This window comes from Stenotrophomonas testudinis, assembly GCF_024499815.1.
In the GTDB taxonomy this organism is placed as follows: domain Bacteria; phylum Pseudomonadota; class Gammaproteobacteria; order Xanthomonadales; family Xanthomonadaceae; genus Stenotrophomonas.
On sequence record NZ_JAMOKY010000002.1, the window covers coordinates 170,145 to 226,110 of the forward strand.

At 67.8% G+C, this 55,966-nt stretch carries 54 protein-coding genes and 1 pseudogene (2 of these 55 only partly in view); 32 read left to right on the plus strand and 23 right to left on the minus strand.

Annotation, left to right across the window (positions count from 1 at the left end; genetic code table 11):
* The 8 genes from NQ204_RS02185 to NQ204_RS02220 all read right to left on the minus strand — a co-directional run.
* Positions 1-10, minus strand: partial view of a hypothetical protein gene (locus NQ204_RS02185; RefSeq protein WP_256642952.1) — the start only. It extends 338 nt beyond the left edge of the window; 10 of the gene's 348 nt are visible here — the first part of the coding sequence; it begins with the start codon at positions 8-10; the stop codon falls past the left edge of the window.
* Positions 11-83: 73 nt separating this feature from the next.
* A complete protein-coding gene (locus tag NQ204_RS02190; protein ID WP_116862358.1) occupies positions 84-2,015 on the minus strand; it encodes a response regulator in 1,932 nt (643 codons plus the stop codon).
* Complete coding sequence (locus NQ204_RS02195; RefSeq protein WP_116862359.1) at positions 2,002-2,871, minus strand: sensor histidine kinase; 870 nt, start codon at positions 2,869-2,871, stop codon at positions 2,002-2,004. Before NQ204_RS02195 ends, NQ204_RS02190 begins: the two co-directional genes overlap by 14 nt.
* Positions 2,871-3,884, minus strand: a complete 1,014-nt coding sequence (locus NQ204_RS02200) for an ATP-binding protein (RefSeq protein WP_116862360.1) — start codon at positions 3,882-3,884, stop codon at positions 2,871-2,873. The genes NQ204_RS02195 and NQ204_RS02200 overlap by 1 nt, the downstream gene beginning before the upstream one ends.
* Positions 3,875-4,276, minus strand: a complete 402-nt coding sequence (locus tag NQ204_RS02205) for an anti-sigma regulatory factor (protein WP_116862361.1) — start codon at positions 4,274-4,276, stop codon at positions 3,875-3,877. Before NQ204_RS02205 ends, NQ204_RS02200 begins: the two co-directional genes overlap by 10 nt.
* The gene (locus NQ204_RS02210) at positions 4,273-4,635 is read right to left on the minus strand and encodes an STAS domain-containing protein (RefSeq protein ID WP_116862362.1); all 363 of its coding nucleotides are present in this window, start codon (positions 4,633-4,635) and stop codon (positions 4,273-4,275) included. Before NQ204_RS02210 ends, NQ204_RS02205 begins: the two co-directional genes overlap by 4 nt.
* Entirely contained in the window at positions 4,635-5,495 is an 861-nt protein-coding gene (locus tag NQ204_RS02215; RefSeq protein ID WP_116862363.1) for an STAS domain-containing protein, read from the minus strand. The genes NQ204_RS02210 and NQ204_RS02215 overlap by 1 nt, the downstream gene beginning before the upstream one ends.
* 136 nt (positions 5,496-5,631) lie before the next feature.
* Complete coding sequence (locus tag NQ204_RS02220) at positions 5,632-7,461, minus strand: XVIPCD domain-containing protein (protein WP_256642953.1); 1,830 nt, start codon at positions 7,459-7,461, stop codon at positions 5,632-5,634.
* A gap of 118 nt (positions 7,462-7,579) precedes the next feature.
* Here NQ204_RS02220 and NQ204_RS02225 point away from each other — a divergent pair, with 118 nt between their 5' ends.
* Both NQ204_RS02225 and NQ204_RS02230 read left to right on the plus strand, forming a co-directional pair.
* A complete protein-coding gene (locus NQ204_RS02225; RefSeq protein ID WP_116862365.1) occupies positions 7,580-9,766 on the plus strand; it encodes a translocation/assembly module TamB domain-containing protein in 2,187 nt (728 codons plus the stop codon).
* A 77-nt stretch (positions 9,767-9,843) separates the two neighbouring features.
* Positions 9,844-10,329, plus strand: a complete 486-nt coding sequence (locus NQ204_RS02230) for a TspO/MBR family protein (protein ID WP_116862366.1) — start codon at positions 9,844-9,846, stop codon at positions 10,327-10,329.
* 7 nt (positions 10,330-10,336) lie between these two features.
* On the opposite strand, the gene NQ204_RS02235 is transcribed toward NQ204_RS02230, so the two are convergent.
* A complete protein-coding gene (locus NQ204_RS02235; RefSeq protein WP_488192333.1) occupies positions 10,337-10,636 on the minus strand; it encodes a hypothetical protein in 300 nt (99 codons plus the stop codon).
* A gap of 296 nt (positions 10,637-10,932) precedes the next feature.
* Here NQ204_RS02235 and NQ204_RS02240 point away from each other — a divergent pair, with 296 nt between their 5' ends.
* From NQ204_RS02240 to NQ204_RS02250, 3 genes are read left to right on the plus strand one after another with little or no spacing between them, the layout of a single operon-like run.
* A complete protein-coding gene (locus tag NQ204_RS02240) occupies positions 10,933-13,170 on the plus strand; it encodes an ATP-binding protein (RefSeq protein WP_256642954.1) in 2,238 nt (745 codons plus the stop codon).
* A complete protein-coding gene (locus tag NQ204_RS02245) occupies positions 13,167-13,634 on the plus strand; it encodes a response regulator (RefSeq protein WP_256642955.1) in 468 nt (155 codons plus the stop codon). The genes NQ204_RS02240 and NQ204_RS02245 overlap by 4 nt, the downstream gene beginning before the upstream one ends.
* Positions 13,627-16,032 carry a response regulator gene (locus tag NQ204_RS02250; RefSeq protein WP_256642956.1) on the plus strand — a complete coding sequence of 802 codons (2,406 nt, stop codon included), beginning with the start codon at positions 13,627-13,629 and terminating at the stop codon, positions 16,030-16,032. The genes NQ204_RS02245 and NQ204_RS02250 overlap by 8 nt, the downstream gene beginning before the upstream one ends.
* On the opposite strand, the gene NQ204_RS02255 is transcribed toward NQ204_RS02250, so the two are convergent.
* From NQ204_RS02255 to NQ204_RS02265, 3 genes are read right to left on the minus strand one after another with little or no spacing between them, the layout of a single operon-like run.
* On the minus strand, positions 15,998-16,684 hold the full coding sequence (locus NQ204_RS02255) for an NAD(P)H-binding protein (protein WP_256642957.1): 687 nt from the start codon (positions 16,682-16,684) through the stop codon (positions 15,998-16,000). The two genes, NQ204_RS02250 and NQ204_RS02255, sit on opposite strands and share 35 nt — an antisense overlap.
* A 19-nt stretch (positions 16,685-16,703) precedes the next feature.
* Positions 16,704-17,387, minus strand: a complete 684-nt coding sequence (locus NQ204_RS02260) for a ChrR family anti-sigma-E factor (RefSeq protein WP_256642958.1) — start codon at positions 17,385-17,387, stop codon at positions 16,704-16,706.
* On the minus strand, positions 17,384-18,007 hold the full coding sequence (locus NQ204_RS02265) for a sigma-70 family RNA polymerase sigma factor (protein ID WP_116862372.1): 624 nt from the start codon (positions 18,005-18,007) through the stop codon (positions 17,384-17,386). Before NQ204_RS02265 ends, NQ204_RS02260 begins: the two co-directional genes overlap by 4 nt.
* 135 nt (positions 18,008-18,142) lie before the next feature.
* Between NQ204_RS02265 and NQ204_RS02270 the strand changes: the two genes are divergently transcribed.
* From NQ204_RS02270 to NQ204_RS02330, 13 genes are all read left to right on the plus strand, one after another.
* Entirely contained in the window at positions 18,143-18,910 is a 768-nt protein-coding gene (locus NQ204_RS02270) for a hypothetical protein (protein WP_256642959.1), read from the plus strand.
* Between the two features lie 84 nt (positions 18,911-18,994).
* Entirely contained in the window at positions 18,995-19,948 is a 954-nt protein-coding gene (locus tag NQ204_RS02275; RefSeq protein WP_256642960.1) for an acyl-CoA desaturase, read from the plus strand.
* Between the two features lie 2 nt (positions 19,949-19,950).
* Entirely contained in the window at positions 19,951-21,228 is a 1,278-nt protein-coding gene (locus NQ204_RS02280; protein ID WP_256642961.1) for an NAD(P)/FAD-dependent oxidoreductase, read from the plus strand.
* A complete protein-coding gene (locus NQ204_RS02285; RefSeq protein ID WP_256642962.1) occupies positions 21,225-21,992 on the plus strand; it encodes a DUF1365 domain-containing protein in 768 nt (255 codons plus the stop codon). Before NQ204_RS02280 ends, NQ204_RS02285 begins: the two co-directional genes overlap by 4 nt.
* Positions 21,989-23,248: an SAM-dependent methyltransferase gene (locus tag NQ204_RS02290; protein ID WP_256642963.1), complete on the plus strand. Its 1,260-nt coding sequence runs from the start codon at positions 21,989-21,991 to the stop codon at positions 23,246-23,248. The genes NQ204_RS02285 and NQ204_RS02290 overlap by 4 nt, the downstream gene beginning before the upstream one ends.
* A 15-nt stretch (positions 23,249-23,263) precedes the next feature.
* A complete protein-coding gene (locus NQ204_RS02295) occupies positions 23,264-23,809 on the plus strand; it encodes a DUF2878 domain-containing protein (protein ID WP_116862378.1) in 546 nt (181 codons plus the stop codon).
* Complete coding sequence (locus tag NQ204_RS02300; protein WP_116862379.1) at positions 23,806-24,597, plus strand: DUF1295 domain-containing protein; 792 nt, start codon at positions 23,806-23,808, stop codon at positions 24,595-24,597. The genes NQ204_RS02295 and NQ204_RS02300 overlap by 4 nt, the downstream gene beginning before the upstream one ends.
* Positions 24,594-25,667: an SAM-dependent methyltransferase gene (locus NQ204_RS02305; RefSeq protein WP_116862380.1), complete on the plus strand. Its 1,074-nt coding sequence runs from the start codon at positions 24,594-24,596 to the stop codon at positions 25,665-25,667. Before NQ204_RS02300 ends, NQ204_RS02305 begins: the two co-directional genes overlap by 4 nt.
* A gap of 12 nt (positions 25,668-25,679) precedes the next feature.
* Positions 25,680-26,213: a lipocalin family protein gene (locus tag NQ204_RS02310; protein WP_116862381.1), complete on the plus strand. Its 534-nt coding sequence runs from the start codon at positions 25,680-25,682 to the stop codon at positions 26,211-26,213.
* Positions 26,214-26,328: 115 nt separating this feature from the next.
* Positions 26,329-27,468 (plus strand): SPFH domain-containing protein, encoded by a 1,140-nt coding sequence (locus NQ204_RS02315; RefSeq protein WP_116862382.1) that lies wholly within the window; start codon positions 26,329-26,331, stop codon positions 27,466-27,468.
* 20 nt (positions 27,469-27,488) lie between these two features.
* The gene (locus tag NQ204_RS02320; RefSeq protein ID WP_256642964.1) at positions 27,489-28,841 is read left to right on the plus strand and encodes a TFIIB-type zinc ribbon-containing protein; all 1,353 of its coding nucleotides are present in this window, start codon (positions 27,489-27,491) and stop codon (positions 28,839-28,841) included.
* Positions 28,838-29,098: a hypothetical protein gene (locus NQ204_RS02325; RefSeq protein ID WP_116862384.1), complete on the plus strand. Its 261-nt coding sequence runs from the start codon at positions 28,838-28,840 to the stop codon at positions 29,096-29,098. Before NQ204_RS02320 ends, NQ204_RS02325 begins: the two co-directional genes overlap by 4 nt.
* A gap of 103 nt (positions 29,099-29,201) precedes the next feature.
* Positions 29,202-31,997, plus strand: a complete 2,796-nt coding sequence (locus NQ204_RS02330; protein WP_256642965.1) for a PAS domain-containing hybrid sensor histidine kinase/response regulator — start codon at positions 29,202-29,204, stop codon at positions 31,995-31,997.
* A 246-nt stretch (positions 31,998-32,243) separates the two neighbouring features.
* On the opposite strand, the gene NQ204_RS02335 is transcribed toward NQ204_RS02330, so the two are convergent.
* Entirely contained in the window at positions 32,244-33,119 is an 876-nt protein-coding gene (locus NQ204_RS02335; RefSeq protein WP_256642966.1) for a CHAD domain-containing protein, read from the minus strand.
* A gap of 106 nt (positions 33,120-33,225) precedes the next feature.
* Between NQ204_RS02335 and NQ204_RS02340 the strand changes: the two genes are divergently transcribed.
* From NQ204_RS02340 to NQ204_RS02355, 4 genes are all read left to right on the plus strand, one after another.
* Positions 33,226-33,885 (plus strand): AprI/Inh family metalloprotease inhibitor, encoded by a 660-nt coding sequence (locus NQ204_RS02340; protein ID WP_256642967.1) that lies wholly within the window; start codon positions 33,226-33,228, stop codon positions 33,883-33,885.
* 70 nt (positions 33,886-33,955) lie between these two features.
* Positions 33,956-34,906 (plus strand): cation diffusion facilitator family transporter, encoded by a 951-nt coding sequence (locus NQ204_RS02345; RefSeq protein ID WP_256642968.1) that lies wholly within the window; start codon positions 33,956-33,958, stop codon positions 34,904-34,906.
* Positions 34,907-35,019: 113 nt separating this feature from the next.
* Positions 35,020-36,765 (plus strand): sensor domain-containing diguanylate cyclase, encoded by a 1,746-nt coding sequence (locus NQ204_RS02350; protein ID WP_305888241.1) that lies wholly within the window; start codon positions 35,020-35,022, stop codon positions 36,763-36,765.
* Positions 36,766-36,832: 67 nt separating this feature from the next.
* Complete coding sequence (locus tag NQ204_RS02355; RefSeq protein WP_256642970.1) at positions 36,833-36,967, plus strand: hypothetical protein; 135 nt, start codon at positions 36,833-36,835, stop codon at positions 36,965-36,967.
* A gap of 180 nt (positions 36,968-37,147) precedes the next feature.
* On the opposite strand, the gene NQ204_RS02360 is transcribed toward NQ204_RS02355, so the two are convergent.
* Positions 37,148-38,257 (minus strand): DNA glycosylase AlkZ-like family protein, encoded by a 1,110-nt coding sequence (locus NQ204_RS02360; RefSeq protein ID WP_256642971.1) that lies wholly within the window; start codon positions 38,255-38,257, stop codon positions 37,148-37,150.
* 20 nt (positions 38,258-38,277) lie between these two features.
* Positions 38,278-38,949, minus strand: coding sequence for a TraX family protein (locus NQ204_RS02365; protein ID WP_116862391.1), 672 nt, complete (start codon positions 38,947-38,949; stop codon positions 38,278-38,280).
* 133 nt (positions 38,950-39,082) lie between these two features.
* Between NQ204_RS02365 and pip the strand changes: the two genes are divergently transcribed.
* The 7 genes and pseudogenes from pip (at position 39,083) to NQ204_RS02400 (ending at position 46,506) form a co-directional block, all read left to right on the plus strand.
* A complete protein-coding gene (gene pip, locus NQ204_RS02370; protein ID WP_116862392.1) occupies positions 39,083-40,039 on the plus strand; it encodes a prolyl aminopeptidase in 957 nt (318 codons plus the stop codon).
* A 281-nt stretch (positions 40,040-40,320) separates the two neighbouring features.
* Positions 40,321-40,620 (plus strand): hypothetical protein, encoded by a 300-nt coding sequence (locus NQ204_RS02375; RefSeq protein WP_108768980.1) that lies wholly within the window; start codon positions 40,321-40,323, stop codon positions 40,618-40,620.
* Between the two features lie 55 nt (positions 40,621-40,675).
* A complete protein-coding gene (mgtA, locus tag NQ204_RS02380) occupies positions 40,676-43,435 on the plus strand; it encodes a magnesium-translocating P-type ATPase (RefSeq protein ID WP_256642972.1) in 2,760 nt (919 codons plus the stop codon).
* A complete protein-coding gene (locus tag NQ204_RS02385; protein WP_488192334.1) occupies positions 43,435-44,175 on the plus strand; it encodes an MgtC/SapB family protein in 741 nt (246 codons plus the stop codon). The genes mgtA and NQ204_RS02385 overlap by 1 nt, the downstream gene beginning before the upstream one ends.
* Positions 44,176-44,306: 131 nt before the next feature.
* A complete protein-coding gene (locus NQ204_RS02390; protein ID WP_256642973.1) occupies positions 44,307-45,365 on the plus strand; it encodes a sensor histidine kinase in 1,059 nt (352 codons plus the stop codon).
* Entirely contained in the window at positions 45,358-45,999 is a 642-nt protein-coding gene (locus NQ204_RS02395; RefSeq protein ID WP_256642974.1) for a response regulator transcription factor, read from the plus strand. Before NQ204_RS02390 ends, NQ204_RS02395 begins: the two co-directional genes overlap by 8 nt.
* A pseudogene (locus NQ204_RS02400) lies at positions 45,996-46,506 on the plus strand (DUF1697 domain-containing protein). Before NQ204_RS02395 ends, NQ204_RS02400 begins: the two are co-directional and overlap by 4 nt.
* 21 nt (positions 46,507-46,527) lie before the next feature.
* Here NQ204_RS02400 and NQ204_RS02405 read toward each other — a convergent pair.
* The gene (locus tag NQ204_RS02405; protein ID WP_256642975.1) at positions 46,528-47,319 is read right to left on the minus strand and encodes a low temperature requirement protein A; all 792 of its coding nucleotides are present in this window, start codon (positions 47,317-47,319) and stop codon (positions 46,528-46,530) included.
* Between the two features lie 121 nt (positions 47,320-47,440).
* Here NQ204_RS02405 and bla point away from each other — a divergent pair, with 121 nt between their 5' ends.
* Positions 47,441-48,292 carry a subclass B3 metallo-beta-lactamase gene (bla, locus tag NQ204_RS02410; protein WP_256642976.1) on the plus strand — a complete coding sequence of 284 codons (852 nt, stop codon included), beginning with the start codon at positions 47,441-47,443 and terminating at the stop codon, positions 48,290-48,292.
* 126 nt (positions 48,293-48,418) lie between these two features.
* On the opposite strand, the gene NQ204_RS02415 is transcribed toward bla, so the two are convergent.
* From NQ204_RS02415 to NQ204_RS02440, 6 genes are read right to left on the minus strand one after another with little or no spacing between them, the layout of a single operon-like run.
* Positions 48,419-49,168 (minus strand): hypothetical protein, encoded by a 750-nt coding sequence (locus NQ204_RS02415; RefSeq protein WP_256642977.1) that lies wholly within the window; start codon positions 49,166-49,168, stop codon positions 48,419-48,421.
* A complete protein-coding gene (locus NQ204_RS02420) occupies positions 49,168-49,827 on the minus strand; it encodes a DUF3299 domain-containing protein (protein WP_256642978.1) in 660 nt (219 codons plus the stop codon). Before NQ204_RS02420 ends, NQ204_RS02415 begins: the two co-directional genes overlap by 1 nt.
* A complete protein-coding gene (locus NQ204_RS02425) occupies positions 49,817-50,368 on the minus strand; it encodes a DUF3299 domain-containing protein (protein ID WP_256642979.1) in 552 nt (183 codons plus the stop codon). The genes NQ204_RS02420 and NQ204_RS02425 overlap by 11 nt, the downstream gene beginning before the upstream one ends.
* Positions 50,369-50,371: 3 nt before the next feature.
* Positions 50,372-51,625, minus strand: a complete 1,254-nt coding sequence (locus tag NQ204_RS02430; RefSeq protein ID WP_256642980.1) for an ABC transporter permease — start codon at positions 51,623-51,625, stop codon at positions 50,372-50,374.
* The gene (locus NQ204_RS02435) at positions 51,618-52,313 is read right to left on the minus strand and encodes an ABC transporter ATP-binding protein (RefSeq protein ID WP_256642981.1); all 696 of its coding nucleotides are present in this window, start codon (positions 52,311-52,313) and stop codon (positions 51,618-51,620) included. Before NQ204_RS02435 ends, NQ204_RS02430 begins: the two co-directional genes overlap by 8 nt.
* Entirely contained in the window at positions 52,310-52,849 is a 540-nt protein-coding gene (locus NQ204_RS02440) for a ZrgA family zinc uptake protein (RefSeq protein WP_256642982.1), read from the minus strand. Before NQ204_RS02440 ends, NQ204_RS02435 begins: the two co-directional genes overlap by 4 nt.
* Before the next feature lie 33 nt (positions 52,850-52,882).
* Between NQ204_RS02440 and NQ204_RS02445 the strand changes: the two genes are divergently transcribed.
* Positions 52,883-53,362, plus strand: a complete 480-nt coding sequence (locus NQ204_RS02445; RefSeq protein ID WP_116862406.1) for a MerC domain-containing protein — start codon at positions 52,883-52,885, stop codon at positions 53,360-53,362.
* A gap of 102 nt (positions 53,363-53,464) precedes the next feature.
* Here NQ204_RS02445 and NQ204_RS02450 read toward each other — a convergent pair whose 3' ends face one another.
* Complete coding sequence (locus NQ204_RS02450) at positions 53,465-55,657, minus strand: TonB-dependent receptor (RefSeq protein WP_243402607.1); 2,193 nt, start codon at positions 55,655-55,657, stop codon at positions 53,465-53,467.
* A 123-nt stretch (positions 55,658-55,780) separates the two neighbouring features.
* On the opposite strand from NQ204_RS02450, the gene NQ204_RS02455 reads away from it, so the two are divergent.
* On the plus strand, positions 55,781-55,966 hold the start of the coding sequence (locus tag NQ204_RS02455; RefSeq protein ID WP_116862407.1) for an AraC family transcriptional regulator. 654 nt of this gene lie beyond the right edge of the window; only the first 186 of its 840 coding nucleotides appear in the window; it begins with the start codon at positions 55,781-55,783; its stop codon lies off the right edge, out of view.

Below are 55,966 nucleotides of genomic sequence, written 5' to 3' on the forward strand. Positions count from 1 at the left end.
TGACATCCATGCCGCCTCCCTGAAGAGGCGATGGTAGCCGATCACCCTGCCGGGTTGTCCGGAAGCACCTTAACTCTGCCGCCCTACAGTGCGGCGCGCACCGCGGCCATCAGCTCGAGCAGGCTGAACGGCTTGGGCAACAGGCTCATGCCGGTGCCGAGGAAGGAGTCCCGCACCGCGGCGCGCTCGGTGTAGCCGGTGATGAACAGCACCGGCATCACGGGATTGATCTCCCGTGCGGCATCGGCCAGTTCGCGGCCGTCCATGCCGGGCAGGCCGACGTCGGACAGCAGCAGGTCGAAGGCCGGGTCCTGCCGCAGGTGGCGCAGGGCCTGGCGCGCATCCGCCGCCAACGTCACCTGGTAGCCCGCTTCGGACAGCATTTCACCGACCATCATCCGCACCGAATCGGTGTCATCCACCAGCAGGATGCGCTCGGACTGGCCGCGGGGCGGCGCGATCTGTTCGGCACTCGTTTCCGCATGTGTAATTTCACCAGCGGGCAACAGCAGCTCGACCTCAGTCCCTTCGCCGGGTTCGCTGGCAATGCGCGCCAAGCCGCCCGACTGCCGGGCGAAACCATAGGTCATCGACAGGCCCAGGCCCGTGCCCTCGCCCTGCGGCTTGGTGGTGAAGAACGGTTCGAAGACTTTTGTCACCAGCTCCGGTGGAATGCCGGGCCCGTTGTCGATCACCTTCAGGCTGACATAGCGGCCCGAGGTCAGTTCGTTCTCGCGCTGGACTTCGCAGGCCTCGGCGCGCAGGCGGATCAAGCCACGGCCGCCCAGGGCATCGCGCGCATTGATGACCAGGTTCAGCACGACGTTCTCGAACTGGTTGACGTCGGCAACGGCAACCAGCGATTCCTCGCCCAGTTCGAACTCCAGTTCGATGTTCTCGCCGATCGAGCGGCGCAGCAGGTCTTCCAGCGAGCGCGTACGCGCCACCAGGTCGAAGGGGCGCGAATCCAGCGGCTGCTTGCGGGCGAACGCCAGCATGCGCTGGGTCAGGGCGGCCGCGCGCTGCGCCGATGCAGCGGCGATGCTGCTGTACTGCGGCACCTTCTCGAGCCGCGACGACGCCACGGCCAGCTCGATCATGTCCAGGCCGGAGATGATGGTGGTCAGCAGGTTGTTGAAGTCATGCGCGATGCCGCCGGTCAACTGGCCCAGCGAATCCATCTTCTGCGCCTGCAGCAGCTCGGCCTCGGTGCGGCTGCGCTCGGCGATCTGGTGCGCGAGTTCGGTGTTGGCGGTTTCCAGTTCGGCGCGCTGTTCGCGGGCGCGTACATGGTGCTCGGTCACGTCCTCCACCACCACCAGCCCATGACCGGTGCGGCGATCAGGCGTCAGCCGCCATTGCGTGTTGCGCACGCCCTGCCGGCCTGCGATGGACAGCACGCCCTGCCAGCGCTCCTGCCGCGCAAGTGCGTCCTGCAGGTCCAGCACGAATTCCTTGTTGCTGCCCAGCAGGGCAAACAGCGAGCCATTGGCATCGGCTTCGCTGAGCAGGCGCGCGAACGCAGGATTGCTTTCGCGGATCTGCAACTGCTCATCCAGCACCGCGATGGGCGCATTGATCTGGCTGAAGATCTCCTGGAACCGCGCGTCCGCGTCACGCAACGCTTCCTCGGCGCGTCGCGCGCGCAACAAGCTGCGAAGCGTGGCCAGGAGCACGTCGGGATCCACAGGATGGATCAGGTAGCCATCGGCACCGTTGTCCAGGCCGGTGATCATGTCGCCCGTGGCGATGGACGCCGCAGACACGTGCACCACCGGCAGCAGCCGGGTGCGTGGCCGGGTGCGCAGCTGGCGCACCACATCGAAGCCACTCATGTCCGGCAGATTGACGTCCAGCACCATCGCGCCGAACTCCGCGTCGGCGAGCCGGTCCAGCCCCTCTTGGCCGGTGGCCGCCTCGCTCACACTGTAACCATGACGTTCCAGCACGCGCCGCACGGAGTAGCGCGTGGCTGCGTTGTCATCGACCACCAATACGCGATCAGAGTGCGGCATGGGCGTTCTCCGTCGCCTCGTTCAGTGCTACCGGCAAGACTACATGGAATGCCGAGCCGCTGCCGGGCAGGCTTTCCACCGCCACCCGGCCACCCAGCAATTCCGCAAACCGCTTGCACAGCGACAGGCCAAGGCCGGTGCCGCGCAGGCGCTTCTGCAGCGGCGAGTCCACCTGCACGAAATCCTCGAACAGCGCGGGCAGCAGCTCCGGGGCGATGCCGATGCCGGTATCGCGCACGGTGAAGCGAACCTCCGCGTCGCTGTCCATCATCGCCGAGACCACCACCTGCCCTTCCGGGGTGAACTTGATGGCATTGGAAATGTAGTTGCGCAGGATCTGCGCCACCTTCTTGTCGTCGGTGAAGAGCATCGGCAGCGGCGGCGGATCCTCGAACACCAGCTCGATGCGCTGGTTGCTCTCCACCAGTGGCCTGAACATGCCGCGCAGGGCAGCAAACAGATCCATCAGATCGAACCAGCCCGGCGAGATCGTGATGCGCCCGGCCTCGATCTTGGCCAGGTCCAGCAGGTCGTCCACCATCTCGCGCAGCTCCGATGCCGAGGCGCTGACGAAGCGCACCTGGCGCAGCTGCTCGTCGTTGAGCGGCCCATCGAGCCCATCTTCCAGCAGGCGCGTCATGCTCAGGATCGAGCCCAGCGGCGTGCGGAACTCGTGGCTCATGTAGGACAGGAACCGGCTCTTCAGGTCTGAAACCTCGCGCAGCTGCGCGGCCTGCTGGTCCAGCTCGGCATACAACGCCAGCACGCCCTGATTGGTCTCTTCCAGCTCCGCGCGCAGGGCGGCGTTCTCGGCCGCCAGGCGGGCGTTCTCCTCCTGCATCTGTTCCTGCACCATCACCACGCTCCCATGCGCAGGGCAACGATGCTGGCATCGTCGCGGCTACGGTCGAAATCCCGTTGCAGCACCGCCACCACCAACGCCGGGTGCCGATGGATCAGGCCGGGATAGTCCTGCAAACGCCAGCGCCCCTGCAGGCCATCGCTGTGCATGATCAGCAGCGCGCCGTGCGCGGCGTGAACGTTGAATGCCTGTGCCTTGCGGTATTGCACGCCGACGATGCCCGGCATCGAGGCCAGGCCGCGATAGCTCGTGGCATCGGCAACGCCGGCATTGATGTTGCCGATGCCGGAGAACTGCAGCTCGCCCCCCGCCAGCGGCAGGGTCGCCACGGCAACGGCGCCGCCGCGGGTGCCGGACATCGCCTGGTGCAGGGCTTCAATCAACCGGTTCGGCGCTTCCGCGCCCGCTTCCGCAGCCCTGCGCGTGCCCTCCTGCGCGGCATCGGTGGCAGGCAGACCGTGGCCCAGCCCGTCGATGACGGTCAGCGTCGCCTGCCCTTCGCGCACCGACAGATGCCAGGCATCACCGCAGGCCTCTTCGCCGCGCATCGCAAGGCGCAGCGCGCCGTAAGCGAGATCAACGCGTGGCCCGGCACGTTCGGGATAGATGCGGGCCACGACGATTGTGCCGCGCGCATCGGACCAGCTGTCGAGCAGCGTCGCCTGGCGCTTCACCGCGCCCAGTCCCAGGCCCTGGCTGCCGCCGGTGGAATAGCCTTCGACCAATGCCTGCGACAGCACGAAGCCAGCACCGGCGTCCACGGTATACAGCTCCACACCGCGTGCATCGCGCCCCTGGACTACAGAAAGGTAGACTTTGCCGCCGCCGCCATGGCGCAGCAGGTTGCTGGCCAGCTCGCTCGCTGCAAGCGCGACCCGGCCGCCGTCCATTTCATCGAAACCGATCCGTGCCGCCAGGGCGAGCGCCTCGCGGCGCACCTGCCCGACCTGGGTCGGTTCCTCCACGGCCACGGCGCGGGTGACGTGTCCGGAGAAACTCACGTCCATTTGGTGATGGTTATGCGCGTGCCCTGGCCGGGTGCAGTGTCCAGCTCGAAGACATCCACCAGCCGCCGTGAGCCGGACAGGCCCAGGCCCATGCCCTTGCCCGACGACCAGCCGTCGGTCAGCGCCTGCTCGATGTTGGCGATGCCGGGCCCCTGGTCGGAGAACACCAGGCGCACGCCGCGGCGCAGCCCTCCGTCCAGCAGCTCCCAGTCCATCTGACCACCACCGCCGTAGATGACGGTATTGCGAGCCAGCTCACTGGCGGCGGTCACCAGCTTGGTCTGGTCGACCAGCCGCAGGCCGCAGGCCACCGCCGCTTGGCGCACGGCCTGGCGGGCCAGCACGACGTCCTGTTCGATCCGCACGGGTAACGTCCCCTGGCGTGCGGTCATGGCAGCTCATCACTCTGGCGCAGCAGCTTCATTCCGCGCTCCACGTTCAACGCCGTGCGCACGCCGCTCAGGTCCAGCCCGAGTTCGACCAAGGTGATGGCCACGGCCGGCTGCATGCCCACCACCACGGTGGTCGCGTCCATCACCCGCGACAGCGCGGAAATGGTGGCGATCATGCGGCCGATGAAGGAATCGACGATGTCCAGCGAGGAGATGTCGATCAGCACGCCACGCGCGGAGGTGCGACGGATGCGCTCACTCAGGTCGTCCTGCAGGTTCAGCGCCAGCTGGTCGTGCATGTCCACCTGGATGGTGACCAGCAGCAGGTCGCCCATCTGCAGGATCGGGATGCGGTCCATCAGCGGTTGGCCTGGCTGACGGTCAGGCCGTTCCGCTTGAGGGCCAGCGCCAGCGCGTCGGCCAGGTTGGCCTTGGTGACGATGCCCTGCAGGTCCAGGCCCAGATGCACGATGGTCTGCGCGATCTGCGGACGCACGCCGCTGATGATGGCGTCCGCACCCATCAGGCGGATGGCGGTGACGGTCTTCAGCAGGTGCTGGGCGACCAGCGTGTCCACGGTGGGCACGCCGGTGATGTCGATGATGGCGATCTCCGAGCCGGTGTCGACGATCCGCTGCAGGAGCGATTCCATCACCACCTGGGTGCGCTGCGAGTCCAGCGTGCCGATCATCGGCAGCGCCAGCACGCCCTCCCACAGCTTCACCACGGGCGTGGAGAGCTCCAGCATCTCTTCCTGCTGGCGCTGGATGACATCCTCGCGGGTGCGCTGGAAGGCCTTGACCGTGTGCAGGCCGAGTACGTCCAGCAGCTCGGAGATCGACCACAGCTGTTCGGCCAGCGCCTGCGGATCGCCACTGTGGTGCTGCTGCAGCAACTGGAACAGCGGCCGTTTCAGCGAGAAGATGAAGGTAGCCGTTTCCGAGGACGAAAAGCCCTTGATCGCGCGGTCGCGCGAGAGGTCTTCGAGGAAATGACGGATGGCCTGCCACTCGGCGCCGTTCAGGTTGCCGGCATCGGCAGCCGACAGCGCGGGCAACAGCAGCTGCCAGAATTCATTGACCTGGATGTCCAGGTCGCGCGCACCGATGCGGCTGTCATCGTTCTGGCCGGCGGCGTTGAGGGTGTCACGCCACTGCGCGATCAGGGTCGAATGATGCCCGCGGATGAGATCGATGGTGCGCTGCTGCAAAGCCGGCATGGGTACGGTCCAGGTAGGTGGGAACGCCGGGGACCATCTTTGTCAGACAAGCCCCTTACTCGTCAGGAAGCGTATTAAGCACCGTGAAGATGTTTCCGTCATGTGAAATTTCGTCAGACCCTGCCCGCGCACGGCCTCAGCGTGCCATCGCCCGGTTCTGCTGCTCCTGCACCTGCTGTTCCTGCTGCACGGACTGGGCGTGCCCGATGCTGCGCTGCGCAGGCGAAGGCAGCTCGCGCACCTGCTCGCTTACCGGCGTGGCGACGGCCTGCGCGGTGTCGGCGCGGGCGATCTGCCGGTCAGCAGCATGCACTTCACCCTGCACCGCGAACGCGTAGCGGCCATCGTCGCTTAGCACGGCTTCATCGATGCGCTCCATGCCCTTCTGCCGCGCCGCTACCAGCAGGGCCATGCCCAGGCGCTCGCTCATCTCATCGGGGGTGCGGCCCATGGCCCGGTCCAGCCTGCCGACCGCGCCCTGGCTCTGGCACCACATCGCGTGGTCCGGGCTGCCGGCATGGCGCGGGTCCTGTTGCGGCAGCAGCGGCGACGGCGGCGGCTGGCCCTGCAGGTGCTCTCCACGCACCGTGGCGTCGATCTTCTGCAGGTCCTGGCCGCCGGCGGCGGCGACGTGGAACAGGCGCTCTGCCATTCCATAGGCCGAATGGCCTTGGTTGCGCGCAAGCGCCACGGCAAAGGCATCGACATCCTGCTGCGGCCTTCCCTGCCCGTCCTCGGCCAGCAGATGCCAGGCCGGGCCCATCCTCGGATTGTCCTGGACCATCGCCTGCGTGCGCTGCATCAGCCCCCGCATCTGGCCCTCGTCCAGCACCAGGGTGTTCACTTCGCCGGCTTTCAACGGCCCGCGCACATCGTTGCCGGCCCGCCCGGCCAGCGCGCTGTTGGCCAGGCTGGTGATCTGCTCGCCGTTGGGGTTGTCCCTCAGGTCGAAGGTGAATTCGTAGCGGCGCTGCGCGAGGTCTTCCTTGCCGTCGGCACCGTAGGCGCTGATGCGGCTCATCGGCAGGTTGCCGCTGTATTCCACGTTCATCCGCTCGGTATAGCTGCCATCCTCGCGGCGCACGCGGACGATGTCGCCAGCATTGTGCTGGCCGGCCAGATCAACGCCGAGCTTGTCGTTGTAGTCCAGCTTGAGACGAGTCTGCGAATTCATGCCGATCCGCTCGATGGTGGCCAGGTCCTGCACGCCCGGCGTGCCGGCCTGCATCCGTCCGGTCTCGACAAACTGCGCGTAGGCCGAGCGGCCATCGGCCTGCTCCAGATCGAAGGTCGCACTGCGCACCGACGACTGCCCCAGTCCATCCTGGCGGCCGGCAACGGCGCTGAACTTACCTGCCGAGAAACCCACGCCATCGAAGGCCTCTACGGCCTCGTTCGGGCCCGTGCTGACGCGCACCCGGCCATCGCTGAGGCGATCGACGCGATAACTGGCACCCTGCGCCTCGGTCAGCCGGCTCTCGACGGCCATGTTGCGGAAACCCGCTTCCATCTGCGTGCCAGTGAATTGCTGGCCATCGAGGATGACACTGCCACCGCGCGGGATCGTGGTCGGGTCCAGTGGGCTGACGTCGCGCGGATCGGTGGTGTCGTTCTGCGGCAGGGCCACCTTGTAGCGGCCACGGCCACCGGCGGTCACCGCACCTTCGACGATGCCGGCCTTCAGCTGGCTGCGGGTGGCATTGGTCACCTCCAGTTGGAATTCGTTGCGCCCATCGACGACCGTTTCAGTGACGGCGGCGCTGGCGTCGACGAACTGTCCCGCGAACTTCGTGCCAGCCAGCTTGCGCTCGCCACTTGACTTCACCCCGGTCCCGGAGACGGTCACGCCGCCGTCGCGCGTCGCCCGTCGCGCTTCGTGCACGCTGGAGGTGTAAGTGGGGTCGAAGGCCGCCTTGTCCGGGGCGTCGTAAGCGGTGATGCTGTCCTTGCCAGCCTGTGCAGTCATGCCATGGGCTCCTCTACGTAGCCCACGATTATAGGCAGGCGATGTCGCAAGGCATTCACATCATCACGCAGTGATGTTCGGGATAGTGACCCACGCCCCACCCGTTGATGAGCCCCGAATGCCCGCATTTCCCGCACGTTTCACCCACTGGCCGCGCCGCTGGCGGCTGCTGGCCTGGAGCGTTGCCGGCGTTTACGCGCTGTATCTGCTGGCGGGCAATATTTTCCTCAATACGCCGCTTTTCGACTTGGCCACCAACCGCAAGCCGCAGAAGTTCGTGATGCGCACCGGCCCGGCCATCACCCTGCTGCCGGGGCATGTCATCGCCTGGAACGTGCACATGCGCGGCCATGTGAACCACACGGTGTATGTGCTGCACGCCGACCGCGCCAGCGCCCGCCTGGCGTTGTGGCCGTTGTTCCGCCGCGAAGTGCGCGTACCGCACCTGCAGGCCAGCGGCGTGTCGGCCGAAGTCACCCGTGTCGACGATGTCGTGCCGCCGCCCCCTCGCGGGAGCCAGGGCTGGACGCTGCGCTTCGATGCCATCCGCAGCGATTCCATCCAGCACGCCCGATTCGGCAAGCTGCTGATCATCGGCCAGGGCCGGGGCACCGTCGGTTTCCGCAAGCAGCTGCGTGGCGGCCCCTCGGAACTGTACGACTCGCAGGTGGCCTTCAGCGATGCCATCGCCAGCTATGACGGCGTGCAGCTGCTGGACGCGATGAAGGTCGAGGCAACGTTCGGCTACCCCTGGCATTACCGTGACCAGGCGCCCGGTCTCGCCAAGTTCGACATCCTCCGCGGCGCGCTGAAGGTGGATGCGCGCAGTCACGGCATCCGGGTGGACACGGATGCGCGGACGCTGGCGGTGTCCAGCTCACCCAGCACCGGCCAGCTGCAGGCGGACATCACGCTCGACCGCGGCACCCTGCAGCCGGGCAGTCGCGCGGTGTGGCGGGTGCCCTTGCAGGCCGGCGTCGGCGCCCCCGATCGCGGCACGCTGGCCGTGCAGATGCACGCCGCACAGGACATCCGCCTGCAGGCGCGGCTGCCGGCGCGCGAGGGTACGGGCGCCTCGCTGGATGCCGACCTGCACATCACGGGGCGGAAGATTCCCTTCCGCGAACCCGGCCAGCTGATCGAGCGCACCTCCGGCCGGGTACAGGGCGAATGGACCTTCACCTCGCTCAACTGGATTCCCGCTCTGTTCCTGCGCAAGCCCTGGATGCAGCTTGACGGCGGTGGCACCGTACGGGCCGATCTGCAGCTGAAAGCGGGTGAGCTTGCGGCAGGCAGTACGGTGGACATCCCCGAAGCAGCGGCAACGGCCGAAGTGGCGGGCGTGCGCATGACCGGTACGGCCAGCGCACACGGCGAGCTGGCGGCTGGCACGCCGACCCGCGCCACGCTGGATGTGCGGGTGCCGCGCTTCAACGCACGCGCAGGCGGCGAGAAAGGAGACACCTTGTTCGACGGACGCGACCTGTCGCTGCTGCTCAGCGGTGATGGCCGCCTGCGTGAGTTCCGCAAGGACATGCGCGCGCGCCTGCGCTTCAGCAACGCCACCATTCCTGACCTGACCGCCTACAACCGTTATCTGGGCAAGGGGCAGGCGAAGCTGCTGGGAGGCACCGGCATGCTCACCGGCGATGTGGAACTGGATACCGATGGCCGGGTCGGCCATGGCACCGCCACCCTGCTCGGCAACGGCGCGCGCCTGCAGGTGGCCGGTCTCGACCTGCTTGGCAATGCAAAGGTCGACGCCACTTTGCGCCGCGCCGACTTCAAGCAGCGCTACTTCGACCTGTCGGGCACATCGGTGCAGCTGCGCGACGTGCAGGTCGGCCAGCAGCAGCGAAAGACGCCCTGGCAGGGACGCGTGCAGTTCAAGCAGGGCCGCATTGATGCGCAGGCACCGTTCCGGGTCGATGCCAGCGCGGCGCTGACCATGAGCGATGCCGCGCCCCTGCTGGCGGTGTTCGCCGAGCGTGGCGACTACCCGCGCTGGGCGCTGTCCCTGCTCGATGCGGGGCAGGTGAACGCAACCACCCGCCTGCGCTGGCAGGCAGGCCATCTGGTGCTCGACGGCCTGGAAGCCGAGAACGAGCGGCTGTCCCTGCGCGCGCGGCTGGATCTGCTCGAGCAGAACAAGCGCGGCGATCTCTACCTGCGCTGGGGACTGCTCGGTGCCGGCATCGAGATGAAAGGCAAGCAGCGCCAGTGGCATCTGGCAGGCGCGCGCGAATGGTTCGACAGCCGCCCGGCCCTGCTGCCTGCCGACGGCGCGCCCGGTACCGCGGACTGAGACGTGGCACTCCTGCATCCAATACCCACCCGTCTGCGTACACCTGGTGCAATTGCAAACGTTTGAAAGGATCAGTGATGAATCACAGAAGACAGATGTTTGGTCTGGTGGGCTGGCTGGCACTGACGCTCGCTGCGGCGGCATTGGGCGCGCGGGCCTCGATCACCGCCGCGCAGTTTTACGGGCAGCTGGTCCAGCCCAGCTGGGCGCCGCCGGCCACTGTGTTTGGACCGGTCTGGACTTTCTTATACGTACTGATGGCCCTCAGCGCGTGGCTGGTCTGGCGCCAGGGCGGTTGGCGCAGCAATCGGGCCGCGCTCGGCCTGTACGTCGCGCAACTGGTCGTCAACGTGCTGTGGAGCTGGCTGTTCTTCGCATGGAAGCTTGGTGGCGCGGCCTTCGCCGACATCCTGCTGCTGCTGGCGCTGATCGTGGCCACGATGCTGGCTTTCGCCCGTCGCAGGGCCCTGGCGGCGTGGTTGCTTCTGCCTTACCTGGCCTGGGTCAGCTTCGCCACCGCACTCAACCATGCGGTCTGGCAGCTCAACCCTTCAGTGCTGTGAGTGGGGCTCAGGCGGCGTCTACCGGGGCCGCATGCCATTGCCGCAGCGCTGCGCCAGTAAACGACTGCTGGCCACAGCCCGAGGGGCAGCGCACCACGCGGGCCGACGAGGTGCTGACCAGGCCGGCGCCCTCCTCTGCCTTGAACACCGTCTCACAGGCCATGCAGCGTGCCACCACCGCATACAGGTGGACGATGCGACCACTGCACGGGTCCTGCAGCGCGTTTATATCCAGGAGCTCGAAATGGCCGCTGTCCGGCAGAGCGCGGCGCGGGAATGAAAGACGAACGGAAGGCTGCAGGTCCACGCGGCATCATCGTTGGCAGGAACAGGACTTCACTGTAGGCAACGCAGCGTGCAGCACGCGTGCAGTCGGCATGTGGCTGTTGCGAAGTTTTGATGGGCGCGGCCATTCTACGGATGAGTGTGCCGGAATGAAGCGTTCAGTCTGTTGTGAACGTGCCCTTCACACGACAGAAGTGGTAGGCGAATCACTGTTTTTCCTTCACCATATAGGGAGGGCTTTTCATCGGGTCGTGGCTGATGCTGCGGGCTGCATCCCGACGCCGGCCCCCTGTCCCCGTACTGCGAGCACAACTGCTGATGCCCTCTGCTGATACCGTGCAGGACCCCTCGCTGGACCAGTGCGCACGCGAGCCGATCCACACGCCCGGCGCGATCCAGCCTTACGGCCTGCTGCTGGTGGTGGAACCCGGTTCGCTGCGGGTGCTGGAGCGGGCGGTAAGCGAGCCGGCCTTGCTGCAGCAGTTCGGCGACCCGTTGGGACAGGCGGTGGACGCGATTCTCGGCGGCGTGCTGGCGCCTTGGGTCAATCGCCTGCGTGACGCCGAAGTGGACAGCACGGCCCACCTGGGCACTGTTGAACTGCCGGGCCATGGCCGCCACCAGGTGCTGCTGCATCGCTCGGCGCAAGGCCTGCTGCTGGAGCTGGAATCGCCGGTTGCCGGACAGCCCACCTCGCTAGAGGAACTGTACCCGGCCATCCGCGAGCTGATGGTGGCGATCGAGACCGCCCCTACCGTCGCGGCCCTGTGCCAGATTGCCGCCGAGCACATGCGCGCGATGACCGGGTTCGACCGTACCCTCGTGTATCAGTTCGACAGCGGCTGGAACGGCACGGTCATCGCCGAGGACGGCAATGGGCGGCTGCCGTCCTACCTGGACCTGAGGTTTCCCGAATCGGACATTCCGGCCCAGGCGCGCGAGCTCTATCGCCGCAACCGCGTGCGCCTGATCGCCGATGCCGGTTACACCGCAGTGCCGCTGGTGCGTGCCGCCGCGCGTGCCGGGGCAGCCCCAACCGACCTCAGCCTGGCCGTGCTGCGCAGCGTCTCGCCGGTGCACCTGCAGTACATGCGCAACATGGGCACCGGCTCGTCGATGTCGGTGTCGTTGATGCACGAGGGCCAGCTCTGGGGCCTGGTGTCGTGCCACAGCGAGGATGCCCGCCGCCTGCCCTATCCGGTACGCACCGCCTGTGAATTCATGGGCCAGATCGTGTCGCTGCAGATTGCCCTGAAGCAGCGCGCCCACGCCATCGAGGAACGCGTCCAGCGGCGCTCGCTGCTGGTCAAGCTGCTGGGGCGGATGGCCGGCGACGAGGAGTTCATGGCCGCGCTGCGCCAGGACCCTGCCAGCCTGATGGCACTGACCAACGCACAGGGCGCTGCCATCGTGCACAAGGGCGACTGCCTGCGGGTCGGGCAATGCCCGGTCCGCGGCGACGTACTCGATATCGCCCGCTGGCTGGCCGAGGAACACGCGGGGGACGAGGTCTATGCCACCGACCACCTGGCCAGCGAATGGGAGCGCGGCGCCGCCCTGTCCGAAGTGGCCAGCGGCGTGCTGGCCGTCTCCATTTCCCAGCTGCACGACAGTTTCCTGATGTGGTTCCGCCCCGAAGTGGTGCGCACCGTGCGCTGGGGCGGCGACCCGCGCAAGACGGTGGCACCCGGCAACGTGCTTTCCCCTCGCCATTCGTTCGAAGCCTGGAAGGAAACCGTGCAGCAGCGCAGCCTGGCCTGGACCGATGCCGACCGCGATGCCGCGCACGAGATGCGCACGGCCATCGTCGACATCGTGCTGCGCAAGGCCGAGGAAATGGCAGAGCTCAACGAGCAGCTCCTGCGCAGCAACAAGGAGCTGGAAGCCTTCTCGTATTCGGTCAGCCACGACCTGCGCGCGCCATTCCGGCACATCGTCGGCTATTCCGAACTGCTCGGAAGCTCCGCCGCCGAGCGCCTGAATGACACCGAGCGACGTTTCCTGGACACAATCGTCGAATCGGCGAAGTCGGCCGGCACGCTGGTCGACGATCTGCTGAGTTTCTCGCAGATGGGGCGCTCCACCCTGGGCCGCATGCGCGTGGACATGGGCGCGTTGGTTGCGGACGTGCGCCGCACCCTGGCCTTCGACTATGCCGGGCGCGAGGTCGAGTGGAACGTCGGCCCGCTGCCGGTCATCGAGGCCGACCCCACGATGATGCGCCTGGTCTGGCAGAACCTGCTGTCCAACGCCGTCAAGTTCACCCGCGAACGCGAACAGGCCCGCATTGAGATCGGCTGCGAGCGCACTGCAGAAGAAGATATTTTCTTCGTCCGCGACAATGGCTGCGGCTTCGACATGCGCTACGTCGACAAGCTGTTCGGCGTGTTCCAGCGCCTGCACCACGTCGAGGAATTCGAAGGCACCGGCATCGGCCTGGCCAATGTGCGCCGCATCGTTGGCCGCCATGGTGGCCGTACCTGGGCCGAGGGTGCACTCGGCGAGGGCGCCACCCTTCATTTCACCCTGCCCCATCAAGACGGAGAACACCCATGAGGGATCTGCGGCCCATCCTTCTGGTTGAAGACAGCCCCAAGGATGCCGAGCTGACGATGGCCGCGCTGGCGCGCTGCCAGCTGCTGAACGACGTCGTCCATGTGCGCGACGGTGCCGAAGCACTGGACTACCTGCGCTGCGAGGGTGCCTACGTCGGCACACGCCATGGCGGCCCGGTGGTGGTCCTGCTCGACCTGAAGCTGCCCAAGATCAATGGCCTGGAAGTGCTGGAGCAGGTGCGCGGCGACGCAACGCTGGGCAGCACCCCCATCGTCATGTTGACCTCCTCGCGTGAAGAGCAGGACCTGGTGCGCAGCTACCAGCTCGGCGTGAACGCCTTCGTGGTCAAGCCGGTGGATTTCAAGGAATTCTTCGATGCCATCCAGGGGCTGGGCATGTTCTGGGGCATCACCAACCAGCCCCCGCCCCACCCCTCCATCGGGACTGGCACGCCCGATGCGTGATGCTGCACGCCGACCTTCGCACCTGCGCATCCTCATGCTGGAAGACAGTGCGCTTGATGCGGAACTGATCACGGCGCAACTGCAGCGTGCGGGGCTGGAGTTCGAGACCGAGCGCCTGTGGACCCGCGACGCCTTCATCGACGCGATCGAGAGTGATCGTTTCGACGTCATCCTCGCCGACCACGTCCTGCCGGGTTTCGACGGCGATGCCGCGCTCGACCTGGCGCGCGAGCGCGCGCCGCACATTCCCTTCATCTTCGTCTCCGGCACCCTGACCGAAGAGCTGGCGGTGCAGGCCCTGACCCGTGGCGCGCGTGACTATGTGGTCAAGCAGCGCCTGCAGCGCCTGCCCGACGCGATCCGTCGCGCGCGCCAGGAAGCCAGCGAACGCAACCAGCTGACCCAGGCTCGTGCCGCGCTGGACGAAAGCCAGGCGCAGCTGCAGCAGATCACCGATGCCGTACCGGCGCTGATCGCCCACCTCGACACCGGACACCGCTACCGTTTCGCCAACAAGGCGTTCCTCGATTGGCACGGCACCGACCTGCAGAGCATCCTCGGGCGCACCGCCGCCGACGTTGGCGGCGCGGAGGCCTTTGCCAACGCCCTGCCCAGCCTGCAGCGGGTACTGGCCGGCGAACGCGCCAGCTTCCAGGTCACCCTGGTGCACCGCAGTGGCGATTCACGCTTCCTGCAGATGGACTGCGTGCCCGAGCGCGCCGCCGATGGCAGGGTCACCGGCTATACCTGCCTGGGCAGCGATGTGTCCTCGCTGAAGCGCGCCGAGCTGGCGCTGCGCGAGGACAATGAATCGCTGGAACGGCAGGTGCAGGCGCGTACCGCCGAACTGCAGGCCAGCAAGCGGCGCCTGCAGGCGATCTTTGAATCCAGTTTCCAGCACCAGGTACTGCTGGACAGCAGTGGCCGCATCGTCGATGCCAATGTCGCCTCCCTCGCTGCCGTTCTTGCAGAAAAGGACGATGTCATCGGCCTGCCCTTCTGGGAATCCCCGTGGTTTGCCGCGACGCCCGAGCTCGCCGGCGTGGTCGACCAGGCCGTGGCCGATGCCGCGCGCGGCCGCAGCGCGGTGCAGGCAATGGACCTGGAACTGCCCACCGGACGCCGCAGCTTTGATTTCACGTTCCGCCCGCTGCAGGGTGCCGAGGGCACGGTGACCGCCGTGGTCTCCGAGGCCGTGGAAACCACCGCCCGCATCCAGGCCGAGCACGCGCTACGGCAGGCACAGAAGATCGAGGCCGTGGGCCAGCTCACCGGCGGCATCGCCCATGACTTCAACAACATCCTGACCGTGATTGCGGGCAACGTCGAGCACGCGATGCTGCTGAACCAGCGTGACGGCCAGCCCGGCAACATGAGTGCGCGTGCACTGGACAACGCCCTCAAAGGCGTCGGCCGCGCGGCCAGCCTGACCCAGCGCCTGCTGGCATTTGCGCGCAAGCAGCCGCTGCGCAGCCAGGCGGTCAACCTCAACGACACGCTGCTGGGCATGCAGGACATGCTGCAGCGGGCACTGGGTGAACTGGTGCAGCTGGACATCCGCACCGGTGAAGGCATCTGGTGTGTCGAACTCGACGTCGGCCAGCTCGAGGCTTCGGTGTTGAACCTGGCGGTGAATGCGCGCGACGCGATGTCCGGTGGCGGGCGCCTGGTGGTGGAGGTCGACAACAGCCACCTCGACCATGACTATGCCGCGCTGTTCCCGGATGCGACGCCGGGCGAATACGTGATGCTGCGCGTGCGCGACAACGGCCATGGCATGTCCGCCGATACGATGGCCAAGGTGTTCGAGCCCTTCTTCACCACCAAGCAGGTAGGCCGCGGCACCGGCCTGGGCCTGTCGATGGTGCACGGCTTCGTCAAGCAGTCCGGTGGCCACGTCCTCATCGACTCGGTGGAAGGCGGCGGCACCAGCATCACCATGATGTTCCCGCGCTCGTCGCTGGACCTGCCCTGCGAGACCGCCGCGCCGGCCACCGGCCTGGCCGGTTACGAGCCGCGCGAAGAGACCATCCTGGTTGCCGAAGACAATGACGATGTGCGCGCCTATACCGTCGAGGCGCTGCGCCAGCTGGGTTACCGCGTGCTGGAAGCGCACGATGGCCCGTCCGCGCTGCGCCTGCTGGAGCGTCCGGATGCGAAGATCGACCTGCTGTTCTCCGACGTGGTGATGCCGGGGATGTCAGGCTGGGCGCTGGGCCGTGAAGTGCGCGAACGCTGGCCGGAGATCGCCGTGCTGTTTACCTCGGGCTATCCGCGCGACCACGATGCCGCCGGCAGCAAGGGGCGTTCGGCACCGCTGCTGTCGAAGCCGTTCACCCGCAGCGACCTGGCCGAATCGATCATCAGCGTGCTGAGGGAGCGCGCGCCAGCGCGTTGATCTGCGCGCATTCCACGACCGCCGGCGGTGACGGCATCCGGGCCAGCGCGATCATCGCCTGACCGATGCCGCGGTTGCTGGTGGTCAGCGCCGGCAGCAGCCCCTCGGCCACCGCCATCAGTGGGCGGGCCAGCAGATAGAACGGCTTGAGCAGCGGGTGTCGCGTACCGGTGCCGGATACCGGCCGCACGCCGGCCGGACGCAGCATCACCGTGCGCACCGGCAGGTCGGCAAGCGCCTGCTCGGTCTCGCCCTTCACCCGCAGCGGCATGATCCGGCTGTCCGGGTTGGCATGTGCTCCCGACACATACAAGAAGCATCCATCGGGATTGGCTGCCGCCCACGCTTCGGCGACGGTGCGGGTCACCTGCAGCGTCACCTGGCGGTACTGGGGCTCGGCCGTGCCCACTGGTGGTGCACCCGCACAGTAGAAACAGGCGTCGAATCCAGCAAGCGCATCACCCAGGGTGGCGGCTCGCTGGAAGTCCGCCAGCACGATCTCGTCGACGGTGTCCGGCACGCTGCCCGCCCGGCGCACCAGTGCGGCGACGTGACCGACATCCACGGACTGCAGGCACGCCTGCAGCACGCCCTGCCCGACCAGCCCGGTGGCGCCCACCAGCAGCACCCGCATTGCATTGCCGTTGCCCATCGGGCTTTCCTCCAACGCTTTACAGTTTGACGAACCGCTGGACCTTGCGCGCCAGCCAACCACTGAACACCAGTGGCGCATCCAGTGCCGACACGCAGATGCACGGCGCGCCCGGTGCGGTGACCGGCTGGTGCTCCACGTCTTCATCCAGATCAGCCACATCGCCTGGCGCGAACAGACCCAGCGCATCATTGTAGGCGCCGCGCAGGATGTGGGTGAGCTCGCTGCGGCCGTGGCTGTGCATCGGCAGGCACTTGCCCGGCGCGATCTTGAGCATGATCAGCGAAGGCATTTCCGCGGAGCGGATGCAATGCACGCCCGGTGCGATCCAGCGCCAGCGCAGCGCAGCCAGCGAGCGACCGAAGTACGGGTGCAGGGACGCCGGCAGATGGTCCGCGCCCACCTCCGGCCGCTCCACCGGCGGCGCGGCCGGCCGCGCGACGGTAATGGCAGCCACCGCAGGCTCGACACGCTCCAGCTCGGCAAGCATGGCCTGACGCAGCGCATGACTGCGGCCGCCAACCACCATCGGCTGGGTCTGTTCAATCAGCGCCGCGCCGATGGCCTCGGCCTCGCGCAGGCGCTGGCGGCAATGCGGGCACTGCTCCAGGTGGGTGCCAACGACCACGCTCAGCGGCGCCGGCAACGCGCCGGCCGCATAGCTGAGAAGGGTCGATTCGTGCAGGTGGTGGTGAGGGTTCATGGCATGCCCCCCACCTTGGACTGCAGCTGCAGGAAAGCCCGGCGCAGGTGTGACTTCACCGTGCCCAGCGGCATTCCCAGCGCCTCGGATATCTCGCCGTGGCTCTTGGCTTCGAAATACGACATGCGCACCAGCCGGGCCTGCACTGCCGGCAGTTCGTTGATGCGCTGGCGCAGGCGGGCCTGGTCGGCATAGTGCTCGGCGCTGGTCTGTGACTGCGCGTCACTGCTGGCAGCTTCCTCCACCGCGGCCTGCACCTGCATCCAGCTGCGCTCATGGCGCACCCGGTCGATCTGCAGGTTGCGTGCGATCCGGTACAGCCATGTGCTCAGCGCGCCCTGCGCCGCATCGTAGTCTGCCGCACGCAGCCACAGCCGCAGCAGGCATTCCTGCGCAAGCTCCTCGGCCACCGCTTCGGGCGCGCCGAGCCCACGCAGGTAGACACACAGGCGCGGCATGAAGTGGTCGTAGATGCGCATGAAACAGGTGCGGTCGCGCAGACGCGCCACACCGTCCATGTCACCGGTCCAGTTCGTCGGCTCGCTGCTTGGCTGCTGGGAACTGGACACGATGCGTGCGGCGTCGAAGTCAAAGGAAGGGCTGGCGGCGTCAGGGTACATCCGGGCGGCGATCAGGCAGGTGAAGGGAGTCTGTGTGCTGTACGCACCAGAGGCCGGCTTGGATGCAGCCCGTTGCCCTGCATCCACCCGGGCCCGTCGTGCGTATGTTCAGCAGGCCAACCCGCCAGGACCCCCATGCATACCGCCGGTCTGCTGCTGTACCTGTCCACCGTGGCCAGCGCCACGCCCCTGCTGCGCAGCGAAGGCGTTGCCAGCCTGGCCGACGGCACCCCCGCCTACCGCGAGGTGCACTGGCGGCGCGGGGAGCCCGAAGGTGCGACGCGCTGGGTGCAGTACCTGTGCCCGGACGGTCGCCCGTTCGCACGCAAGGAGCTGCCGGGCACCGCCCAGCCGCAGGCGCGGGGCTACCTGCTGCAGGACGGACGCAGCGGCCAGGCCGCCAAAGTGGTGGTGGCCGGCGGACAGGTCAGCATCGACTGGAAGGAGAGCGCGCCGGACGCGGAGCGGCGTGCGCAGGTGCCACTGCCTGCCGACGCGGTGATCGACACCGGCTTCGACGCCGCAGTGCGCGCGCACTGGCCTGCATTGATGAAGGGAAATGAGGTCCGCCTGCCCTTCCTGGTGCCGGGCCGGCAACGCTTCTACCCGGTCAGCGTGCGCCGTACCGGTGCGCTCACCTGGCAGGGAGCACCGGCACAGGCCATTGAGGTGCGCCTGGCCACTTGGTACGGCGCGGTCGCTCCGCGGCTGTCCCTGGTCTACGCAGATGACGACCGCCGACTGCTGGAGTTCCGCGGCACCAGCAACCTGCGTGATGGCCATGGCGTCTATCCGGCCGTCATTGTCCGCTTCGCCTCACCCGCGACGACGCGGCCACAGGCGCAGTGGCAGCAGGCCTGGGCACAACCGTTGGTGGCGTCCTGCGGCGTGAGCGACAGGTGAAGCAGTCTCGCAATGCCGATTGAGTGCATCCAATGCACGCTGTGCTGCGTAGATAGGGGCAGACACGCCCTCGAGACTTCGCCCATGTCCGCTGCTGCGCCCCTTCCACGCCGACGTGAGCGACTGCTGCGCACCCTGCGACGCTGGTTCGACACCGAGGCCGCCGCGGCGCAGGCCGACCCTGCGCAGCGCGGCCGCATCGATTGGCTCCGGGCCGTGCCGTTCGTGCTGCTGCATGTGGCGTGCCTGGGGGTGATCTGGGTCGGCGTGTCCTGGACCGCAGTAGCGGTGGCGCTGGCGCTGTACGCGGTGCGGATGTTCGCGATCACCGGCTTCTACCACCGCTACTTCTCGCACCGCACCTTCCAGGCCTCGCGCCCGGTGCAGTTCGTGTTCGCGGTGATCGGCGCGTCCAGCGTGCAGCGTGGCCCGTTGTGGTGGGCCGCCCACCACCGCCATCACCATCGCCATGCCGACCAGCCGCAGGACCCGCATTCGCCGAATGAAGGTGGATTCTGGCGCAGCCACATGGGCTGGTTCCTGACCCGTGAAGCCTTCGCCACGGATCTGGCGCGCGTGCCCGACCTGGCCCGTTTCCCGGAACTGCGCTGGCTGGACCGTTTTGACATCGCCGTGCCGGTGTTGCTGGCCGCAGGCCTGTACGGCCTTGGCGCGCTGCTGGAACGCGTGGCACCCGGCCTGCACACGACGGGCCCGCAGCTGCTGGTCTGGGGCTTCTTCATTTCCACCGTGGTGCTGTTCCATGCCACGGTCACCATCAATTCGCTGGCCCACCGCTTCGGCAGCCGCCGCTTCGAGACGCGTGATGACAGCCGCAACAACCTGTGGCTGGCCCTGCTGACCTTCGGCGAGGGCTGGCACAACAACCACCACTTCTTCCCCGGCACCGCCCGCCAGGGCTTCCGCTGGTGGGAAGTGGACCTGACCTGGTACGGCCTGCGCCTGATGGCCGCCGCCGGCCTGGTCAGCGGATTGAAGCCGATACCCGAGTGGGTGCTGGCCAAGGTGAAGGACTGAGCATGCGCATCGCGGTCATCGGTTCGGGCATTGCGGGTCTGGCCAGCGCGTACTGGCTGGACGGCGAGCACGAAGTCACGCTGTATGAAGCCAACGACTACCTGGGCGGGCACACCCACACCCATCGGGTGCAGGTCGACGGGCAGCAGATGTCGGTCGACACCGGCTTCATCGTCTTCAATCCGCAGCACTATCCGCTGCTCACTTCCTTGTTCGACGAGCTGGGCGTGGCGTCGCAGCCCACCACCATGAGCTTCTCGATGCACAGCGACCGCACTGGCGTGGAGTATAACGCCACCTCGCTGGACGGCCTGTTCTGCCAGCGCCGCAACCTGGTCTCGCCGCGCTTCTGGGGCATGCTGGCCGACCTGCGCCGCTTCTACCGGGAGGCACCGCTGCTGCTGGCCGAGGCCGAAGGCCCGACGCTGGGACAGTACCTGCGCCAGCAGCGCTTCGGCGATGCCTTCGTGGAGGAGCACCTGCTGCCGATGGCCTCGGCGCTGTGGTCCTCGCCGACCGCCACCGTGCTGGACTTCCCGGCGCGCTACCTGGTGCAGTTCATGGCCAACCACCAGATGCTGCAGATGACCGGCCGCCCACCGTGGCGCGTGGTCAAGGGCGGCTCGGCGCGCTACGTGGAAGCGCTGCGCAGCCGCTGGCGCGTGCATGAGCGGTTGGAAACGCCGGTGCAGGCGGTCGAGCGCATGCCGTGGGGCGCACGCGTGCACAGCTCGGCGGGTATTGAAGGCTTCGACAAGGTGATCCTGGCCTGCCACAGCGACCAGGCCCTTGCCCTGCTGGCAGACGCCGATCCGGTCGAAAGCGCAGTGCTGGGCGCGATCCGCTACCAGGCCAATGAGGCCGTGCTGCACACCGACGCCTCACTGCTGCCCGCCAACCGCAAGGCCTGGGCCGCCTGGAACGCGCACGTGCCGGAAGATCCTTCGGCGCCCTGCACGGTCAGCTACTGCATGAACCTGCTGCAGGGCCTGCCCGGCGAGACGCCGCTGGTGGTGACCCTCAACCGCAGTGATGCCATCGATCCGTCCAAGGTGCTGCGCCGCCTGCACTACGCGCACCCCGTGCACGACCATGCCGCCGTGCGGGCGCAGCAGCGCTGGGGCGAGATCCAGGGCCACCGCCACACCTGGTTCGCCGGTGCCTACTGGGGCTGGGGTTTCCATGAGGATGGCATCGCCAGCGCACGGCGCACGGTCGACGCGCTGCGCGCCTGCACCGGCATCGCCTCGCCGCTGCGGCCGACCGAGATCACGGCATGACCGCCAGCGCGCTCTATGTCGGGCAGGTGCAGCACCGGCGGCACCATCCGCATCCGCATGCGTTCCGCTACCCGGTAGCGCAGCTGCTTCTGGACCTGGACGAGCTGGACACGATCTTCGCCGGGCGCTGGCTGTGGTCGGTCAACCGCCGCAACCTCGCCGAGTTCCGCCGCAGCGACTACCTGGGCGATGCGAAGGTGCCACTGGCCGACGCTGTGCGCGACCACGCCGCCCCCGTGCTGGGCCGTCGCCCGGAAGGGCCCGTGCGGCTGCTGACCCACCTGCGTTTTGGCGGCCACGTGTTCAATCCAGTCAGCTTCTACTACTGCTACCAGGCCGACGGCAGCACCTTGGACTGCATCGTCGCCGACATCACCAATACGCCGTGGAAGGAGCGCCACGCCTACGTGCTGCCGGTCGAACAGGCGCAGCACGTAGGCGGCAGCCTGCGCTGGCAGTTCGACAAATGCTTCCACGTGTCGCCCTTCATGCCGATGGACTGCCGCTACGACTGGCGCTTCAACGCTCCCGGCGATGCGCTGCGTGTGCATATGCAGGTCTGGCGCGAGGGCGTGCGCCAGTTCGATGCGACCCAGTCCATGCAGCGCCATCCGCTGGATGGCCGCGGCCTGGCGCGGGTGCTGCTGGCCTACCCGCTGATGACCGTGCAGGTGGTCGCCGCCATCCACTGGCAGGCGCTGCGCCTGTGGCTGAAACGCAATCCCGTGCACGACCACCCTTCCCTTGCCGAGAAACCGCGATGAACAACCTGACGCCTTCAGTGGCCCTGCCCCGTGCCGGTGCACTGGACGCCTTCCTGCGCCGTCGCCTGCTGGCCCAGCTGGCGCCGATGCACGACGGCCAGCTGCGCGTCCGCGATGCCTTCGGCGAGGTACTGCTGGGCGATGGCCATGGCCCGCTGCAGGCCATGGTGACCATCGACGACCCGGCTTTCTACCGCAAGGTCGCCGCGCAGGGCAGCGTCGGCGCGGGCGAGAGCTACATCCACGGCGACTGGCGCTGCGATGACCTGGTCGCACTGGTCCGCCTGCTGGTGCGCAACCGCGATCTGCTGGACGGCATGGAGCGCGGCCCGGCACGCGCCGCCGGCTGGCTGCTGCGCGGCTGGAACCGCCTGCGCCGCAACAGCCGCGAGGGCAGCCGCCGCAACATCGCCGCCCACTACGATCTCGGCAATGATTTCTTCGCGCTGTTCCTGTCGCCGGACCTGATGTATTCCTCGGCGCTGTACGCACAGGCGGACGAGCCGCTGGAAGTGGCCTCTACCCGCAAGCTGGACCGCATCTGCCAGCAGCTGCACCTGCAGCCGGGCGACCGCGTGGTCGAGATCGGTACCGGCTGGGGTGGGTTTGCCGTGCATGCGGCGCGCCATTACGGCTGTCACGTCACCACCACCACCATTTCCGCCGAACAGCACGCACTGGCCGTGCAGCGCGTGCAGGACGCAGGCCTGCAGGAGCGGGTGACCGTGCTGATGCAGGACTACCGCGACCTTCAGGGCCAGTTCGACAAACTGGTCTCCATTGAGATGATCGAGGCCATCGGCGCCGAGTTCCTCGACACCTACATGGGCACCCTGCAGCGCCTGCTGAAGCCCGACGGCGTGGCGCTGCTGCAGGCGATCACCATCGAAGACCACCGCTACGAACAGGCGCGGCGCAGCGTGGACTACATCAAGCGCTTCGTGTTCCCGGGCAGCTTCATTCCCTCGATCAACGCGATCATGGCGGCCAAGACCCGGGCCAGCGACCTGCAGCTGATCGCCCAGCAGGACTTCGGCCATTCCTACGCGCTCACCCTGCGCGCCTGGCGCCAGCGCTTCCTGGCCCAGCGCGCCGCCGTGCAGGCACAGGGTTTCGACGAGCGCTTCTGCCGCATGTGGGAGTTCTACCTGGCCTACTGCGAGGGTGGTTTCCTGGAGCGCTCCATCGGCGTGTCGCACCTGCTGCTGGCACGGCCGGGCCATTGCACCGACGTCCCCGTCGACAGCGAGGCCTGAGATGGGAGGCCTTACATGAGACGGACCTGGTTCAACCTGCTCGGCAACCAGCTGGTCTGGCTGTGCGCGGTGTCTGGCGCGGGCCGCGGCTGGCAATGGCCGGCACTGCTGGCCGCGGCGCTGTATGTCGCCAGCCAGCTGCTGACCAGCCCGGTGCCGCGCATTGACCTGCGCCTGCTGCTGCTCGCCCTCGCCTGCGCCTGGTTGGTGGATGGCATCGCCGCCGCCAGCGGTACCGTGCGCTATGCCGCCGCGCCGCTGGACTGGGCACCGCCGCCGTGGATCATGGCGCTGTGGGCGGCGTTCGCGATGACCCTGACCAGTTCGATGACCTTCCTGCATCGGCACCGCCTGCTGCCAGCGCTGTTCGGCCTGCTGCTGGCACCGCTGGCCTATCTTTCGGCGGCGCGCGGTTTCCAGGCCGTGCAGTTCAGTTCACCCGTTTGGCAGGGCGTCCTGCTCTTGGGCGTTGGCTGGAGCATTGCCCTCTCGTTGCTGTGCGCGCTGGCACGCCGCAGCGTTGACAAGGCGGTCGAACACACAAAAGGAGTGCGCGCATGAACCTGCTTGGCTGGGTGCTGCTGTACGCAGTGCTGGTGATGTGCTGGGGCTGGGCCTGGCAGCGCCGCCACTGCAACATCGGTGTGGTCGACGTGCTGTGGGCCAAGGGCGTGGCCGCAGGTGCACTGCTGCTGGCCTGGCTGGGTGACGGCGGCCTGCAACCGCGCATCGCACTGGCGGTGCTGGGCGGCCTGTGGGGCAGCCGGCTGGCTTTGCATCTGTGGCGTCGCGTGCGCAGCGAAGACGAGGACGGTCGCTACCGCTATCTGCGCGAACACTGGAACGGCCATCAAGGAAAGATCTTCGGCTTCTTCATGGCGCAGGCGCTGCTGGTGGTGCTGTTCGCCCTGCCGTTCCTGGCCGTGGCCCGCAACCCGGCCACCGGCCATGCCGGCTGGATCGCCGCCGCCGTGGCGGTATGGCTGCTCAGCGTCGGTGGCGAAGCACTGGCCGACCGCCAGCTCGCACGCTTCCGCGCCGACCCCGCCAACAAGGGCAAGACCTGCCGACAGGGGCTGTGGCGCTACTCGCGCCATCCCAACTATTTCTTCGAGTGGCTGCACTGGTTCACCTATGTGCTGCTGGCCGTCGGCTCACCGCTGTGGTGGCTGGCTTGGTCGGGCCCGGTGGTGATGTACCTGTTCCTGCGCTACCTCAGCGGCGTCCCCTTCACAGAAAAACAGGCCCTGCGCAGCCGCGGCGAAGACTACCGCGACTACCAGCGCAGCACCCCGATGTTCTTCCCGTGGTTCCCCCGCACTTCCCCTTCCCAGGACCGCACGCCATGAATGCCACCAGCACGCTGCACCCTCCCGTCGAGATCGAAGGCGGCCTGACCGGCTGGGCCGAACGCGGCTGGATCCCGGACGCGGCCCTGCGTGCAGGCATACGTCGCCTGTGCGCGCAGCGCCTGCAGGAAGAGGACGAAGGCGGCCAGGAAGGACAGTCGGTGCGCTTCCAGCGCCGCATCGCCGAACTGGCCGGCAGCCCGCTCGCACTGCACGTCGATGCCGCCAACCGCCAGCACTACGAAGTGCCGGCCGCATTCTTCCAGGCCTGCCTCGGCAAGCGCCTGAAGTACAGCAGCTGCTACTACCGCACCGGTCACGAAACCTTGGACGACGCCGAAGAGGCGATGCTGGAACTGTATGGGCAGCGCGCCGGGCTGCGCGATGGCCAGGATATCCTCGAACTCGGCTGTGGCTGGGGTTCGTTGACCCTGTGGATGGCCGAGCGCTACCCGAATGCACGCATCACCGCAGTGTCCAATTCAAACAGCCAGCGCGAGCACATCATGGGTCAGTGCCAGGCACGGGGCCTGCGCAACGTCGAGGTGCTCACCCGCGACGTGAACCAGCTGGAGCTGCCGACCGCGCGATTCGATCGCTGCGTGTCGGTGGAAATGTTCGAACACGTGCGCAACTACCAGCAGCTGCTGCAGCGCATCGCCGGCTGGCTGCGGCCGGACGGTGCCCTGTTCGTGCACATTTTCGCCCACCGCACGCTGATGTACCCGTTCGAGACCGAAGGCGATGACAACTGGATGGGGCGGCACTTCTTCACCGGTGGCCTGATGCCAGCCGCCGACACCCTCCTGCATTTCCAGCAACACCTGCAGCTGGACCAGCGCTGGCTGCTCGACGGCACGCACTACCAGCGCACCGCCAACCACTGGCTGGACAACCAGGACGCCGCCCGCGCCCAGCTGATGCCGATCCTGCAGTCAACCTACGGCGAGGCCGCCGCGCGCATCTGGTGGCAGCGCTGGCGCATGTTCTGGATGGCCTGCGCCGAGTTGTTCGGCTATGACCAAGGCCAGCAGTGGCTCGTCGCCCATTACCTGTTCCGCCCCCGCTGAAGGAGACTGGCCATGCGTATGCCCCCCTTGTTCACCCTGCTGACGTTGGCCCTGTTCGGCACCGGCTGCAGCAGCCAGGACACCCGGCCACTGCCACGTGAGCCGTCGGTGGACGTCCCACGCTTCATGGGCGACTGGTATGTGATCGCCCACATCCCCTCGCCGCCAGAGCGCGAGGCTTTCGACGCCGTCGAAAGCTATTCCCTGCGGCCGGATGGACGCATCCAGACCACCTTCACGTACCGCAAAGGCAGCTTCCAGGCGCCATACAAGAGCATGCACCCGGTCGGCCGGGTGGAGAAAGAAGGCGCCGGCGCGGTGTGGGGCATGCAGTTCATCTGGCCGATCCAGGCCGAGTACATCATTGCCTGGCTGGACGCGGACTATCGGCAGACGATTGTCGGCCGTAGCAAGCGCGATTACGTCTGGTACATGGCGCGCACGCCGCAAGTGTCGCCGCAGGACTACCAGGCCGCCGTCGAGCGCATCGCTGCCATGGGCTATGACACCTCGAAGCTTAGGAAGGTCCCGCAGTCCGTACGCTGATCCTGCCAGATGAATGGCCGCCACCATGACTGGTGGCGAGCCACCGCCCCGCTCCTCTATAGTCAGCCGGGCACGACAGGCATGGTGCCTGTCCGGTAACCACAGGGAGCAGGTCATGGGTCTGGTACAGGCGGTCAAGGGTGCAGTGGGCGGTGTTCTGGCCGACCAGTGGAAGGATTTCTACACCGTGCCGACGGGCCTGCCGTCGACCGCGGCCCTGTTCGCGGCCGTGCCGCAGGGCACCAATGCCGGCCGTGGTTCCAATACCAGCGGTTCGTCCAACATCATCAGCAATGGCTCGAAGATCGTCGTGCCCGAAGGCTATGGCCTGCTGCTGTTCCAGGACGGCGCGATCACCGCCTTCGTGGCCGAGCCGGGCGGCTACGAGTGGCGCTCGGACGACCTCAACTCGCAGTCGCTCTTCGCCGGCGACGGGCTAGTCAGTACCTTCATCAAGCAGAGCTGGGAACGCTTCAAGTTCGGCGGCCAGCCTGGCTCGCAGCAGGCCGCCTTCTTCGTGTCGCTGAAGGAACTGCCGGACAATCGCTTCGGCACCCAGTCGGAAATCTACTGGGACGATGCCTTCCTCAACACCCAGGTTGGCGCGGTCACCCGTGGCTCGTACACGCTGAAGATCATCGACCCGATCCTGTTCGTAAAGAACTTCGTGCCGGCCAGCTACCTGCGTCCGGGCCAGGTCTTCGACTTCACCGACATGGACAATGCCGCCGCCACCCAGCTGTTCAATGAAGTGGTGGGTTCGCTGGCACCGGCGTTCAGTCTGTACAGCAACGATCCGTCCAAGGGCAACCGCATCACCAAGCTGCAGCAGGATTCCATCGGCTTCGCGCAGAGCCTGTCGGCCGCCGTCGAACAGGCCTACCAGTGGAAGTCCGACCGCGGCCTGGCCATCGTCAAGACCGCCATCGTTTCGATCGAGTACGACGCCAACACCCGTGAACTGCTGAAGACCGTGCAGCGCGCCGATGCGCTGTCCGGTTCGCGCGGCAATTCCAACCTGCAGGCCAGCGTGGCCCAGGGCATCCAGTCGGCCGGCGAGAACGGCGGCGCGGCGGGCCTGGTCGGCGTCGGCATGGCCTCGGGCATGTTCGGTGCGGGCAGCCTGCAGCAGCCGACTGCGCCGTCCGCCGATGATCCGGTGGCCAAGCTGAAGAAGGCCAAGGAAATGCTCGACCTGGGCCTGATCACCCAGGGCGACTACGATGCGCTGAAGGCCAAGGCGCTGGGCCTGTAAGCCGCCGGACGCGCAGACCCATGTCCGACCCCAGAAACGGTCCTCCGCCGCTGCCCCAGGCCGCCCCCGCTTCGCCCCCGCCGTTGCCGGCGGCGAAGCTCGACGGTCCGGGTTCGCCGCAGGACGTCCCGCCCCTGCCTGGCAGCTTCCCGCTGGATACCAGCACGCTGCCGCAGGCTATCCGTGATGAAGTCGAAGCGCCCGATCCGCTGGCCATCGACACGTCGGCCAGCGAACTGAAGGACGGCCTTAACCGCTGCCCGAAGTGCGGCAGCACCGACATCCGCCCCAGGCTCGGCACCGACGTCCTGGTCTGCCTGTACTGCCGTCACGAATGGTATGGCGCGCGGGTGGAGGAGGAATTCGGGCTGGGTGAAGCGCTCGACCAGCTGCAGGGCACGATCATCGCCTCCGGCGCCCGCGACATCGACGCCGACACCTCGGCGCTGATGACCTTCAAGTGCGGCGGCTGTGGTGCCGAGGTCACGGTCAACACCGAAAGCACGATGACCGCGCGCTGCCACTGGTGCCGCCACGTGTTCGGCGTCAACGAGCAGATCAGCAACGGCGCCGTGCCCGATGCCGTGTTGCCCTTCCACATCAGGAAGGACGATGCGGTTGCGCGCATCCGCCAGTTCGTCGACAAGCGCCGGATGTTCGCGCTGAAGGCCTTCAAGGACCAGTTCACCCCGGAAAACGTGGTGGGCGTGTACCTGCCCTACATGATCGTGGACAGCAATGTCAGCGCGACCGTGGCAGGCAAGGGCGAGATCAAGACCCGCGAGTACACCCGCGGCACCGAGAAGAACAAGCAGACTTACTACGACGCGGACATCTACCAGGTCGAGCGCCAGGTCGAATTCACCGTCGACGACCTGCCGCTGGAATCCTCGACCGAGCGCGGCAACCTCGACACGCGCACCAACACCAACAACATCATCAACACCATCCTGCCGTTCGATACCAAGAACGCGGTGAAGTGGAACGCGTCCTACCTGGCGGGCTTCACCTCCGAGAAGCGCAACGTGGATGTGGAGAAGCTGCGCCCACGGCTGGAAGACCAGCTGCTGTCGATCGCCCGCGCGCAGGTCGAAGCCAGCGTGCGCCGCTACGACCGTGGCGTGCGCTGGGAGCAGGAACGGCTGGACGTGCACGGCAGCCGCTGGGTGTCGATGTACCTGCCGGTCTGGCTGTACTCCTACCACCAGCCCGGCGCCAACGGCGGCATGCTGCACTACATCGCGGTGAACGGCCGTACCGGCGAAACCATGGGCAGCGTCCCCGTGCAGCAGTGGAAGATGCTGCTGGCCGCCCTGGCGACCGGTACGGTCATCGAAGCCCTCGCAATTGCCTTCCTGGTGGCGACAACATGAGTGACGACAGTGGTCTCTGGTTGCTGGCGGCCGGCCCGGCCGGTGCTACCGCGCTGTACTGGGCGCTGTACCGCTATTACCGCAACACCGACAAATCGCATTCGTTCGAACACGAAACCGCGATCGATGCCAAGCCGGTGACCGGCTCGGACCGTCGCGTGGATTCGATCACCGGTACGCAGGAACGGCGCGTGCGCGGTGACAACGTCTACGAGTACCGCAAACGGGTGATGCGGGTGAAGCCCGGTGGCGATTGACACGGCACCACGCTGCCGTGACGCGGCGGTGATCTAGACTGGCGGCCCATGTTATGCCTGCCCCTGCCTGGGGTGGGCAGCGCCCCGCCGTTCGAGATCGTCCGTGAACCAGCCTCCTGTTCCCCAGCCGCAAGCCGCCCATGCCTCCGACAGCGTGAACATGGCGCTGGCAGCGGGTGCCATCGTCGGCACCTGGTTCTGGGATGTGCCAAACGACCAGCTGACCGTTGATGAAGCGCTCGCACGCGCGTTCGGGCTGGACCCGGCGCTTGCGCAGCGCAAGCTGCAGCTGCACGAGGTGCTGGGCACGGTGCACCCCGATGACCTGGCAGGGCTGACCTCGGCCATCGAGCATGCCGTGCGGCACGGCGGCCGCTTTGCGCATCAGTACCGCACGCGCGGCACTGACGGCGGCTACCACTGGCTGGAAAGCATCGGCCGCGTCGACCTGGACGAGAACGGTCGGGCACTGCGCTTCCCCGGCGTCCTCATCGACATCGACGAACGGCTGCGGGTGCAGGCCGAGCGTGACCAGGCCCAGGCCCTGCTGCGCTCCTTCGTTGAGGCCGCGCCGGGCGTGATGTATGCCAAGGATCGCCAAGGCCGCCTGCTGATGGGCAACAGCGGCACAACGGCACTGATCGGGCGCCCCCCGGCGGAGTATGTTGGGCGGACCGATGCCGAACTGTTGGCCAACCCCGCCCAGGCTGCGGCGGTGATGGCCACCGACGAGCGGGTAATGTCCAGCGGCTGCAGCGAGCAGGTGGAAGAGGAAGTCAGCTTTCCGGACGGCCGCCGGGCCTGGTGGCTGTCGACCAAGGCGCCGCTGCGCAATGGCGACGGCGAAGTGATCGGCCTGGTCGGTACCTCGCTGGACATCACCGACCGCAAGTCGGCCGAGGCCGAGCGCCTCGATATCGAGGAGCGCTATCGGCTCGCTGCGCAGGCCACCAACGATGCGATCTGGGACTGGCGCATGGTCGACGGACACGTCGTCTGGAACGAAGCGCTGTCCAGCCTGTTCGGGCACCCGGTGAAGGAGACCAGCGCGCAGTGGTGGCTCGACCACATCCATCCCGAAGACCGCGACCGCATCGACCGCAACATCCACGCCGTCATCGACGCCGACGGCATCACCTGGACCGGCGAGTATCGCTTCCGCCGTGCGGATGGCAGCTATGCGGCCGTCCTCGACCGCGGTGCGGTGCTGCGCGACGCTGATGGGCGGCCGCTGCGGATGATCGGCGCCATGCTCGACCTGTCCGGACGCAAGGCGGCGGAGGCGGCGCTGGCCGAGGGTGAGGAGCGCCTGCGCCTGGCCACGGAAGCAGGCGAGCTTGGGCTATGGGACCTGGACCTGGTGCAGAATGTCCTGCTCTGGCCCAAGCGCATGAAGGCGATGTTCGGCATCTCGCCCGACGCGGAGGTGGACTTCGAGGATTTCCGCAACGGCCTGCACCCGGACGACCGTGCCGCGACGCTGGCGGCTTTCGATGCATCCGCCGATCCGCAGCAGCGTGCCAACTACGATGTGGAATACCGCACGGTCGGCAAGGAAGATGGCGTGGTGCGCTGGGTCGCGGCCAAGGGCCGGGGCATTTTCGAGGCCGGCCGCTGCGTGCGCCTGCTGGGCGTGGCCATCGACATCACCGCTCGCAAGGCAGCCGACGAACGCTTGCGCGAGTTGAACGAGCAGCTGGAGGCGCGGGTGCGTGCCGAAGTGGCCGAGCGCATGCGGGTGGAAGACGCGCTGCGGCAGAGCCGCAAGATGGAAGCCGTCGGCCAGCTCAGCGGCGGCATCGCGCACGACTTCAACAACATGCTGGCCACGGTGATCGGCCCGCTGGACCTGCTGGCGCTGCGCATCGGCGACAGTGATGCGCGCGCGGTGCGCTACATCGAGATGGCCCTGGACGGCGCCCAGCGTGCCGCTCAGCTGACCCAGCGGCTGCTGGCCTTCTCGCGCCAGCAGCCGCTGCAGCCGGTGGCGGTGGACGTGAACCATCTGGTGGCCGGCATGACCGATCTGCTGGTGCACTCGCTCGGCAGCAGCGTCATCCTCGAAACCGTGCTGGGCGGCGGCCAGTGGTGGACGCACGCCGATGCCAACCAGCTGGAGAACGTCATCCTCAACCTGGCGGTGAACGCGCGCGACGCCATGCCAGGTGGCGGCCGCCTGACGCTGCAGACCAGCAACTGCCCGATCGACCTGGCCAGCGTGGCCGAGCACGGCGGCATCCCCACCGGTGATTACGTGCACATCGCCGTGACCGACACCGGCGGCGGCATGGCGCCCGAGGTGATGGCGCGCGCGTTCGATCCGTTCTTCACTACCAAGCCGGTCGGCCAGGGCACCGGCCTGGGCCTGTCGCAGGTCTATGGCTTCGTGCAGCAGTCCAACGGGCACGTCCGCCTGCAATCCGCGCCCGGCGCGGGTACCACTGTCATCATCTACCTGCCGCGCCTGCTCGCCGAGGTGGACGCACTGCCACCGGCCAAGGCCGATGTGGCGCCGCTGTCCGGCGGTGGCGCCGAGCAGATCCTGGTGGTGGACGATGACGCGGCGGTACGCGCGTTCTCGGTCGATGCATTGTCCGAACTCGGCTACCGGGTACTGTCGGCCGATGGGGCGGCCAGCGCATTGCCCCTGCTGCAGGCCCACCCCGGCATCGCATTGCTGTTCACCGATGTGGTCATGCCCGAAGTCAACGGCCGTCAGCTTGCCGACGAGGCCCTGGCGCGGTACCCGCACCTGAAGGTCCTGTTCGCCACCGGCAACAGCCGCAATGCGCTGGTCGACGACGGCGTGCTCGGCGCGCATGTGCAGCTGATCGGCAAGCCCTTCACCATCGGCGAACTGGCCTCGCGCGTCCGCGCCGTCCTCTCCGCGGAACGCTGAGCGTCAGCGCTTCCCTGCGGGCAGCGAAGGTCGAGTTCTCCGGCTACACCAGTGTGGCTGCCGGCCCGCTGGTTGTAGCGATGGCCCTCCATCTGCGCCTATGCGCCTGACCGCAGAAGCCACGATGTCAGAGGATGTTCGCCTGGCATGGCCTGGCGCTACCAGCTACGGTAAGCCCGGCGAGCGCGGCGGCCTCAACCGATACCAGGATGCCTGAAGATTTTCGCCAGGCTTGGCCTGGCGAACTCAGCCGTCCGCTGCTTCGGCATCCCGCAGCTGGTCCAGCACCCGCGCCTTGCCGTCTGCCGCCGGCATCGCCCGCACCAGGTTGCGCAGCAGCTGCAGATCCTGCCGCTCGCCCAGTACATCACTGAGCCGGTGCAGGGCCCGGGCATCGCTGCTTTTCGGCCCCGCGTGCCCGGCGTGCAGCTTGAGCGCCTGCGCCACGTCGAGCTGCATGCGCAGGCGGCGGACCTTGCGTCGCCAGCGATGAATCGCATCGGTCCCGCCGTCGTCGCTCGCACGCAGGGCGGCCTTTCTCGCCCGTCTTTGGCTGCGTTCGAGGTTGCTGCGCAGCGTCGAGCGACGCAGCTTCGCCCAGGGCTGTTTCGCAAGCTGTTCCTGCACGATCACTACGCGGCGCACCCGTCGGTCGAATCGGGGGTCGCGCTGCAGGGCCTCCTGCAGCAGACGGTCGCGGCGCTGGACCAACCGGGCGATGATGCCCGGCCACGCTTCAGCTGCGTGCGCGTCCTGCAGGTAGACTGCGGCCTGCACCACTATATGGGCGTCGCGCAGGTAGGACAGGCTGTCGCCCAGACGCTGCAGGCGGCGGTCCGCGTCATCCAGTTCCAGTACCGAATCGTGCAACAGTGCCAGCAGCGCACGCAGCCGGCGGATCGCCTTGCGCGCGGCATGGATGGCGGCATGCGGATCGTCCGACGCCGACAATGCCGCGATGATCGAGCGGCATTCCTGCATCGCCCGTTTTCGAACCGACTCGCCAGGGTCTGCTGCGGACATCGGGGACTGCCCCGCGGGGGTAAAGGCGCAGTGTATTCCCAGCCCAGGGCTGCCCCGTTCACATTGCCCGGGCCACGCGCGGGTGGCCTGCCTCTGCACGCCCCCCTCACGCAGCCCCACACGGCCGGCGCTATGCTCCGCCGGCGGGGGAGGCTGCCGCCCCACACGCAGATCAGCGGTTTCAGCGTTCCCCAACGAGGATTCCATGATGGCCAAGCTCTTCCCGCACTACGGGCTGCTGGCGTTGTACAGCCTTGCCCTCCCTGCCGCTGCCATGGCCCAGGACGCATCGATCGGCTTCGGCCAGGACACCACCACCACGCAGTCGTCCAGCAGCTCGCAGACCACCGTCACCATTCAGTCGGACACCGGCACGGGCCAGGACGACAGCGACCAGACGCAGGGCGATTCCGGTTTCGGCAACATGGGCTCGATGACCACCGAGACCACGACCACCGGCAGTTCGCATTCGGAATCACGCAGCCACGGCTCCGACGTCGAAGTGGATATCGGCCGCCCCGACGACCGCGGTGACGACTGGGGCCATGACCGCCACCGCGGTGCCCCCCCGGTCAACGACAGCGATCTGTTCGGCGACTGGACGCTGGGCCAGGAGAACGGCAGCAGCTGCACCATCACGCTGAAGGACAGCCAGTGGTTTGGCGGCTACGGCGCCTGGGTGCCGGCTGGCTGCCCCGATGGCTTCTTCTCGATCAATCGCTGGCTGCTGTCAGGCAACCAGCTGCTGTTGACCGACACCAACAACCAGGTCATCGGCCGCTTCCGCCCGAGCGGTGGCGGACGCTGGACGGGCCGCCGCGAGTCGGACGGCACCCGCATCTACCTCAACCCGCGACAGCGCTGAGCGGACCGTATACGCGGCACGGACACCCCCCATCGCACCATGGGGTGTCTGTTCAACCTGCCCCCCTGACATGGCCGCTCCCACAGGCTCACGCCTGGTCGTCTACGCCGCGCTGTTCGGCAACCTTGCCATCGCCATCGCCAAGTTCGTCGCCGCCGGCATCTCCGGCAGTTCGGCCATGCTGAGCGAAGGCGTGCATTCGCTGGTCGATACGCTCAACGAGGTTCTGCTGCTGTACGGCCTGCACCGTGCCGAGAAGTCGCCTGACACGCTGCATCCGTTCGGCTATGGGCGTGAGTTGTACTTCTGGAGCTTCATCGTCGCCCTGCTGGTATTCGCCGCCGGCGCCGGTGTATCGGCCTACGAAGGCATCCAGCACATCCGCCATCCGCAGCCGGCCACGAACCACGCCCTCAGTTACACGGTGCTGGGCATATCACTGCTGTTCGAGGGCAGCTCGTGGTACATCGCCCTGCGCGAGTTCCGCCGCAGCAAGGGGTCGATGGGCTACTTCAAGGCCTTCCGGCGCAGTAAGGACCCGTCCACCTTCACCGTGCTGCTGGAAGACAGCGCGGCGCTGCTCGGCCTGGGATTCGCCCTCGCCGGCCTGCTCGCTGCGCAGCTGCTGGACATGCCCGTGCTCGACGGGGTGGCCTCCCTGTGCATCGCCGCCGTGCTCGCGGTGACCGCCTTCCTGCTGGCCCGCGAAACCAAGGGCCTGCTGGTGGGTGAACCGGCGCACCCGGCGGTCGCACAGCGGATCATGGCGGTGGCGGCGACCGATCCCGACCTGCGGCGTGCCAATGGCGTGACCACCATGCAGATGGGCCCGGAACAGGTCGTGGCCATGCTCAGTGCGGAGTTCGAGGACGACCGCAGGACACCACAGATCGAAGCCTGCATCACCCGTATCGAGACGGCGGTCAAGGACGAATTTCCCGAACTGGTGGCATTGTTCGTCAAGCCGCAGACCCCGGAAGTCTTCGCTGCACGGCGGGCCGCCCTCAAGAAGCACACCTGATAGGTCGTCGGCCGACCTCACGCAGACATCACCCGCCAACGCGGAACGCTAACCAATGCCCCACTAGCGTGGGGCCTGCCCCGCCCTTCCCCGCAGAAGCCAGCGCGCCAGTTATGGATGAAGCTTTCCGACTATGCGAGATCAGCCGTCTGGGAGTGCTCGACACTCCTTCCGAACCGGTCTTCGACGCCATCGTCGCCGCCGCCCAGGCGGCCACTGGCATGCCGATGGGCCTGATCTCCATCGTTGACGAGCACCGGCAATGGTTCAAGGCCAATATCGGCCTGCCGGGTACCAGCGAAACACCCCGGGACATTTCCTTCTGCACGCATGCCATCGAGCGCGATGCCCTGATGGAGATTCCCGATGCGCGCCAGGATCCTCTGTTCGCCACCAACCCGCTGGTCACCAACGGGCCGCGCATCCGACACTACGCCGGCATCCCGATCAGTAGCGCACAGGGCGCGCGGATCGGCACCCTGTGCCTTTTCGACACGATGCCCGGCGTCCTTTCGCCCTCACAGCGCGAACTGATGGTGCACCTGGGGCGGGTCACCACCCAGGTGCTGGAACAGAGGGCCACGCTGCTGCAGAAAGTCGACCAGGCGCAGCACCTGCACAGTGACCTCAAGCGCAGCGAGGATTTCCTCGAACGCACCAACACCGCCGCCAAGGTCGGTGGCTGGGAGCTGGACCTGACCAGCAACGAAGTACGCTGGACCCGCGAAACCAAGCAGATCCATGGCGTGCGCGCCAGCTACCAGCCCACCCTGGAAAGCGCCCTCTCGTTCTATCGCGAGGACAGCCGCGCCATCATCCGGGCCTCGGTGCAGCGCTGCATCGAAGCTGGAACACCGTGGGAAGTCCAGCTGCCGATGTCCACCGCCGACGGCCGCGCGATCTGGACGCGCGTGGTCGGCAGCCGCCAGCAGGTCGAGGGGCGGCCACGCCTGGTCGGGGCCATCCAGGACATCACCGAGGAACGCGCCGTGCTCGACGCGCTGGAAGCCAGCGAAGTACGCTACCGGCGCCTGTTCCACTACAGCCTCGGCCTGATCTGCACGCATACCCTCGACGGCACCGTCACGTCGGTGAATCCGGCGGCGGTGCAGTCGCTGGGATTCCTCGAGAGCCAGATGGTCGGCCGCAGCCTGTGCGACCTGATGCCCGCGGACAAGCGCGATGCCTTCAAGGCCTACCTGGCGCGGATCGAGAGCAACCACACCGATGCCGGCGTGATCGAGCTGATCGCCGCCGATGGCAGCCGCCGCTACTGGGCCTACAACAACGTCCTCGACAGCGAGGCGCACCCGCCCTTCGTGCTCGGCCACGCGCAGGATGTCACCGCGTTGCGACAGCAGGAAGAGCGTCTGCGCGAATTGTCCCAGCGCGACCCGCTGACCCTGTGCCACAACCGCCGCTACCTGCACCGGCTGGAGCAGCTGGAGACCGAATCCTGGGCCTGCGTGGTGTTCGACCTGGACCACTTCAAGCAGGTCAACGACACCCAGGGCCACCGTCGCGGCGATGCCATCCTCGTCGAGTTCGCTACCTTCCTGCGCTTGCCGCTGGGCGCCGGGGAGAGCGAAGTCCGGCTGGGCGGCGATGAGTTCATGGTGGTACTGGTCCAGCCGGCCCGCGAGCGCCTGCAGGCGCTGCTGCACTGGTACGAGCAGAACGCCGGTCTCGCCCCGATCGCGTTCTCGATGGGCGCGGCCACGCATGCCCGTGGCGAGCTGGTCGCCGATACCATCCATCGCGCCGACAACGGCCTGTACAGCACCCGCGAGCGGGTCCGCCAGGTCCAGCGCGAGGATGACGCCGTGCTGCCGGGGACGTCCGCATCCACATCCGATTGAGCCTTCCGTCACGCCCTGCAGCCAGTGCTGAGGGCACCCTGCCAGCAGGCTCTACGGAGACAGTGCAATGGCCAATACCGGTCGTTTTTTCGTATTGGCTCTCGATGCAGACAGGGACCCGGCAGGCGCCATCGTGCAGATCCGTTCGATGGCACTGCGCTGCGAAGCCTGCGGTGAGGTCACCCGCACCGAAGGCGCATAGATCGCGCGGTTGGATGGGGACACCATCCTCGCCTGCACCCAGTGCGGCGCGACCCAAGCCGTCGCCAATGCGCGCCTGGAGGAGTGCGAACACGTAATGGCCGTCACCTCGTCCGCCGTCGCCACCACTGGCGTGACGCCACTGTCAGGTCGAGGACGAGGCTGACCATGGAGGCGCCGCTCAGGCGCCTCTGCCCGGCCCGTGCAGGAAGTCGTCCATGCGCTGCAGTTCGTCGTCCAGCGCCGCGCGGAACGCCGATTCGCGCGGTGCCTTGCCAGTGACGTAACCCAACGCCGGTTGCAGTCGGCCCTCGGGCGTCGTGATGTTGGCCCAGCCGATGATCTGGTCGCGCCACAGCAGTGGCAGTGCGTAGTAGCCGAACCGCCGGTTCGCTGCGGGCGTGTAGGCCTCGAACTTGTAGGTCCAACCCCAGAGCAGCTCAAAGCGCCGACGATCCCACGCCACCGGATCGAATGGGGCCAGCAGGCGGACCTGCTCATCCACGGCGAAGCGCCGCGAGCGCGGATTCTCTTCCGCCGGCCAGTACCAGGTCGTTCCTTCGACAACGGCGCTGGCCAGCGTCTGCCGGGCCACGCGCAGCGCCCGCTGCAGCGGTGCCGCCAGGTGCGGCGCGCCATAGCCGAGCAGGCGCACCAGGTAGGTCAGGCTGGCGGCCGGCAGGGGCGCGTACTTGCGCACCACCAGGTCGACCAGGGCGGCGGCACGCTGCACCTGCGCGGCGGCGCCGGTGTCTGCCTGCGGGTGGTCGGCCACGCTGTAGATGCGTGTTCCGCTGTCGCGCCGCTGCACGCGCAGCATGCCGCGATAGTGCATGCCATCGAGCAGATGGGTGCTGGCGTTGCTGGTGCCGCCCCAATAGTTGGTCACCCGGCCATGCGCGAAAGCCTGGTCCACCTCGCGTGGATGCACGCTGCCACGCGCCTGCACGAATTCGAGCACCTCGGCCGCCCTGCGGCGAGTCGCCTCATCCCAGACCCGCGATGAAACCCGCGGGTGCATCAGGGCAAGCAGTTCACGCGGCAGAAAGCCATAGTTGACCAGGCAATCCTCTTCCACCGGCAGGCGTGCGTAGCGTCGTTCCAGATCACCGGCCCGATACCCCTTCACCCGGTGCCGCAGGATCAGGTCCTGGGCGCGGGCCGGAGCCCGGATGGGATCGGCCTGGACGAACCCAAGTCGGCGGATGGCCGCCAGCAGGGTCGTCGGCCTGAACAGCGTGCGCGCTATGGCGTAACAGCGCAGATCATCGAGGGTCGGCGTGGCGGGCATGCCCTATTGTCGGCCATCGGTCAGCGGCCGACCACCATCGCATAGCCCGCCAGCACCGCCAGATGGCCCACGTAGTAGAGGTAGAACGACCAGCGCCAGCGCGGCACCCGCCACGGCACCCGGGCCAATGCCCACAGCAGTGGCACCGCCAGCAGCGCCCAGCCGTTGCCATTGGTCCAGCACAGCGCTGCCAGGGCCGGCAGCGGCAGCCACCACAGCCGGTTGCGGAACGCGATCCAGCCCAGCACCACCAGCGCCACGCCCTCCCACTGGTAGTCGACCAGCATCGGCAGCACGCCGCCTGCCAGCAGTATCAGCCAGGCCCGGCCCTGCGCCAGTGCGAGCACGGCCAGCGCCGCAACGGCGAAGGTCAGCAGGATGTTCAACGGAAGCGGCTGCCCGAAGGCCAGTAGATGCAGCGGCTGGGCGATCGCGCCCCAGAGCAGCAGACGCCGGATCGATTTGCCGAGGTCAGCACCGGGCTGGGCCAGGTTGCAGGCCATCACCAGCGCGAACAGCGGAAACGCGACGCGCCCCAGCTCGCTGACAACCGGCACATGACCACCGGACACGACCTTGGCGACGTGGTCGCCGGTCATCAGCAGCAGGGCGATCCACTTCATCACCTCGCGGCCGCCACTGCTGAGCGTATACGGCGCTACGGCCTGCTTCGCTGCATCCTGCTGGTCCATGCCGCTCCCGGAGTGATGGCAGCCTGCGCGCGCACGGCCGTTCCTGTACGCCGAGGATACTGGAACCACGCGCGATGCGACGCCGTCCGACCGGCACCGTTATGCTTGTCGTTCCTGCTCGTGAGACACCGCCATGCGTACGCTCTTTCCGCCGATCACGCCTTACCGCGAGCATCGCCTTGCCGTGGACGCACTGCATACGCTGCATATCGAAGAGTGCGGCAACCCGGAGGGCATCCCCGCCGTGTTCCTGCATGGTGGCCCGGGGGCTGGCGTCTCGCCCACGCATCGTCGCTTCTTCGATCCGGCGCGCTACCGCATCGTGCTGATCGACCAGCGCGGCTGCGGCCGCTCCACGCCGTTTGGCGAACTGCGCGACAACAGCACCGCGCATCTGGTGGAGGACATCGAGCGGGTGCGTGCGCACCTCGGCATTGAACGCTGGCTGGTGTTCGGCGGCTCCTGGGGCTCCACGCTGGCGCTGGCCTACGCACAGGCCCATCCCGAGCGCGCGACCGGCGTGATCGTGCGCGGCATCTATCTGGGGCGCGCCGAGGAGAACGCCTGGTTCGCCGAGGCTGACGGCGGTGCCCGCTGGATCTTCCCGGAACGCTGGGCGCGCTACGAGGCACATATTCCCGAGGAGGAGCGTGGCGACCTGATTGCCGCGTACTGGAAGCGACTGGACAGCGCCGACCAGAACACGCGCATTGCTGCTGGCCTCGCCTGGCTGGGGTGGGAGGACCACGCCGCCACGTTGGTGCACGATGTCGATGCGGTCTCCGATGCCGATCCGCTGGACACGCTGGCCAAGGCCCGCATCGAAGCGCACTACTTCCGTCACAACGCGTTTCTCGAGCACGGCCAGCTGCTGCGGGACGTCCATCGCATCCGCCATCTGCCCGCGGTGATCGTGCAGGGCCGCTACGACATCATCTGCCCGGCGCGCAGCGCCTGGGACCTGTCCTGCGCCTGGCCGGAAGCCCGGCTGGAGATGGTGCTGTCCGGGCACAGCGCCACCGAGCCGGCCACCACCGACGCGCTGATCCGCGCGAGCGACGCGTTCGCGGATCGTTCCGCGGGTTTGTAGATCCACGCCACGCGTGGATGGCGTTCGCCACGCATCGCGCGCGCCTCTATACCAACGTATATCCGCGCTTACCCACGGGCATCTAGGCCCGGCGCGGCCGCGCGCGGACAATAGCGCCACCGGCCCACACAGGCCCCACCGATGGAGACGCTGATGGACCCCGACCCTGCCGGGCGCACCGCGCCCCGGAGTGCCGCCGCCTGTTCCCTGCTGGCGCCCATCGCCGGTCCCTGTCCGCACGCGTGATGGGGGCCCCGGGCGTCGCCTGCCCGGAGTTTCCCATGTCCTACAAGATCCTCTACATCAGCCTGCGCCGCCTGATCGGTGAGCGCGATGTCGCCGGCCTGCGCAGCCGCCTGCTGCAGCACGGCCCGGTGCTGTTCGCCCATGCGTTGGCGCTCGGTTCACCGCGGGTCGTCGCCGACGCGCTGTCGCTGCTGCCGATCAGCGAGCGCATCACCGTGCTGCGCCACCTGCCCCACCCTCTGCGCGACGCCATGAAGCCGCTGTGCATCGGCGGCAGCCAGCGCCTGCACCTGCAGCCGTGGTCGCCGTCCGTGCTGGCCCTGCGCCGCGCCTGACCCACGCCACTACGCGACCCGGCATCCCGGGTCGGGACTTCCGAGGATGACCCCCATGAGCCTGCTCAACGCCTGGTTCAACGCCTTCCTGCGCAGCCGCCGCGCGGGAAGCCTGTTCCGCCGCCGCGCCCTGCCCGAGGCCGCCTTTGGCCGTGGTGCGGCAGATGCCGCACCCTCCGCACTCACCGATGGCCTGCTGACCCTGGCCCGCCTCGACGATGCCCGCCTGCTGGCCGCGCTGGATTCGCACAGCGATGGCCTCAGCCCACAGGAGGCCGCTGATCGCCTTGCCCGTCTCGGTCCGAATGAAGTCGATCACGAAAAGCCGCTGCCGTGGTGGCGCCATCTGTGGCAGTGCTACCGCAATCCGTTCAACCTGCTGCTCAGCGTGCTTGCGGCGGTGTCCTGGTTGACCGAGGACGCCAAGGCCACGGTGGTGATCGCTGCGATGGTGGTGCTCTCCACGCTCATCCGCTTCGTGCAGGAGGGTCGCTCCAACCGCGCGGCCGAACGGCTGAAGGCGCTGGTCGGCAACACCTCCCGGGTCCTGCGCCGCAGCGCGGGCACCGAGGCGGCGGATCTGGCCGACCAGTACTTCGGCGCACACCTGCACAGCCGGCGTCCCTCGCGCCTGCTCGACCTGCCGATCCGTGCGCTGGTACCGGGCGACCACATCGTGCTCTCGGCCGGCGACATGATCCCGGCCGACTGCCGTGTGCTGAGCGCCAAGGACCTGTTCGTCGCCCAGGCTGCAATGACCGGCGAGTCGCTGCCGGTGGAGAAATTTGCCAGCCCGGGCGATGCCGACGCAGGGCTGATGGAACAGGCCAACCTGCTGTTCATGGGCACGAATGTGGTGTCCGGCACGGCCACGGCAGTGGTGCTGGCCACTGGCAACCGCACCTACTTCGGCACGCTGGCCCAGCGCAGCACCGCCACCGAGCGCGCGCCGACCGCCTTCCAGGCCGGCGTCAACAGTGTGAGCTGGCTGCTGATCCGCTTCGCCCTGGTGATGGTGCCGTTCGTGCTGCTCATCAACGGCTGGACCAAGGGAGACTGGACCGAAGCCTTCCTGTTCGCGCTGTCGGTGGCGGTCGGGCTGACCCCGGAAATGCTGCCGATGATCGTCACCTCCACCCTCGCCAAGGGCGCGGTGCTGCTGTCGCGGCAGCGGGTGATCGTCAAGCGCCTGGATGCCATCCAGAACTTCGGTGCGATGGAGGTGCTGTGTACCGACAAGACCGGCACCCTCACCCAGGACCGCATCGCGCTGGAGCGCCACACCGATGTGTTCGGCCAGGATTCGGAGGACGTGCTGAAGTTCGCCTACCTCAACAGCCACTTCCAGACCGGGCTCATCAACCTGCTCGACCGGGCCGTGCTCGAGCACGTGGAGCTGCAGAGCTCGCTGCGCCTGTCGCAGGACTACCGCAAGGTCGATGAGATTCCGTTCGACTTCCAGCGCCGCCGCATGTCGGTGGTGGTGGCCGAGCGCGAGGACCACCACGAGCTGATCTGCAAGGGCGCGGTGGAGGAGATGCTGGCGGTGTGCAGCACCGTGCGTGAGGGCGACATCGACCAGCCCCTGGACGCGGCGCGGCTGGCGCGGGTGCGGCAGACCACCGAGGAACTGAACGAACAGGGCCTGCGCGTGGTGGCCGTGGCGATGAAGGAGACCGCGGCCAGCCAGTCGGTGTATTCGCAGGCCGATGAGTGCGGCCTGACCCTGGTCGGCTACGTGGCCTTCCTCGATCCGCCCAAGGAGTCGACCGCGCAGGCCCTGCAGGCACTGGCCGCGCATGGCGTGGAGGTCAAGGTCTTCACCGGCGACAACGAACTGGTGACCGCCCGCGTCTGCGCCCAGGTCGGGCTGGAGGCCGATGCCATCGTGACCGGGCCGCAGATCGAACGCATGGACGATGCTTCGCTTGCGCATGCCCTGCAGCAGCACCGGGTGTTCGCCCGCCTGACGCCGCTGCACAAGGAGCGGCTGGTGCGCTGCCTGCGCGCGCAGGGCAAGGTGGTCGGCTTCCTCGGCGATGGCATCAACGATGCCCCCGCCCTGCGCGCGGCCGACATCGGCATCAGCGTGGACAGCGCGGTGGACATCGCCAAGGAAGCGGCCGACATCATCCTGCTGGAAAAGAGCCTGATGGTGCTGGAGGACGGCGTCATCCAGGGCCGGCGCACGTTCTGCAACATGCTCAAGTACATCCGCATGACCGCCAGTTCCAACTTCGGCAACGTGTTCTCGGTGCTGGTCGCTTCGGCGTTCCTGCCGTTCCTGCCGATGCTGCCGCTGCAGCTGCTGGTGCAGAACCTGCTGTATGACATCTCGCAGATCGCCATCCCGTTCGACAACGTGGACGAGGAACTCGTGCGCCAGCCGTTGAAGTGGAACCCGGCCGACATCGGCCGCTTCATGGTGTTCTTCGGGCCGATCAGCTCGATCTTCGACCTCTGCTGTTTCGCACTGATGTGGCATGTGTTCGATGCGCGCACGGCGGCCGACCAGAGCCTGTTCCAGTCCGGCTGGTTCGTGGTCGGCCTGCTCACCCAGACCCTGATCGTGCACATGATCCGCACGCCCAAGGTGCCGTTCCTGCAGAGCATCGCCGCGCCGGCCCTGCTGCTGATGACCGCGGCGATCATGGCGATCGGCGTACTGCTGCCGATGAGCCCGCTGGCCGGCTACTTCAAGCTGCAGGCGCTGCCATTGGGTTACTGGCCGTTCCTGGTGGCGATCCTGTTCGGCTATGCGGTGCTGACCACGACGATGAAGCGGCTCTACATCCGCCGCTACGGGTGGCAGTGATGCTGGGCCTGCAGGTGAACCTGCCGCCGTTCGACGCCGGCGCCACGCTGGGCTCGATGCTGAGCCTGACCGTGGCCTTCGTACTCGGCGCAGCGATCGGGCTGGAGCGGCAGCTGCGCCAGCGCACCGCCGGACTGCGCACCAACACGCTGGTGGCGGTGGGTGCGGCGGTGTTCGTCGATCTGGCGGTGCGTTTCCACGATCTGTACGGCGGCCCGCCCTCGCCGCTGCACGTGGTCGCGTACGTGATCTCCGGCGTCGGCTTCCTTGGCGCCGGCGCGATCATGAAGGACGGTGCGCAGGTCTCGGGCCTGAACACCGCGGCCACGCTGTGGGGCTCGGCGGCCGTCGGTGCCTGTGCCGGCGTCAAGCTCCTGCCGGAGGCGGTGATGGCGGCGGTGTTCGTGCTGGCCGCCAACACCCTGCTGCGGCCGGTGGTCAACCGCATCCAGCGGCAGCCGCTGGCGCAGGGTTACAGTGAGGCGACGTACGCGATCAACGTGGTCTGCCAGCGTGAACAGCAGGCCGAGGTGCTGGACCGGCTGCTGTTGCTGCTCGAGCAGGCGCAGTACCCGGTGCGCGCGGTGGACCAGCGGCCGTTCGGCGAACGCGACGTGGAGATCGAGGCGGTGCTGTATGCCACCTCGGTCGACGCCGCGGAACTGGATGCGGTGCTGGAGAACCTGGCCGGCACGCCGGGCGTGTTGCAGGGATTCTGGAATGCCAGTCTCGAAGAATGACCCACCCCGGTAGCGCCGGGCCATGCCCGGCGAGCGCGCAGCGCGGCCAGCCGCCGGACCCGCTGTGCATGGCCCGCCGATACCACCGCCGCTTATCATCCCCCCAACCACCCGCCAGGGAGCTGTTCCCGATGCCGTCGCTGTCGCCCCGCCGCCCGCTGGCGCTGCTCGCCCTGATCGTGGTGATGGCGGCGATCTTCCTGCTCGACACCGTCACCGATTATGCCGTGGCCGCCGCCTGCTTCTACGCGGCGGTCATCCTCGCCGCCTCGCGGCTGATGGCCCCGCGCGGCCTGCTCATCCTGGCGGCCGCCTGCATCGCGCTTACCGGCCTGAGCTTCTTCCTGACCCGTTTTGGCATCTACCGCATCGGCCTGGTCAACTCGACTATCGGCATGCTGGTCATCGGCATCACCACCTGGCTGGTGCTGAAGATGGAAGCAGCCAAGGCAGCCGTGCAGGAAGCCCAGGCGCGACTGCTGCGGGTGGCCCGCGCCTCCACGGTGGGCGAACTGACCACCTCGATCGCCCATGAGGTGAACCAGCCGCTGGCCGCCATCGCCAGCAGCGCCGAGGCCAGCCAGCGCTGGTTGGCGCAATCGCCACCCAATGTCGACAAGGCGCTGCAGGCCATTGCCCGCATCCTGTCCGATGCGCACCGCGCCAGTGACGTGATTGCCCGGATCCGCGGCCTGACCCAGGGCGCCGCGCCGGAACGCCGCGCCTTCGATCTGAACCAGGCCGTGCAGGACATGCTGGCCCTGTCACACAATGAACTGGACCAGCACCAGGTGGATGTGGCGCTGCTGCTCGATGCGGACCTGCCACCGGTCTTCGCCGATCCCGTGCAGGTGCAGCAGGTGATCGGCAACCTGCTGCTGAACGCAGTCGATGCGATGGCCCTGCTGCCGCCTGCCGAGCGCCGCGTTGCGCTGGCGACCGCACGCGATGGTCGCGGCCAGGTCAGCCTTAGCGTGCGCGACCGTGGCGTTGGCCTGCCCAGCGAGCAGCCGGACCGCGTCTTTGACGCGTTCTGGACCACCAAGGACCAGGGCCTTGGCCTGGGCCTGAGCCTGAGCCGTTCGATGATCGAGGCCAATGGTGGTCGCATCCGCGCGGAGCGTCCGGCCGGCGGCGGCGCCTGTTTCGTGTTCGAGCTGCCGGCCGCCGGCCAGGATGACCATGCGTAAGCCCCTGCCACCGCCGGCCGAACCGGCTCCCATCGTCTACGTCGTCGACGACGACGCGTCCGTGCGCGCGGCGCTGGAGGACCTACTGGCCTCGATGGGCCTGCAGGTGCGCGCCTTCGCATCCACCCAGGCCTTCCTCGACCATCCGCGCGACGATGTCCCGGCCTGCCTGGTGCTGGACGTGCGCATGCCCGGGCAGAGCGGCGTGGATTTCCACCGCAGCATGGCGGACCTGGGCCTGCAGCTGCCGGTGGTGTTCATCACCGGCCACGGCGACATCGCCATGGGCGTCAACGCCATCAAGGCCGGCGCCATCGAGTTTCTGACCAAACCCTTCCGTGATCAGGAACTGCTCGACGCCATCCACAAGGGCATTGCCCTGGACCGCGAGCGCCGCCGCGAGGGCGAGGCGCTGGGCGAGCTGCAGGCACGCTGGCACACCCTCAGCGCTGGCGAGCGCGAGGTGGTCGACGGCGTGGTACGCGGCCGGCTCAACAAGCAGATCGCCGCCGACCTGGGCGTCAGCGAGATCACGGTGAAGGTCCGGCGTGCGCAGGTGATGCGCAAGATGGAGGCGCGCACCCTGGTCGACCTGGTGCGCATGTACGACCGCCTGCAGGCCGCTGCACCATGAACGCATATGTGGCCCTGCTGCGTGCGGTGAACGTGGGCGGCACCGGCAAGCTGCCCATGGCCGAGCTGGTGGCGATGTGCATGGACGCGGGCTTCGGCGAGGTGCGCACCTGCATCGCCAGTGGCAACGTGGTGTTCCGCAGCAGCGCGGACGAGCTGACGGTACGCGATGCCCTGGCGGAGCGACTGCAGGCCTACGCCGGCAGACCGGTGGGCGTGCTGGTGCGCAACGCCGCGGAAATGGCCGACGTGGCCGCACGTAATCCGTTCCCGCAGGCGGCCGGCAACCGCGTGGTTGCGCTGTTCATCGATGGCGCCCAGCGACCCGCTGCAGGGCGTGGCAGGCCTGGACGGCGAACAGCTGGCGCTGGGGCCACGCGCACTGTACGTGCACTACGGCGACGGCATGGCCGATTCGAAACTGCGCATTCCGTGCGCGGCCGACGGCACCGCGCGCAACCTCAACACCGTCACCAAGCTGGTGATGATGGCGGCCAGGCTGGCCTGAGCACTGTTCCCGCCGGTACAGCTACACCGTTCGTCGTTTCATCCGCGTGTCGACCAGCCCCACCAGCAGCAGCACCACGCTGGTGAGCCAACCGGTGGCCAGCAGATGCGCCATCGGCAGCAACGGGCCCATCACCAGCAGCAGGACGGCGCCCAGCAGGTGCGAGCGCGGCATCCGCCCATACACCACGCGCTTGTACAGTGCGCTGCCCAGCAGGTAGATCAGCGGCCCGGCCACCAGCATCGCCGCGTGCGCCAGCGAAACACCTTCCTCCGGCGCATCCATCACCAGGTCGTTGCCGACCGCAGTAGCGATGATGCCGGCGATCAGCTCGGCAGCGGCACCGGCCAGCCAGAAGCACGCCGATACCAGCACCCAGGCCAGCATCCGGCGGAAGTTCGGCGCCAGCGCGTGGTCGCGGCCCACTTCCCACAGCACGAACGCGGTGCGCCCCACCTGCATTGTGGCGTAGGCCCCGGCGAACACCCAGGCGCGTTCGCCAAATGCCACCGGTATGGAAGAGGACATCAGCAGTGCCAGCAGCATGGTGGTGAACAGCAGGCCGCGGATGCGCGGCGCCTGAGGATCGAACCAGTTGCTGACCCAGCACCCGTATTGCCAGCCCAGCCAGACTGCGAACCACAGCACCAGCGTCTGCAGCACACCGAGCACGCCCAGGTGGTGCAGCAGGTGATGGCTGAGCTGGGTGACGGCGAAGACGTAGACCAGATCGAAGAACAGCTCTTCGTAGGTCACCCGCGCGTGGTGGCCGTCGCGGCGGCGCAAGGCGGGAACACGGATGCCGGGAACCATGGAACCTCCTGATCCGTGGCCGAGCCAACCATCGCGCTTATTGCAGCCATGAGCAATACGCGAAACGGGAGAAGAAAGGGCCGTGATAGCGTGGTTTCACCCTCACCCGCGACCTTTCCGCATGCGCCTGCTGCCTCTTGCCCTCGCCTTTGCCACCTGCCTGCCGCTGGCCGCCCATGCCGCCGAACCAGTGCTGCCGCAGCTGAAGGCCTACACCGTCGATCCCTCCTGGCTGCAGCCGATCGCCCCGCTGCAGATTGCCGACCACACCTGGCAGATCGGTACCGCCAACCTCACCTCGCTGCTGGTGCAGACCCCGCAGGGGGCGGTGCTGCTGGACGGCGGCATGCCACAGATGGCCGATCACCTGCTGCACAACCTGCAACTGCGCGGCGTGGCCCCGGCCGACCTGCGGGTGATCCTGCTCAGCCACGCCCATGCCGACCATGCCGGGTCGGTGGCCGAACTCAAGCGCCGCACTGGCGCGCGCATAGTGGCCAATGCGGAATCGGCGGTGCTGCTGGCGCGTGGTGGCAGTGATGACCTGCACTTTGGCGATCGTTTCGCCTTCCCGCCGGCCCAGGTCGATCGCATCATCATGGATGGCGAGACCGTAGACGTCGGCGGCATGCGCTTCACCGCGCATTTCGTGCCGGGCCACACCCCGGGCAGCACGGCCTGGACCTGGACCGATAGCCGCGACGGCAAGCCGGTACGCATCGCCTATGCCGACAGCCTCAGTGCACCGGGCTACACGCTGAAAGACAACCCGCGCTACCCGCACCTGGTCGAGGACTTCCGCCGCAGCTTCGCCACCGTGCGCGCCCTGCCCTGCGACGTGCTGCTGACCCCGCACCCGGATGGCAGTGGCTGGGAGTATTCCGCTGGCCCGGCCGCCGGCGCCAAGGCGGTGACCTGCAGTGCGTATGCGGATGCCGCTGAGCAGAAGCTCGACGCAGCCCTGACCCGGTAGAGTCGAGCTTGCTCGACTGGCCTTTGTAGAGTCGAGCCATGCTCGACTGTTCTGGAGCAGCCGAGCATGGCTCGGCTCTACATGAGGCAACGGCAGCCGAGCATGGCTCGACTCTACAAAGGCCAGTTACCGGCACCCTTCCGGCAAGGCGGCGATGGCCGCAACGACCGCCCCCTGCATGCCCTGCCCCACGGCCATGTCCAGCTCGCCACTGGTACTGCCGTGCTGGCGTTGCAGCTCGCTCTCGCAGGCGCCATGCACGCGGCTGCGCGCGTTGGCCCGAAGCATGCTGCAGCGCCAGTCGCCCGGGCCCAGCGGCAGCACCGAATAGACCACGCTGTTGCAGGCGTCGCCTGCGCGCTCGACCAGGCTGCGGCCGCCGAAGTCGCGCGGCACCCTGCTGTGCGTCGGGTCGTAATAGCTGTCGGGGAAGCTGCGCGCGTACAGCTCGACGTCCACCTGCAGCGGCTGTGTCCCCGAGGCGGGCAGCTGCAGCGGTTCACCGCATTCGGTGCGGTCGGCGCGGTGCTGGATGAACTGGTAGATCGGCCGATCAAGCCGACGATCCTGCGCCGTCACCGCACTGACCGGACCCAGCACCGGCAGCGCCGCGCGGTTGGCCATGCGTGCCAACACACCCGCCTCGGCCGGAACGCAGCGGTCACGCACCGTGGCCGCCAGCAGGAACACCACGTCATCACGGAACGCACGATCCTCGCGCAGGTGCCGCTCGATGTCGGCCTGCAGCGCGGCCACCGGTGTGGGGAATGCCACAGGCGGTGGGCGACCCTGCGGCGCCCAGCGCTGCCAGGCCAGCAGCGCGGCACCGGCCAGTAGCAGCACCGCACCGATCCCCAGCCAGTGCGCGCGCCGCATCAGCTGCCGATCGCCGTCAACGTGGCTGCGTCCGCATCGTAGGACGCGCTGGCGATGTCGGCCTCGAAGCGCTTGATCCGCAGGTGTCCCGACAGCCGATAGGCATCCCACAGATTGCCCAGTGCAATCGGCTTGGCCAGGGTCACGTGTATGATCTGGTTCGGTGGCGGCGGCGGCACGTGGATGCAGGCGCCATAGAACGGCACGAACAGCAGATCATTCACCGCCCCGGCGTCGTCCATGCCCAACGGCACCACATAGCCATCCAGGTCGACCTCGCGGCCGTCCACGTCATCGACCACGGCAGCGGAGCCGAACTGCTGCGCGTGGTCAGGGCTGGAGTGGTCGATGGCCGTGCCCGGCGGCGTGCCCGAGCCCGTGTCATCGATCAGCCCACCTACGCCGGCCATCGCGCCCATGCCGCCGCTGCGGTCGATGCCGATCTGCGGCGGCGGGCGCAGGAAAGCGTCCTCCTCCGGCATCAACGCGTTCCAGGCCGTGATTGCATCCTCGGCAGGCGCGGCCCTGCCCGGCGTACCCACCGCACCGGATGTCGCCGTGGCAGCCGCCGGTTCAGCCGCCGCGTCGGGTACATCGCCACCAGGTCGACTGCAACCGGCCAACAACATCAGCACCAGGACACAGGCGTTACGGTTCATAGGGCCTCAACTCGGGGTCTGCCATGGTGTAGGCCGAACCGGCCAGGTCGTCGTCCACGCGTTCGGCGCGCAGCGTGCCGGCGAGAAAGAACGGCGAGTACATGTCCGGCATGTCGATCGGCCGCGACAGCCGCACGTGCACGATCTGGTTCGGGGGTGGCGGCGGCACGTGGATGCACGCGCCGTAGTAAGGCACGAACAGGAACTCGGTCAGCCGGCCATCGCTGGCATTGGCCAGCGGCACCACATAACCGGGCAGGCGCACGGCCCGGTCCAGCACTGTATCCACCGTGCGGAAGGTGCCGAACTGGGCCATGCGCCGATTGCCGCTGTGCTTCACTTCCGGCCCGTCGCCCCGCTCCAGTGCGGCCAGTTCGTCGGCGGGCATCATCTGCAGCCAGTCCAGTTCCTGCTCGGCAGCCGCCTGGGTTGTCGCGCCGTCCTGCACAGGCGACGGCGGCAGAGCCTGCACGCCGGTATCCACCGGACGTTCGCAGCCGGCCAGCAGCAGGATCACGGCAAGGAAAAGCCACGCGCGCATCGCTCAGGCTCCCGCCGACAGGCCGTCGGCCAAGGTGCGCCGATAGGCCAGCAATGCCGGCACCAGGCCCGCCACGGCACTCAGCACCAGCACCCCGCCTACCCACGCCAGCTCGCGCAGGTCCGGCCAGACATGGGTGATCGACAGGCCAAAATTCGCCAGTGCCCAGCCGCGCCCGGCCAGGCTGGCGGCCACCAGTATCGCCAGGGCCAGCACGCAGGCCATGGTGCTGGTCGCCACCGCTTCCAGCACCAGCAGGCTGGCGATGTAGCGTGGCCGCGCACCCGTGGCGCGCAGCACCGCCATCTCGCGACGCCGCTCCTGCAGGGTCGACACCAGCAGCGCCACCAACGAGACCAGGCCCAGCAGCACCACCATCGCACTGATCAGCTGCAGCGCCCGCTCGGCCGTACCCAGTGACTGCCACAATTGCTGCAGGGTCACCCCGGGCAGGATCGCCAGCAGTGCCTCGTCCGGGTAGTCATTGATCGCGCGCTGCACCGAGAACGTGGCGATGCGCGAGTTCAGGCCAAGCATGAAGGCGGTGATGCTGGTCGGGGTCAGGTCCAGGTGCCGCGCCTCCTCGGCGCTGACCTTGTGCCCCCGCAGCTGCACGCCTGAACGCCAGTCCACGTGGATGGCTTCGATCGCCGGCAACGACACCAGCACCGACGAATCCACCGGCGTGCCAGTCCGCTGCAGCACGCCGCTGATACGGAATGGCTTGTCGGCATGCTTGGCCAACGTCACCGCGGCAGTGCCGTGGGCGAGCACCATCTCATCGCCCACCTGCACGCCCTGCGCGCGGGCGACATCGGCGCCGACCACCACATCGTACAGGTCATCGAAGGGCTTGCCCTCGCCGAAGGCCAACGTGTGCCCGGCACCGTAGCGGTAGTGCTCGAAGTAGCCGCCGGTGGTGCCGATCACCCGGTAGCCGCGCCAGGAATCACCCAGCGACAACGGCACCGCCCACTTCACCTGCGGCAGCGTCGACAGTTCCTGGTAGGACTGCCAGGACACGTTGTTGGTCGGGTCGCCGATATGGAACACCGAATACAGCAGCAGGTTCACCGGCCCCGAGCGCGCACCGACGATCAGGTCGGTACCCGAAACGGTGCTGGCGAAACCCTCGTGGGCCTGCACGCGCACGCGCTCCACGCCCAGCAGAAGGGTCACGCTGAGGGTGATGACAAGGACGGTAAGGGACACGCTCAACGCACGGCTGCGCAGGCTGGCCCAGGCAAGTTCAAACATGGGCGGCTCCGGCGTGGTTGATGTCCTGCAGCTGCACGACGCGGTCGAACAGCGGGTGCAGGCTGTCATCATGACTGACCACCACCGCAGTGGTACCGGCCGCGGCACATTGCGCGGCCATCAGCTGCAGGAAGGCGGTGGCCGCTTCGCGGTCCAGTGCCGAGGTCGGCTCATCGGCGAGCAGCACGGCCGGGCGACCGATCAACGCGCGCGCTGCGGCCACGCGCTGCTGCTGGCCGACGCTGAGGGTGCCGGCCCGACGCTGCAGCAGGTCCGGGTCCAGGTGCAGGGCCTGCAGCAGCCGGAGGATCTCATCATCCAGCGGCCGTCCGACGCGTGCGCTGCGCGCGGGCGAGAAGCGCAGGCCCAGCGCGATGTTGTCGCGCACGCTGAGGAAGGGCAGCAGGTTGAACTGCTGGAAGATCACACCGAGATGATCGGCACGGAAGCGGTCGCGCGCGGCCGGCTTCAGGGCGTGCACGGCCGTGCCGGCCACCACCACCTCGCCCTGTTCGGGCCGCAGCACGCCAGCCAGCAGGCCCAGCAGGGTGCTTTTGCCCGACCCGCTGGCGCCGCGCAGCAGCACGCTGCTGCCTGCGGCGATGCGCAGCTGCGGAATATCCAGCACGGTGCGTCCGCCATAGCTGAAACGCACCTGCTCCAGCGCGATCACCGCGGCGGTGTTCATGGGGCGAGCACCACACGCAGGTTGTCCACGGTCAGCACTGTGCGGCTCTGGCCGGCCGCCGTCGCGCTGTTGACGATGACCTCGTGCAGGTTCGGGAAGGCCTTCGGCAAGGCCAGCACCAGCACGCGCAGCGCGGCCGGGTTGGCGCACTGGTAGCGCAGCTCGGCGTTGAAGCCTGCATGCGTGTGCTTGCCCGGCGTGCTGGCTATCGTGGGTGCGACGGCAGCGAAGCCGTCGGCCCGCGCGTCACGTTTCAGGGGAGTGCATTGCGCTGCAGTGGGAAGGGTCAACCAGTCGCCGCGCTTCAGCGTGGCCAGTGCCGCGTCCAGCGCCGCCTGTTCGGTGGCATTGGCCGGCGGCCGTTCGAAATCAAGGATGCCGATACCCGGCGCCTGCAGGGCCAGTTCAAGGGTGCCCTGGTCTACGGCCAGTTCGACCGTGGCCTGGCCGTGCACGTGGGCACCGAGCTGGCGCACATCGTGTGCGTGCACGGCGGGAGCGGCAGACAACAGGAACAGCAAAACGGAACGCTTCATGGGGGAACTCCATAATTGTTACTATGTAACATTATGGACCACATCCCCACGCCGCCCGCAAGGGCACTGCCCCAGCCGCCAGCTTCGGCACGCTGGCACCCCCGTCTCGACCTGGCCGGCGCCTGGCTGTCGCTGGCCTGCGCCGCGCACTGCATCACCCTGCCCCTGCTGCTGGCCTTCGTGCCAGCGGCGATGATGGCCCTGCGCTCGTTCCAGCACCCGGCCCACGGCGCGATGACCGCGCTGCTGGTGATGTCGCGCTGGGAATGGGTGTTCGCCGTGGTCGCCTCCACCGTAGCCATGGCCAGCACCGCCTCCGGTGGCCGCCGCCATTGCCAGTGGTGGCCGCTGCGGCTGGCAGCCTGCGGCGCGGTCGCGCTGCTGGCGTCGTCGCTGTACATGCCGCTGAAGGAATCGCTGGTCTGGCATGGCGTGGCGACCGCCTGCGGCGGCGTGCTGCTGGCCACCGCCCACATCCTCAACCGGCGGGCGTTGCACCGCGTGCCCAGGTAGCGGCCCACCTTGGTGGGCGCTGCCTCACCATGTCAACCAAGGTCGGCATCTACCAGACACAACGCTACGCCTGGTAATGCCGGCCGCTGGCCGGCAACGCACTCAGAACCGGTAACCCACCTCGGCACCAAAGATGCGCGGATGGTCCACCGGGCCGTAGTAGTTGCCATCACGACCGAAGGCGAGGTTGTCGAAGATCAGGCCGTTGATGCGCCGCTTGTCGGTCAGGTTCTGCACGAACAACCGGGTGCTCCACGGCCCCGTCTCATATCCCACCTGCAGCCCCAGCATCGCCACCGCGGGCTGGAACGCACGGTTGCGCTCGTCCAGCGCACTGGTACCGGTGAACTGCGATTCCACCCGCGCGTACAGTCCCGAATCGAACTGGTAGCGCGCGGCCAGGTAGCCGGTGTAATGCGGGGTCAGCTTGACCCGCTTACCGGCAAGGTTCTGCTCCGCACTGACCCAGAGCTTGGTGTACTTCGCGTCGACGTAGCCGACGTTGGCCATCAGGCTCAGCCCCGGCAGCACGTCGAAAACACCTTCCAGCTCGGCCCCGCGCGAACAGATCGAGGCATCCGAACCCACGTAGTCCGAAGAGATCGGCCGACCATCGGCATCGGTGGCGACCTGGATCTCCTGCCAATTGTCCGAGGTGATGTGGAACAGCGCCCCGCCGATGTGGCCGCGGCCGCCGGCCAGGTTCATCTTGAAGCCCAGTTCGTGGCTCCACATGCGCTCGGACTCGTAACGCAGCACCTTGTCGTTGACTACATCACTCTGCGCGGCCGCGAGATTGAAGCCACCCGGGATATAGCCCTTGGCCGAGGCCGCGTAGAAGGACAGGTCATCGCTGGCGTCGTAGCGCAGCGACACGCGCGGCAGCGTGGCCGAGAACGTGTGCGCCAGCGCGGCGTCGCGGTACAGCACCAGGCCACCTGCGCCGAGGTCCAGCGCACCGGCGCGCTGTTCGGTGGAACGTCGCGCCTGCTCGTGGCGCAGGCCCACGCTGGCGGTCAGCTTCGGCAGCGCCGGCAAGGTGTAGCTGGCGGTGGCGAACACGCTGTAATCCTCGCCCTTGGAGGTCTGCCGCGGCGCCAGGTTGTAGCTGTCCAGGCCGCGGGTGGCCGGCCCGACGAACGTACCGAGGATGGAATCCTTGCCGGTGCGGTAAGTCGCCACGCCGGCCATCCAGGTCAGCGCCTGGCCGCTGGGTGAGCTGAAGCGCGCCTCGCCCGTCCATTCGCTCTTCTTGTCGTAGATGCGGCCGGCCAGTGCAGCGCTGGCGGTCATGTCGAAATCGTAGCCGGCCGACATCACCTCCTCGCCACGGTAGGAGGTGGCCACATCCAGCGTGCCCGCCTGCAGCTGCCACTGCGCGCTCAGGCCTGCGACGGTTTCATCCTTCTCGGTGCGCTTGGGCGCATCGTTGATGTAGGTGAAATCGCCGGCCTGGCGACCGCCGTTGAGCGTGCTGCCGTAGGTGCGGTTGTACAGGCCGGTATCCAGCGGCAGGTACTCGTACTCGAACATGCCCGGCGCGCGCGTGCGCAGGTGGTAGGCCAGCGCGTTGACCTGCACGTAGTCGCTGGGGCGCCAGCGCAGCTTGCCCTGCAGGTAGCCTTCGTCCACCTTGCCGCGCGCACCGGACGGCGTCAGGTTCTTCAGGTAGGCATCCTCCTGCGAGCCCATGAAGGCGACCGAGCCGGTCAGCGCGCCGCCCTTGTCCAGGGGGCCGGACAGGAAGCCATCCAGCGCGGTACCGCCGCCGTTGCCGAACCAGGTGTGGCGCAGGTTCACTTCACCCTCGGTGGCATCGGACGGGCCACGCGTACGCACCAGCACCAGGCCCGATTCACTGTTGGCGCCGTACAGCGTGCCCTGTGGGCCGCGCAGCACCTCGACCGATTCGACCTGATTGAGCACGGCGTTGCTCAGCTCGCGGAACGGGATGCCATCGATGTAGACCGAAGCGCGGTTGACCAGGAACGGGTTGGACTCGATGCCGCGGATGGAGATGAACATGTTGCTGAGCTGGCCCATCACGTTGAACTTGACGTTGGGTGCCAGCTTGTCCAGGTCACGGAACTCGGTGACGCCGGCCTGCTGCAGCGCCTCGCGGTCAAGCACGGTGACCGACAGATCGCTCTTCAGGTAGGGCGTATCCCGCTTGGAACCGGTGACCATCACACCGTCCAGAGTGGTGGCGGCATCCTTCTGCTGGGCATGCGCGGGCAGGACGGGAACGAGCAGAGACGCCGCGACCAGCGCAGCGGACGATACGGGGGATATCAAGGGAGACCTCTCGGGAGACGGGCAGGTGCCTGGCAGGACGGCCGGCACACATTGTTATGATGTAACACCCACCCGCAACTGCCACTCCATTCCGTGCGCCGCCGCTCCATTCCCGGAACCGTCATGCCCGCCCTTGCCACACAGCTGCAGCACGAAACCGGCCATCCCGCGCTTGGCACCCATGCCAGCGACGACGGCGGCATCGTGCTGCTGCGGCACCGCTTCGAAGCCAGCGAAGGCGAGATGGGTCATCCCGACCAGCTGCGTCTGGGCCTGGCGCTGGCCGGCGGCGGGGCGCTGCACCAACGC

Excerpts from the sequence above, each read along its gene's own strand:
- NQ204_RS02415 (WP_256642977.1), bottom strand. The coding sequence starts at position 49,168 with ATGCGGCGCGCGCACTGGCTGGGGATCGGTGCGGTGCTGCTACTGGCC.
- NQ204_RS02195 (WP_116862359.1), bottom strand. The coding sequence starts at position 2,871 with ATGGTGCAGGAACAGATGCAGGAGGAGAACGCCCGCCTGGCGGCCGAG.
- NQ204_RS02210 (WP_116862362.1), bottom strand. The coding sequence starts at position 4,635 with ATGGACCGCATCCCGATCCTGCAGATGGGCGACCTGCTGCTGGTCACC.
- NQ204_RS02225 (WP_116862365.1), top strand. The coding sequence starts at position 7,580 with ATGCCCGCATTTCCCGCACGTTTCACCCACTGGCCGCGCCGCTGGCGG.
- NQ204_RS02285 (WP_256642962.1), top strand. The coding sequence starts at position 21,225 with ATGACCGCCAGCGCGCTCTATGTCGGGCAGGTGCAGCACCGGCGGCAC.
- NQ204_RS02395 (WP_256642974.1), top strand. The coding sequence starts at position 45,358 with ATGCGTAAGCCCCTGCCACCGCCGGCCGAACCGGCTCCCATCGTCTAC.
- NQ204_RS02220 (WP_256642953.1), bottom strand. The coding sequence starts at position 7,461 with ATGACTGCACAGGCTGGCAAGGACAGCATCACCGCTTACGACGCCCCG.
- NQ204_RS02440 (WP_256642982.1), bottom strand. The coding sequence starts at position 52,849 with ATGAAGCGTTCCGTTTTGCTGTTCCTGTTGTCTGCCGCTCCCGCCGTG.
- NQ204_RS02200 (WP_116862360.1), bottom strand. The coding sequence starts at position 3,884 with ATGGACGTGAGTTTCTCCGGACACGTCACCCGCGCCGTGGCCGTGGAG.
- pip (WP_116862392.1), top strand. The coding sequence starts at position 39,083 with ATGCGTACGCTCTTTCCGCCGATCACGCCTTACCGCGAGCATCGCCTT.
- NQ204_RS02265 (WP_116862372.1), bottom strand. The coding sequence starts at position 18,007 with ATGTACCCTGACGCCGCCAGCCCTTCCTTTGACTTCGACGCCGCACGC.
- NQ204_RS02430 (WP_256642980.1), bottom strand. The coding sequence starts at position 51,625 with ATGTTTGAACTTGCCTGGGCCAGCCTGCGCAGCCGTGCGTTGAGCGTG.
- NQ204_RS02305 (WP_116862380.1), top strand. The coding sequence starts at position 24,594 with ATGAATGCCACCAGCACGCTGCACCCTCCCGTCGAGATCGAAGGCGGC.
- NQ204_RS02425 (WP_256642979.1), bottom strand. The coding sequence starts at position 50,368 with ATGCGCGCGTGGCTTTTCCTTGCCGTGATCCTGCTGCTGGCCGGCTGC.
- NQ204_RS02350 (WP_305888241.1), top strand. The coding sequence starts at position 35,020 with ATGGATGAAGCTTTCCGACTATGCGAGATCAGCCGTCTGGGAGTGCTC.
- NQ204_RS02310 (WP_116862381.1), top strand. The coding sequence starts at position 25,680 with ATGCGTATGCCCCCCTTGTTCACCCTGCTGACGTTGGCCCTGTTCGGC.
- NQ204_RS02360 (WP_256642971.1), bottom strand. The coding sequence starts at position 38,257 with ATGCCCGCCACGCCGACCCTCGATGATCTGCGCTGTTACGCCATAGCG.
- NQ204_RS02240 (WP_256642954.1), top strand. The coding sequence starts at position 10,933 with ATGCCCTCTGCTGATACCGTGCAGGACCCCTCGCTGGACCAGTGCGCA.
- NQ204_RS02250 (WP_256642956.1), top strand. The coding sequence starts at position 13,627 with ATGCGTGATGCTGCACGCCGACCTTCGCACCTGCGCATCCTCATGCTG.
- NQ204_RS02345 (WP_256642968.1), top strand. The coding sequence starts at position 33,956 with ATGGCCGCTCCCACAGGCTCACGCCTGGTCGTCTACGCCGCGCTGTTC.
- NQ204_RS02325 (WP_116862384.1), top strand. The coding sequence starts at position 28,838 with ATGAGTGACGACAGTGGTCTCTGGTTGCTGGCGGCCGGCCCGGCCGGT.
- NQ204_RS02215 (WP_116862363.1), bottom strand. The coding sequence starts at position 5,495 with ATGCCGGCTTTGCAGCAGCGCACCATCGATCTCATCCGCGGGCATCAT.
- NQ204_RS02355 (WP_256642970.1), top strand. The coding sequence starts at position 36,833 with ATGGCCAATACCGGTCGTTTTTTCGTATTGGCTCTCGATGCAGACAGG.
- NQ204_RS02375 (WP_108768980.1), top strand. The coding sequence starts at position 40,321 with ATGTCCTACAAGATCCTCTACATCAGCCTGCGCCGCCTGATCGGTGAG.
- NQ204_RS02230 (WP_116862366.1), top strand. The coding sequence starts at position 9,844 with ATGAATCACAGAAGACAGATGTTTGGTCTGGTGGGCTGGCTGGCACTG.
- NQ204_RS02300 (WP_116862379.1), top strand. The coding sequence starts at position 23,806 with ATGAACCTGCTTGGCTGGGTGCTGCTGTACGCAGTGCTGGTGATGTGC.
- NQ204_RS02390 (WP_256642973.1), top strand. The coding sequence starts at position 44,307 with ATGCCGTCGCTGTCGCCCCGCCGCCCGCTGGCGCTGCTCGCCCTGATC.
- NQ204_RS02280 (WP_256642961.1), top strand. The coding sequence starts at position 19,951 with ATGCGCATCGCGGTCATCGGTTCGGGCATTGCGGGTCTGGCCAGCGCG.
- NQ204_RS02365 (WP_116862391.1), bottom strand. The coding sequence starts at position 38,949 with ATGGACCAGCAGGATGCAGCGAAGCAGGCCGTAGCGCCGTATACGCTC.
- NQ204_RS02260 (WP_256642958.1), bottom strand. The coding sequence starts at position 17,387 with ATGAACCCTCACCACCACCTGCACGAATCGACCCTTCTCAGCTATGCG.
- NQ204_RS02420 (WP_256642978.1), bottom strand. The coding sequence starts at position 49,827 with ATGAACCGTAACGCCTGTGTCCTGGTGCTGATGTTGTTGGCCGGTTGC.
- NQ204_RS02190 (WP_116862358.1), bottom strand. The coding sequence starts at position 2,015 with ATGCCGCACTCTGATCGCGTATTGGTGGTCGATGACAACGCAGCCACG.
- NQ204_RS02270 (WP_256642959.1), top strand. The coding sequence starts at position 18,143 with ATGCATACCGCCGGTCTGCTGCTGTACCTGTCCACCGTGGCCAGCGCC.
- NQ204_RS02290 (WP_256642963.1), top strand. The coding sequence starts at position 21,989 with ATGAACAACCTGACGCCTTCAGTGGCCCTGCCCCGTGCCGGTGCACTG.
- NQ204_RS02205 (WP_116862361.1), bottom strand. The coding sequence starts at position 4,276 with ATGACCGCACGCCAGGGGACGTTACCCGTGCGGATCGAACAGGACGTC.
- NQ204_RS02340 (WP_256642967.1), top strand. The coding sequence starts at position 33,226 with ATGATGGCCAAGCTCTTCCCGCACTACGGGCTGCTGGCGTTGTACAGC.
- NQ204_RS02385 (WP_488192334.1), top strand. The coding sequence starts at position 43,435 with ATGCTGGGCCTGCAGGTGAACCTGCCGCCGTTCGACGCCGGCGCCACG.
- mgtA (WP_256642972.1), top strand. The coding sequence starts at position 40,676 with ATGAGCCTGCTCAACGCCTGGTTCAACGCCTTCCTGCGCAGCCGCCGC.
- NQ204_RS02275 (WP_256642960.1), top strand. The coding sequence starts at position 18,995 with ATGTCCGCTGCTGCGCCCCTTCCACGCCGACGTGAGCGACTGCTGCGC.
- NQ204_RS02255 (WP_256642957.1), bottom strand. The coding sequence starts at position 16,684 with ATGGGCAACGGCAATGCAATGCGGGTGCTGCTGGTGGGCGCCACCGGG.
- NQ204_RS02405 (WP_256642975.1), bottom strand. The coding sequence starts at position 47,319 with ATGGTTCCCGGCATCCGTGTTCCCGCCTTGCGCCGCCGCGACGGCCAC.
- NQ204_RS02445 (WP_116862406.1), top strand. The coding sequence starts at position 52,883 with ATGGACCACATCCCCACGCCGCCCGCAAGGGCACTGCCCCAGCCGCCA.
- NQ204_RS02435 (WP_256642981.1), bottom strand. The coding sequence starts at position 52,313 with ATGAACACCGCCGCGGTGATCGCGCTGGAGCAGGTGCGTTTCAGCTAT.
- NQ204_RS02295 (WP_116862378.1), top strand. The coding sequence starts at position 23,264 with ATGAGACGGACCTGGTTCAACCTGCTCGGCAACCAGCTGGTCTGGCTG.
- bla (WP_256642976.1), top strand. The coding sequence starts at position 47,441 with ATGCGCCTGCTGCCTCTTGCCCTCGCCTTTGCCACCTGCCTGCCGCTG.
- NQ204_RS02320 (WP_256642964.1), top strand. The coding sequence starts at position 27,489 with ATGTCCGACCCCAGAAACGGTCCTCCGCCGCTGCCCCAGGCCGCCCCC.
- NQ204_RS02245 (WP_256642955.1), top strand. The coding sequence starts at position 13,167 with ATGAGGGATCTGCGGCCCATCCTTCTGGTTGAAGACAGCCCCAAGGAT.
- NQ204_RS02315 (WP_116862382.1), top strand. The coding sequence starts at position 26,329 with ATGGGTCTGGTACAGGCGGTCAAGGGTGCAGTGGGCGGTGTTCTGGCC.